The sequence below is a fragment of the Spongorhabdus nitratireducens genome (genome assembly GCA_947387575.1).
Classification (GTDB): Bacteria; Pseudomonadota; Gammaproteobacteria; order Pseudomonadales; family Endozoicomonadaceae; genus CANDOC01.
The window spans coordinates 288,358-346,028 of sequence record CANDOC010000005.1 but is presented as its reverse complement, the minus strand read 5'-3'; the positions used below and the strand labels follow the sequence as shown (position 1 = coordinate 346,028).

Here is a 57,671-nt window from a genome sequence, read left to right as displayed (position 1 = left end):
CTGAAGCTGTTCAGCGGCATGAAGCCTCTTCAGCGGTATCGTTCAGGGCAAGATCCCTTCACCTGAAGCGATATCAGAAACGGCAGAGGTTACCACCAAGCCATGCCGAGGTACACTCACAAGGTACATCTATATCAGTACATCTATATAAGTAGCATACCTGTTCACCGACATGACCCGTCGATTACCCTGCCGCAGGGTGTCCGTTATGCTAACCGGTTATTTTGCCGCAGGCACACCTTCAATGCGCTGACACTGCCAGCCCCAGTTCTGCTGCTTCTGAACAAAAGAGTCAGCTTTGCTTTCGCAGTAACCGGTCTGATACTGGGCACTCCACACCACGGCACTGCTGTCGGCCTGACCTTTTTCCAGCTTGTTGTAACGCACTTCACAAGGTACCGGTGCCGGCTGGGCCGGGTAGGACACTACGATCTGACGCTCACTGCCTTGATGGGTACATTGATACCAGTACGGCGCTTCTGCCATGACCGAACCTGATGCCAGAGCCAGCGCGAGAACTGCCGCTTTGCGCATGAAAACATACCTCATTGTGTGTAAATAGCAGGAACCAGAGCACAGCCCTGTTATAACCATAAATAACAGAAACAACAGAAGTGTCTGATTTAATTGGGAAAAGAGATCATCTTACTGATCAGCAAGGGAAATAACAGTATAACTTCGGTTAATCGCCGGCAAAACATCGCTGCCCGCGTTTATTTTACCATGAAAATGGTACTTGCCCGCCTGACAAGGTAGAATTGCCACTTTAACTTGATGTGACAACAGGCACCTTACATGGTCATTCTTCATACCAGTTTCGGCGATATCAAACTGGAACTCGACGCGGAAAAAGCTCCGAAGACTGTAGCCAACTTCATCAACTACGTGAAGAAAGGCCACTACGACGGTACTATTTTTCACCGTGTCATTAACGGTTTCATGATCCAGGGCGGTGGCTATGCACCGGGCATGGACGAAAAAGATACCGACGCTCCGATTGAAAATGAAGCGGACAACGGCCTGAAGAACGAAGCCGGCACCATAGCCATGGCCCGCACCATGGACCCGCACTCTGCCAGCGCCCAGTTCTTTATCAACGTTGCTGACAACAGCTTCCTCAACCACAGCGGCAAGAGCCAGCAGGGCTGGGGCTACGCAGTATTCGGCAAGGTTGTTGAAGGCATGGACGTGGTTGAAAAGATCAAGTCGATCCAGACCGGCAACTTCGGCTTCCATCAGGACGTTCCGACTGAAGACGTACTGATCGAATCTGCGGAAGTCGTGGAGTAAGCATTTGACAGTCCACTTTATCTCGGACTTGCATCTGCACCCGAAACGCCCGGATATATTCCGGGCGTTTCAGGATTATATGTCCCGTACCGCCATCCTGGCCGACAGCCTTTATATCCTCGGCGACTTTTTTGAATACTGGATTGGTGATGACAGTATTGATGAATTTCAGCAGCAGGTGATTGACTGTCTGAAAGCTTATACCGATACCGGTCGTAAACTCTATTTTCTGCCTGGCAACCGCGATTTCCTGATTGGAAAGGGTTTTGCCCGCGCCTGTAACTGTACCCTGCTATCCGACCCGCAAACTATTCAGCTTGATAGCGAAACCGTGATAATCAGCCACGGTGACGGCCTGTGCACTACCGATGAAAACTATATGAACTTCCGTCGCATTGTGCGCAACCCGATCGTACAAAAAACCTTCCTTGCCCTGCCCCGTTTTTTGCGCCAAAGAATCGCCCGCCGACTGCGTGAAGACAGTAAGAGCATGAATCAAAGCAAGGATTACAGCCTGATGGATGTTGCACCCGAGGCCGTTGATCAATTGTTACAACAGCACAGTGCAACCACACTGGTTCATGGTCACACACATCGGGCCAAAGTTCATGCCACCGGCATAGCAGACACTCAGCGTATCGTTCTGGGAGACTGGGATCGTAAGGGGTGGTACCTGCAACATGATGCTGCAGGCTTCAAACTTCAGGACTTTGTTATTCCGGCAGTCTGAAAAACTGTTTTCATTTATGCTGCAGCCGGGCTGCCACTATGAAAACGGAACTCCTCATCAGGTGACTCAATCGCGTCCCGCTCTACCTGACGGAAATACTCCACCCGCTCTTCAATCGACTCACCCGCCGCTTCTTCTGCCAGAGCCAGATAGTCACGATAGTGCCGGGCTTCGGACTTGAGCAGTGATACATAAAACTTGCCCAGCTCTTCATCCAGATGTGGTGCCAGCTTTTCAAACCGCTCACAGGAACGGGCTTCAATAAAGGCACCGACAATCAAAGTGTCCACCAGCCGGCCGGGTTCTTCCTTCCGGATATGTTCACGCAGCCAGTTGGCATAACGGGATGCACTCAGTGGACGGTATTTGATATCCCGCTTTTTCATCAGGGCATGAACCTGCTCGAAATGACGCAGCTCTTCCCGCGCCAGACGGGACATTTTGTACTGCAGATCGTCATTAAAGGTATACCTGAATAGCAGGTTCAACGCCGTCGCGGCTGCTTTCTTTTCACAGTTGGCGTGATCTGTCAGCAAAATTTCCTGCTGCTGCAGTGCCATATCGATCCAGGCATCAGGCGTCGGGCACGCCAGAAATGCTGCCGGGCTGGTCATATCGTTATCATCCCCCAGTAAGTAATAATCTAAAATCCGGTGCTTATATAGAGCAGAATTGGAAAACGTCTATAGGATATACGCCAAGCCATACCCAACACCAGCCATGACAGAAACAATCATTCATCGCGTAAAAAACGCATAAAGCCGGGCTTCATTCACCGGCTGAATAATGACCATTTCGAGATACCCTTAACTTGGCTGCGGGTATTCGCTATACTCTGCCCGCCTATTAGAAGCGTATTGACAGAGCAACCTGCCCTGCCAGCCGCGGAAGTAGCCGACCGGAGATCCAGATTATTGCAGTACAATACAGCCCGCCCCCAGCCAGCCTTGCTTGTGATGCCAGCCTGTGCCGTTCCCGGGCTACAACAACAAAACTCAATTAATCCCGGTTCATTTCATCTTATTACCAGTCGCCTATCCGCCGCCCCCGGCAGGTCCAATAAAGAGGGTATAACAAAGTGCTAGAAGCTTATCGCCAACACGTCGCCGAGCGTGCAGCTGAAGGTGTACCTCCCAAACCTCTCAACGCTGAACAGGTCAGCGGTCTGGTTGAGTTACTGAAAAATCCCCCCGCCGGTGAAGAGCAAGAGCTGTTGAACCTGCTGGAAAACCGTATTCCCCCCGGTGTAGACGAAGCGGCCTATGTTAAGGCCGGTTTCCTGTCCGCCGTTGCCAAAAACGAAGTTGAGTGCCCGCTGGTTGACGCTGAAAAAGCGGTTCAACTGCTGGGTACCATGCTGGGTGGCTACAACATTGAAACCCTGGTTACCCTGCTGGACAGCGCCGAACTGGGTGAACTGGCTGCCGAACAGCTGAAAAAGACCCTGCTGGTCTTTGATGCCTTCCACGATGTGGAAGAAAAGGCCAAGGCGGGTAACAGCAACGCTGCTGGCGTTCTGAAATCCTGGGCTGAAGCTGAATGGTTCACCAGCCGTCCGGCTGTTCCGGAAAGCACCAAGGTTGCCGTGTTCAAGGTTACCGGTGAAACCAACACCGACGACCTGTCTCCGGCACCTGATGCCTGGTCCCGTCCTGACATTCCGGTACATGCCAACGCCATGTACAAGATGACCCGTGACGGTCTGGAGCCGGAAGAGCACGGTGTCAAAGGCCCGCTGAAGCAGATCGAAGAAATCAAGGCCAAAGGCCTGCCGGTTGCTTTCGTGGGTGACGTAGTCGGTACCGGTTCTTCCCGTAAGTCCGCCACCAACTCCGTACTGTGGTTCTTCGGTGATGATATGCCTGGCGTACCGAACAAGCGTGCCGGCGGTATCTGCATCGGTGGCAAGGTAGCACCGATCTTCTTCAACACCATGGAAGATGCCGGCGCACTGGTATTTGAAGCCCCGGTTGAAAAGCTGAACATGGGCGACGTGATTGAAATCCGCCCTTACGACGGCAAGATCCTGTCCGAGTCCGGTGAAGTCCTGTCCGAGTACAGCTTCAAGTCCGACGTTATCCTGGACGAAGTACAAGCCGGTGGTCGTATTAACCTGATCATTGGTCGTGGTCTGACCGACCGTGCCCGTGAAGCCCTGAACATGGGTCCTTCTGACATCTTCCGTCGTCCGGTTTCTCCGGAAGATTCCGGCAAGGGTTACACCTTGGCCCAGAAGATGGTCGGCAAGGCCTGTGGTGTTGAAGGTGTTCGTCCCGGCACATACTGTGAGCCGAAGATGACTACTGTTGGCTCTCAGGATACCACCGGTCCTATGACCCGTGACGAACTGAAAGACCTGGCTTGCCTGGGCTTCTCTTCCGATCTGGTGATGCAGTCTTTCTGTCACACTGCCGCTTATCCGAAGCCGGTTGACGTTGAAACCCATCACACCCTGCCCGACTTCATCATGAACCGTGGCGGTGTTGCCCTGCGTCCGGGCGACGGCATCATCCACAGCTGGCTGAACCGCATGCTGCTGCCTGATACCGTCGGTACCGGTGGTGACTCTCACACCCGTTTCCCGCTGGGTATCTCCTTCCCGGCCGGTTCTGGTCTGGTAGCTTTTGCCGCTGCCACCGGCGTTATGCCGCTGGATATGCCGGAATCCATTCTGGTTCGCTTCAAGGGTGAAATGCAGCCGGGCATTACCCTGCGTGATCTGGTACACGCGATTCCGCTGTACGGCATCAAGCAAGGCCTGCTGACCGTTGAGAAGAAAGGCAAGAAGAACGCCTTCTCCGGCAAGGTTCTGGAAATCGAAGGTCTGGAAAACCTGACCGTTGAACAGGCATTCGAACTGTCCGACGCTTCTGCCGAGCGTTCTGCAGCTGGCTGTACCATCAGCCTGTCTGAAGAGTCCATCGCTGAGTACCTGAAGTCCAACATCACTATGCTGCGCTGGATGATCAGCGAAGGTTACGGTGATCCGCGTACGCTGGAACGTCGTGCCGCGAAGATGGAAGAGTGGCTGGCGAACCCGACCCTGATGCGTGCTGACGCTGATGCCGAATACGCTGAAGTGATCGAGATCGATCTGGCTGATATCAAGGAGCCGATCCTGTGTGCGCCGAACGATCCTGATGATGCCCGTACCCTGTCTGACGTTGCCGGTGACAAGGTTGACGAGGTCTTCCTGGGTTCCTGCATGACCAACATCGGTCACTTCCGTGCTGCCGGTAAACTGCTGGAGCAGAACAGTGATCCGCTGAAGACCCGCTTCTGGATGTCGCCTCCGACCAAGATGGACAAGGCCCAGCTGGAAGAAGAGGGTTACTACAACATCTACAAAGAGAGCAATGTCCGCACCGAGATACCGGGCTGCTCCCTGTGCATGGGTAACCAGGCACGTGTAGAAGCTGGTTCTACTGTACTGTCCACTTCTACCCGGAACTTCCCGAACCGTCTGGGTGATGGTGCCAACGTTTACCTGTGCTCTGCCGAGCTTGCGTCTGTTGGTGCAATTCTGGGCAAAATCCCGACTGCCGATGAGTACATGCAGTACGCTCAGAACCTGGATTCCATGTCCAGTGAAGTGTACCGCTACCTCAACTTCGACAAGATGGGCAGCTACCAGAAAGCCGCTGACGAGATTATTGCCAAGGCAGGCTAATAACGCCTGACTTAAAGCAATAAACAAAAGGGTTATCACCTCCGGGTGGTAGCCCTTTTTTTATGCCACCACCTACAGCGATATTCTGCTCAGGCAGGAATGACATACACTTCATGGCTCATGAATGTATAAGCACGCAGTTTATTGCCATGAGTATTATCATCATTTTTAGCTTGGCAGCCCTGCTCCTTGTTTACAGTATCCTGCAGATCAAGCAAGTTGGTAATTTCTCGGCCTTTGCACTGGATCGTAATGCCTTTGGCGTGGTGGCTATCTACTGCACTTTCCTTGCCAGCGGCATTGGTGCCGGCCATCTGATGGGAGCTGCAGAAAAGTCCTATGCAACCGGCTGGTATTACACTATTGGCTGCCTTGGTTATCCGTTGCAGCTGTTGCTGGTTGCATGGCTGGCGCCACGGGTTTACCAATGGCGACAGTGCCTGTCTTCGGGGGAAATCCTGAGCAAGGCTTATGGCGGCAATGATATCCGACTGATAGCAGGGCTGATCTGGCTATTTTTCTGTACCGGGATTATCAGTGCCCAGGTTGTTGCCATGCAGCGGGTTTCACATATGTTGATACCCCAGCATGAAACCCTGATCGCAGTGTTACTGACAGCCACCGTCATTATCTATAGCTGTCTGGGTGGTGTTCGCTCTGTCGTCAGCACCGATATATTTCAGGCCTGGGCATTATTGCTGGCAATAGCGACCCTGCTGGTTTGGGGGATAGAAGAAACTGGCGGGATAGAATCTTTTACTCAATACAATCTTGAACTTATTCAGAGCCTGAAACAGGAATCCTCACCCGAACTGCTCATATTATTTTTATGCTTCCTGTTTGGTGATGTCCTGATTCCGGTTTCTATCCAGCGAATTACCATGGCCAGAAGTGCAACCCAGGCTCGATCGGCTCTGCTGCTGACAGCATTTGTTGTGTTCTGGGTTGTACTGACCAGTGGCGCCCTGGGCACCATTGCGCAAATGCTGGACGGATCACGTCATGCCAGTGAGACGTTTAACATTATTATCCTGTTCGCACCGGACTGGCTGGGTATTTTTCTGTTCGCAGGCTTTCTTGCTGCTGTGATGTCGTCCTGTGACAGTTATCTGAATACTGCAGCCGTCGCTTTTTCAAATGATATCCTGCCCGTTGCCTGTCACAGACTGACTGACCGGCAACAGCTCATATTCGGCAGACTGGCAACAATCATTATTGGTGTGGGAGCCATATCAATTGCATATTATGTGAATGATATTCTGGATATTCTGCTGAACACCTTTGAAGCCTGGGCACCCACACTGTTTCCTCCCCTGCTGCTGACTTTGTTTTATCACAAATTACCGAAACGATTTTTCTACATTCCTTTTATATCAGGACTTGCCGGACTTTTGATCTGGAGATCAGTATTTGCACAAACATCCTGGCAGTCTGCTGCATTACTGATCGGTGCTGCATTAAACAGTTGTACTATCTGGATCCTGCTAAGGCTTAATAGTAACCACCTGCCAAAGTATCTCTTCGGTTTTAGAAAGGACCTGCATATGCCCGACTAATTCATCAGGGGCAGAATAGAATACTTTTACAACAGTGACAGGATTCTTACCTATAACTAGAAGGATTTTACCCAAGGGTGTCATTGTGAAAAATCTACTTCTGACTGCTGCAGTTTTCTCCGCTACGTTGAATGCAGCCGAGGTGACAGTGCTGGACAAAACCCACTATCCAGCCGGTCAGTTTCTGGCATATACCGAGTTCGAGCTTTCCGGAGAACCTCTTGTTGAAGGACTGGGGCTGGATCTGGATGTACTAGATCCCAACCGGGCTAACCAACCGACAGCGTTCGACTTTATGGCCGGTATAGGGAGCTATGAATACTCTGAAGAGGCAATGTATGCACTGAATTATCAGTCCACCATGGGTCCCCATCTGGTTAATGGCCCTTTGAACAAAGCCCGTGGTGGCAAGATGGAGGATTTGGGTAAGCGTCTGTTGGAAATGGCGAAGGCTGTTGGTTTTCCGGCTGGCGAAATCCCCCTGAATATGTTTCCGATCTCACTGCCGTACGTTTCCGGTAGCCCCGAGTTTCTGAACAAGCCTGACATGACGGTCGTAAATACTGATGAGGTAGAAATCGTCACCGCCAAAGGCGTTGAAAAGAAGGTTCAAACCGTAACGCCGGCCTACTTCCGGGATTACAAGACACTGGCCTGGGATCCGGCAACTTTCGATAAATCGTTCAGCCCGGCGACAACCGGAGGCATTCTGCTGAAAGAAGTGATGTGGGCCCAGGATTTTCTGGGCGGTATGCATGTCACGGCAACTGACGAAGAGGTGGAAGCAAAATCCTCAAAAATGAATCATGACGGCAAGCACAGTCTTGGTGTATCTGCAGCCGATGGCTTCAATGGCATGATTCTGACCGAACTTTCGCTCGATAAACTGCTGATAATGCAGGATCAGATGGGGTTTGATGGCAAAACGCTGGGAGTAAAATTTGGCCCCGATTATGATCCGGCCAAACAAAAGATATGGTTTCCGGCCAAGGTGAAAGTTCAAGAAGGCAAAGCCAACGGCGTTAATGCTATTGAAGAACTGACCGTTACCGACCCCGCTTCCACTCTGCGTGACACCTGGTTAATGTTATGGCCCGTCAGTGAACTCTTTGCTTTCAGTGATCAGCGCACTCGCAATACCGCACAAAATCCGGCCTTTCTGGCTGTATTTGATGGAGCACCCTTTGCAGCGGCCCCGGCTGTAAATACAGACGACAAAACAACCAATGATGTGGTTGGTACAGATATGTTCTCGGTGACCAGCAATATGTCCCATATTCTGTTCGAAAACCTTGTTGCCCTCCACTTCAACAGCAAGGCCGGCACCTTTGTGACCCGGTTTGCCGATAACAACCAGGGCAATGATGTCGACACCTATGATGCGTCTTATGTGCTGGTCGCCTTGTCTATCTTTGAACGTTCCCAAGATGCCCTGCCTGTTGGCTACGCTGCCGCGGGTGACAGTGCTGTGAATCTGGCAACGCCACAGGGGAAACAGGCGCTGGAATTAATTACCAGACAGGCTGATTTCATTCTGAATAACCTGATAGGTCCGAACGGTCTGGCGTTTGACAGTATGGAGCTCGAAGGCAAGATTGATAAAACCCAGTCTCTCGGTACCCAGTTCGCCGTATTGCGCGGTTTGTCTACAGCTTTTCTGGCGACCAAAAATCCCAAGTACAGAGCCGAAGCCCGCAAACTGTATCTGGCTGTCGAGAAACAGATGTATGACGAAAAGCTGGGTACCTGGGCAACAACCCCCGGCCAGCCCACCCTTTATACGCCCTACACTGTTGCAGCCGTCTCAGGCGGACTTCGGGATACTATTCAGCAGTTACGCAATCAGGAAGGCGAAAATGACAAGGCGCTGGAACTGCAGAATCTGGCCGACCGTTATGTCGCATGGTTCCGCACTGTCATAAACGGCGGCATGCAGCTGGCCGAGTGGCTTGGAGACAGTGGAGAAAACCGGATCAAGGGCAGCGATTCCGGTGATACCGATGAAGACCGCGTACCTCAAATAACCGCTGCCGGTGGCAAGTATGGCACCGCTCCGGTAATGGCAGAGAAAGCGCGGGTGAGCGTCAACTGAATAAAAGCTTGAGTGTTGCCCCCGGCGCAGAGACTGTCTCCGCTTCCTGCATATCAGTCGGCGCCGGGATCGCCCCCCCAGTAAATATAATCATCCTCATAACCTTGTGGTGGTTAATCCTGCTACGTTGCCCTCGCTCTGATAAACCATACTTATTCAGCAAAGCCGGACCTTTCCGGGTTCACAGTTTTAAAATCAACAGAACATAAAAAGATTTCTACACAGGTTGTGTCAAGCATTAATGACAAGAATTCTGTTATTGATAGTTCAGTTGAGCGTATTATTGCTCGCTCTATCCACGCGTGCGGATGTTATTTTACATGCGTTTAACTGGAAGTATTCCGAAGTTACCGCAAGGGCTCAGGAAATCGCAGCGCTGGGTTATCGCGCAGTTTTGGTAGTACCTCCATTAAAAAGTACTTGCGATAAATGGTGGGGGCGTTATCAACCCCAGGATTACCGGGTCATTGATAATCCTTCCGGCAACAAAATTGAATTTGTTGAAATGATTCAGGCATTACAGAAACTCAACATCAGGGTTTATGCCGATATTGTCCTGAATCATATGGCTAATGAAGCAAACAAGCGCGGCCAGGATGATCTGAATTATCCCGGCCATCTGGTACTGGATCAGTACCAGAGAAAACACGATATTGACTGCTGGAAATTATTCGGCGATTTAACCGAAAATTTATTCTCCGTTACCGACTTTACCTGCCGCTACTGCCTTTGGGAATACACCAATGTCTGGTGTGTTCAGAACCATTGGCTATCAGCCGGAGGCCTTGATCAGGGCTTACCCAAACTGAAACCCAATGACTGGGTAGTTCGGCAACAAAGAGAATACCTGCGGCAGCTAAAACAACTGGGCGTCCAGGGCTTCAGGATAGATGCCGCTAAACATATGGAAATTTATCATCTGAATCAGGTTTTCACGGCCGAGATAAAGTCCGGGATGGATGTGTTCGGAGATATCATTACCGATGGCGGCATAGGTTCCGAGGACGTCAAATGCTTTTTGAACCCTTACCTTGAGTATACCGGTCATGCAGCTTACGACTTTCCCCTGTTCAGTCTTCTGCGCAGAGCACTGGCCTACGATGGCAGCCTGGAATGGTTGATAAACCCGCTGGCAGACGGTCAGGCATTACATCATGACCGGGCCATCACCTTCACCGTGACCCACGACTTTCCCAATAACCAGCATCTGCGCTTTCTGCTGATGGATAAAGTCGATGAGCTACTGGCATATGCCTATCTGCTGGGCAGGGATATTGGCACACCGCTGATTTATTCCGATCATGATGAAAGCGGTGATAATGGCCGCTGGGTGGATGCTCACAGTAAAGGCTGGATGCCGGGCATGGTCACATTTCACAATGCAACCCGTGGTGAGACAATGCAGCTGATTGGCGCGACGCAATGCCTGCTGATTTTTAAACTGGGCAAGAAAGGTATTGTGGGTATTAACAAAGGAATCGAAGGCTCCGATTACTGGGTTAATACCAGCCTGTTCGAACTTGACTGGTATGTGAAATATATCGACACCCTCTCCGGCGATGAACAGTATGTAAATGATCACTGGCATAATTTTTATCTGCCCGGGCGGACTGCGCGTATGTGGTTAAGAACGGAGTAACATCGAATCAGTGTCGCCTGTATTTCAGGCATGTTTACTGGCAAAATAGCTATTTCAACAATATGACTCTGTAAGCTAAAGGGAACTCTGCTATTTACCGACTATCCGGTAATAAATCTCCGGCGGTAGCGTACCGAACAGATAGCCATTAAGTAATCTTGCCCATCGGGCTTTGCACCGCCCTGCCCCCGCGATTCAAGACGTGGGTATAGATCATTGTGGTATTTACTTTGCATGCCCCAGTAACTCCTGCACTGTGCGAATATCGTAGCCATTTTCCAGCAAATGAGTAGCAAAACTGTGGCGGAAAGTATGACAACTGGCGTGCTTGTTAATTCCTGCGCGCTGAATCGCCACTTTAACAGCTCTCTAAACCGATCGAGGATGGATATGGTGCCGCCCCTACTTCCCGCTACGCGGATCACGACTCAGGTAATTGCTGCAAAAGTGAATTGCCAGGCCAGCTCTTTTCAAGCATTGGGATATTTTCTGGCAAGGGCCTGAAGTATATGTACGTTAGAGATACCAGCATTCAGAGCCTTAATATGTAGAAGTCGTGAATGCTCTATGCTGGAACGCAAACCCTCAATTGATTTATCCGGAAACAATGTACGTCAGTCTTTGCCTCCTTTGCTGTCTCGAACCATAATTTTCCTGCAATGAAAATCAACATCCTGCCCCTGAGACTTAAAGCCTCAATTAAACGCAAGCCAGCACCATACATCAGGATTGTAATCAGCAAGGGTGTCCCGTTTAAATGTGTAAGAATGAGTTCCACTTCACGTGCAGACAGCATGACAGGCAACCGTTTCGGACGTCTTGTATTAAGCCAGTCATTGATGACAAGATCATCCTTGCCTAAAACCTTTTTATACAGAAAAGCAATTGCACTTGAAGCCTGCTGCAGGGTATTAACGGCCACCTGAAGTTTGACAGCGAGAAAACTCAGAAACTGACTGATCTCCTCACCTCCCATCGCCTTGGGATGACGCATTTTGTGGCAATGCAGATTTTTTTATCCACGCCCAGTAATGTTATAGTTCTATTCATAGATCGTCACATATAGGAATAGATAAGTATTAAGATGATTGAAATAATTGGTATTATCGGATCAATCTTTGGAATAATTGCATTTTTCGCCATTGCGCCCAGAGATGTAAAAAACAATGTCAAAGCATGGTTTGTTGAACCTATACAAAAAGTAAATAGAGATAAAAATGCGATAAGTCTTAATGAGTGTTTTCAGATTCTATCAGTGGATGACATTAGAATTGAAAATTCATTTATAGAAAAACCATTAAACTATAAACGTTTTGATTCTGAAATCATTTCATATAATTGCAGGTTGCCCGATCAAATAGAGCACCTTAAAAGCAATGAAATTAAAGAAAGACAAGAAGATGCATCAAAGCGAGGGATAACATTAGACAATAATGCTTCATTTGCGTTGAGAAGAATTGATGTAAGTCGGCCAGAAGGTAAAAATGGCAAAAGAGAAAATAACTACAAGCTAATCTTAGAACCTACAAAATACTTCGACTTTGTGTTTCCAAATCTGTGCCTTGAAAAAAGATTTTATAATGAGGATACTCAGGAAAAACACACGCTAAGAGAACTTTTATCATTAGATAAGCGTAAGCTAAGCATTTCTTCTTTAGAAGATTTTCCATTTTGCCAATTTAAAGTAGGTACAGGTACACTTGTTATCACGAGTGATAACTATGTCATATGTTCCGTTCGCTCTCGAAGACAATTAGTGGCGAGAAAACAAAAACAGAATGAGCTTTACATCCATTTATCGGCAGCAGAAGGGATGTATAGATCTGAACTGAAACATGAAAGTAGTGATTGCTTTGAAGATCAAGTTATTACTCCTTTCGCAACTGCTTCTCGCTCATTATTAGACGAGATTAATATTGACAAAGATTTATATAATATTGAAAAAATTGAGTGCCAAGGCTATTTCTTTGACCTTAAAAGAGCACAACCATTTTTTCTATTTAGTCTAAATCTCGAAATGACATCAGAGGAGTTCTTCGAGCACTATTCAAACACGAGTGTAGACATACATGAAAATGATGCGATTTTTGCAATCCCAGTCAATCTTAAAAACATTAAATACTTGTTTGACAATGCTAGCTTTAATATTTTGGATGCTAAGTATCCTCAAATATACAATGACTATTTTTCAATAAATTCATCTTCACAAGTAAAGCTTGCTTCAAATCATGCGCAGACAGGGTATGCCATGCTTGCATATAAAGAGTGTAGACCTACAACTCAAGAAATATTGCAAACGAGTTATAACAAGTGACTGTGGCATTTAGTCAATTTCTCCTTAACTTCTCTAAGCTAAAGCTAAGACCCGAGATTTTTTAAAGTATCTGCAACTTCAACCGCAAAGTCGCTTCCGTCTATCTCGCCGTTTAAGAGCAACTCGAACTCTCCTTGTGTATTAACCTGATAACAGCCAGAATACCTTTCCCATAAACGGTCAATACTGCCAGGATGCATTATTTCCCATACAAGGATGACATCGATAGCCTCAGGAATACGCTTTACTGGCAGAAAAGGTGTTGTGTATGTATTTAACCCCAGAGCAGCAATTAAATCCTCTTCATGCTCCCTCAGTCTCAGCGCAAGCTGTACCAGCAGCTTCCCCTTGTTGAGACGGGCTGCAGGAATGATATGTGATAATGGAACAGATGGCGGACGAAGCGCCGAGCCATGCAAACATGTGAGTAATGGATCATAGCTCTGCAGAAACTGGACAGTCTTATACAAATGCCCCATTTCAACGCTTCCGTTCCAGACACACTCAATTTTGTTTATTGCGGCCAAAAGGCATTCTCTATCCGTATGATAATTTTTCCTGATATCAACGATGTCTTCAACAGGTATCCCTAAACATAAGCAAAGCAACTGCCATAGATGAGATAGCTTGAGCCCTGCACAATGATTTACAGTTAATGGTAAACCACCATCCGGCTGCTGTTTCAAGAGGCACTTCGAACGAAACACCAAGTGAGAGTGATACTCAGTAATTCCATGCCAGAAGTCGGCGGGGAGTTCAGTAAAGACTTTCTTCAGGCTGTTACTGCTTACCATTTCCTGCTGACAGCAAAGTTTCCAGAAACGAACAACTCTTTGCTTCTTATTATAATATCTCTGAATTCTATCCAGCTGGTATCTGGGAAAACCAAACTTTTCGCCATAGAGCATGACATCAAAATCACCATCATCAGAAACAAGACCGCTTACTTTTAATTTATCAAGATAATGTCGGGTTTCCTCAAACAAACTTTCTCCTGATATTAACTGCTGTCCCAGGGAGCCCTTCCGCGGACTACCTGTTAAAGCATCCATCAAGCTATTGGCTGCAGTATAATCCTGCACTTCGGGATGACAAAAAGTATCCAGAATATTACGCACTGTGATTTTATGATTACGATTCAGGGATCCCTGAATAAGCCTTCTTATTTTTTCTTTCCAACCTAAACCGGAACTGTCAACCTCAAGATCACGCCAGATATCATAGCAACCTATTACCTGAGAAAATAAAGCTGGCGAAATACCGAATCGTTCCAACAAAATTGATATATGGCAGCACTCCAGTTCCTGACAATAGATAGTTTCAGGATCCCCTGATGTAGTACAGGCTGAAGGAAAAAGTGAAGCAACCGGAATATGATTAAGCAGCAGGGAATGATCATATTCATCTAAAATATCACTTTGCTTTCTATCTATTTCTCTTAAATCATTTCTGCATTGCAACTGCAGTCTTTCAACCACATAAATAAACTGATCAAGTCTTTTACCCTCCCTTTCCATATAGACCAGCAAACAGTAAAGCAGTATTGGCATTCGCTGCATCCGTTCAGACTCTGCCAATAATCTCTCAATGTAGTGGCCTCTACACTCCATGCATAAAGCCAGTAGCCTGAGCTCTTCACTGCTTTTACAAAAATCCAGCCCCCCATGCAGAGCAATACTTTGAGCAATGAGTGCGCCCTGTTGTACATTTTTTAGTGGCCAGTCTAAACAATGGCTAAATCCCTTAAATAAGGGTGATGAAATTAAATAAGGGTCAAAATAGCAATCTGCCACTGCAAAGCAAATCAGATCTCCCATTATCAACTGAATAGCCGGCAACAGATTAGTACAATTCAGAAGTCCTTTCTCCTGAGCAAGATTAAGTGCAGTGCGAAAACAGGCTTCATCGTTCTGCTCACCCAACCAGATTTCTTTGATATCGTCATATTCAAGCCCTATCAAAAGTACAAGCGGGCGCCACTGATGAAAATGGTCCCGACAAATCTGACAGAGCCCTTCTACAGATAATTCTGGCGGTGCCACCGTACGCGGTGCAATATATACCCCCTCATCCAGCCAGCTATCAGGGCAAGCCTGCCTGCAATGTTGTCTTGCCATGTCCAGCTGCTGATTATTTCTATATAAATCAGCACACCTTAAAGGCTGATATGAAGTACAGGGTAATCCGTCCAGATAGTTATGTAACAAAACTTGATCAGGGGAGTCAGCGTCATCAACTACCTCTGTAGTTTCACTGACATTATCATCCTCAAACAGATGAGGACTAAATGGGGGATAAACAAATGATGAGGGAGATAAAAGGGGGAGTGGTGGCTCGTAGTCCGCATCAGTTCCGAATGTATCTACATCGACGCATCGGGATTCAACATTATCAGCAAACGCAACATTCACACCAATGCTAAAAAGCAAAGTAATTGTTATAATATCAACCAGATTGAATGCATCTTTCATTGATAAAAAATGAGACCTAATACGCTGAAATCCTGAAGCATTGGATACTGTTGAAAAAACATACCGCATTAGTATTTAGACAATTTAAAAGCCAAACAGTTCATGAGCAACAATTCCAGGGTGTTGATGATTGGAAATTTCGGAATCAGTTCCAAACCTTGCAACATCCAGAGATAGAGCACTGCCCTGAATTACCAGATATAATATTGCTGAAAATATAAATATAAACTCATCTCTGTTGAGCCCTGTATCGCGAAATAGATATCAGGGCCCCAAATCAGAGAGACACACGCGAAGTACATTATGAATCTGGATACATGGCTGGCTTTTGTCTTAGCATCACTAATTCTTACCATCACACCCGGTCCGAGCATTTTGCTGGCGGTGGTTCACTCCCTTAATTACGGTGTACGAAAAACCCTGTTGACTGCTCTGGGCGATATCTCGGCCAACTTTCTGCAGATGGTGTTGGTTGGATTGGGGCTGGGTGCAATTATTGCCAGCTCGGAATTTGCCTTTCAGGTGATCAAGTTGTTTGGTGTTGTCACTCTGCTGTATATGGGGTTGAAAATGATGATGGCAAAACCACAGTTGCCACAGAACTCCGAACAGCAGTCTGAGATTTCCGGTGGCAGAATGTTTGCCAGCGGGTTTATGGTTGCTGCCGGTAACCCCAAGGCTATTGTTTTCTTTACTGCTTTCTTTCCCCAGTTTATTGATCCCGCCCAGCCTCTGTTTACCCAGATGGCAGTGATGTGTGCCACCATGGCCATTCTGGATTTCAGTTGGGTGATGATTTATGCCCTGTCTGCCCGCAAGATGCTAGGGGTGTTGCAGTCCCGTCCACGGTTGATTAACCGGGCCGGAGGTTCTGCCCTGCTCTGTGCTTCAGGATATCTGGCTTTTTCCAATCGTTAATCTGGCAATCTGGCACTGCCAGTAAAGGTACTATCGTCTGCCATTTTTGCTGAAAAGATATGCTGTAAACCCTTGAGTGGTAGTGAAATGGCACAGATTACAAAATAACTACGGCTGATTCCGTTGCCATTGATATCTTTGTGCTACATTGAAATTTCACTTATTGAACAATAAACACTCTGCCTGAATATTCACCCTGAATATGATTGATGAATGACAGCTTGGGATTCAAACTCAGGCCGAAAGAATCAAGCTGTGTTCCGGTGTGAAAGGCCAAATGAAGTAGCAGTCAGGCTGGCGGGATAACTGGCAGTACCTGTCTCCGGAGATATATTTCAATGCAGCAGAATAAACTGTTCATCGGCAACCTGCCCTTCTCGGTTACTGAAGCAGAACTGGAAACCGCCTTTGGCGAATATGGGGAGCTGGATGAAATCAAGGTAATCACCGACCGGGAAACCGGCCGTTCAAGAGGCTTTGCCTTTGTTACCTTCAATACCCAGCACGCTGCCGAGTCTGCACTGGCTCTGGACGGACAGGATATGGGCGGACGCCAGATGCGGGTTAATGTGGCTACCGAGCGTCCGCGTCATAACAATGGCGGTGGAGGTGGTCGCAAGCCGGCTGGTAACAAGAGCTATGGCAATACCGGTCATCGCCGCTACTAGTCTTGCTAAAAAATCGATACTCTGTGATTCAAAAGGCATATTTTATATATGCCTTTTTTATTGCCTGTAATTGATCAATTTATTTTACAGTTCAACAACAAAACAATAAATCACCGGAAAACGAATCCTGCCGCTCCCGAGCGCGACAGGATTTTATTTTATCCCGGTTACAGTCCTGCCAGACCTCGCACCAGATCTTTTTTCAAATCACTGATATCTTCTAACCCTACAGCAACCCGAATCAGACCCGGAACAATCCCTGCTTTCTGTTTGTCTTCATCAGATAACCGGCAATGCGTTGTTGATGCCGGATGGGTAATTGTGGTGCGCGCATCACCCAGATTTGCGGTAATAGAAACCAGCCGGGTTGAATCGATAAAGCGCCAGGCTGCTTCCTGCCCGCCTTCCACTTCAAACGCCAGTACGCCGCCAAAACCATTCTGTTGCTGCTTTGCCAGCTGATGCTGTGGATGATCTTCCAGCCCACAGTAATGAACTTTGCTGATGCCCGGCTGCTGTTGCAGCCATTGCGCCAGCTCACCGGCATTTTCACAGTGAGCTTTGATGCGCAGCGGCAGGGTTTCAATACCTTTCAGCAAAATCCAGGCATTAAACGGACTGAGGCTGGGGCCACAGGCACGCATAAACAGTGTCAGCTCTTTCATATGCTCGGCGGAACCGATGGCAACACCACCAACACAGCGCCCCTGGCCATCAATATATTTAGTGGCTGAATGCACCACAATATCGGCACCCAGTTTTAACGGTTGCTGCAGCACCGGTGTACAGAAACAGTTATCAACCACTAACAACGCGTTATTGGTATGCGCCAGTTGTGACAATTGCTTCAGGTCGGCCAGCTCACTCAGTGGATTGGAAGGTGTTTCCAGAAACAGCATACGGGTATTAGGTCGAATCGCCGCTTCCCATGACTGCGGGTCAACCAGGTCCACAAAGGAAACTTCAACTCCCATCTTCGGCATATATTTGCTGAACACAGTAGTTGTAGTACCGAACACACTGCGGGAGCAGATAACATGATCGCCCTGATTCAGATGCGCCATACACACCGACAAAATAGCTGCCATACCGGAAGCGGTAGCGACTGCAGCCTCACCGCCTTCCAGTGCGGCCATACGCTGTTCAAACGCAGCAACGGTCGGGTTGGTATAGCGTGAATAGACATTGCCCGGTTGTTCGCCACTAAAGACGGCTGCCGCTTCTGCGGCTGTGCGGAACACATAGCTGGAGGTGGTAAAGATCGGTTCGCAATGCTCATGCACATCGGTGCGCTGCTGGCCACTGCGAACAGCGAGGGTCTGGGGAGCACAGCCTTCCAGTTCGGCATCATACCCCTGGCGCTGTTCGGCCTTGTTTACTGTCATAACATATCCCGAATCTGGTGAACTGATGATTATTATTGCTCAGGATCGCTGGTTTATAAGCGAAGAGGCAGGCGGGACACTGTAAATTTAACCCGGTAGATCATATGGGAGGATAAACAGACAGCGCCAGAGCGCTGCCTGCGTTACAGCTTAGTCATCGGACGGATCGTTGTGCAGATCGATATTCTCGCTGTCTTCTTCCGCCTGCTTGGCCGCATCATTACGCGCTTGGGCGATTCGGTCAAGATAGGCAGCGTCGATATTGCCGGTAATATACTCACCGTCGAATACCGAGCTGTCGAAATGAACGATTTCCGGATTATGTTCAGCCACGGCTGCCTTGAGATCATCCAGATCCTGATAGATCAGCTTGTCGGCCTCGATCAGTTCACAGACTTGCTCGGTGGAACGGCCGTGAGCGACCAGTTCAGAGGCGACCGGCATATCAATACCGTAAACATTGGGGTACCGCACCGCCGGTGCAGCAGAGCAGAAGTAAACCTTCTTTGCACCCGCTTCACGAGCCATATCCACAATCTGGTTACTTGTCGTACCGCGAACAATCGAGTCATCCACCAGCAGGACATTTTTACCGGCAAACTCTTCTCCAATGGCATTGAGTTTCTGGCGCACTGACTTCTTGCGCAGGGTCTGACCCGGCATGATAAAGGTGCGACCGATATAGCGGTTTTTAACGAAGCCTTCGCGATAACTGATACCCAGCCGGGTAGCCAGTTCCAGTGCAGAGGTCCGGCTGGTATCCGGAATCGGCATTACTACATCAATATCGTGATCGGACCATTCCCGGCTGATCTTGTCAGCCAGCTTGCGGCCCATGCTGACACGGGATTGATAAACGGAGACACCGTCAATTTTGGAGTCCGGACGGGCAAAGTAGACATACTCAAACAGGCAGGGTGCCAGTTTGGCCTGCTCCACACACTGGAAGGTGTGCAGCTGGTTGTTTTCATCGATATAGACCGCTTCCCCCGGCGCCACATCGGCAATCATTTGGAAGCCCAAGGCATCCAGTGCAACGGATTCAGAAGCGATCATGTATTCAGTGCCCTGTTCGGTTTCCCGCTTGCCGTAAACCAGTGGACGAATACCGTGGGAATCACGGAAGCCGACAATGCCGTAGCCATTAATCATCGCTACAACCGCATAGCCGCCTTCACAACGTGAATGAACATGCTTTACTGCGGCAAAGATATCTTCCGGTTCCGGGCGGAACTTCCGATTCTGCTGCAGGGCATGGGCAAACACATTTAGCAGAACTTCAGAGTCGGATTGGGTATTGATATGGCGAAGATCGCTGCGGAACAGGTCTTCCTTGATGGCCTCGACATTGGTCAGGTTACCATTGTGGGCCAGGGCAATACCGTAAGGGGAGTTAACGTAGAAGGGTTGGGCTTCAGCAGAGTTGGAGGAACCGGCGGTAGGATAGCGGATATGGCCGATGCCGGTGTTTCCTGTCAGGTTTTTCATATGGCGGGTCCGGAATACATCCTTGACCAGCCCGTTACTTTTGCGGAGGGAAAAACGGCGACCATTACTGGTCACAATCCCCGCCGCATCCTGCCCCCGATGCTGTAATACCGTCAGGGCGTCGAACAGGCCCTGGTTGACGGGACTATGCGCCGAAAGGCCGACAATGCCGCACATGCACTCACCTCAATAAAACAGACGTACATATTATCGCTGCCGGATTATGATTGTTGTGCCAGCAGCGGTTGGAATAGTTCTATGACTGTACGCTTGGACCAGTCAGCCATCATCAAAAAGTCTGGTATCAGCGTTGACTGCTGCCACCAGCTCTCCTGTCTGGCGGGTGTATAGGACAGCAAACCTGCCGCTACCACAACCAGCAAGATCCCCCGCATGACACCGAATACCATGCCCAGCATGCGGTCAGTGCCCGTCAGTCCGGTAAATTTGACCAGCGCGGCGACAATCCGGTTCACCAGGCCGCCAAGAATCAATACCAGTACAAACAGAATCAGACGGGCCACACTCTCCCGCAATAACGGTGACTCAACCATTGTATGCAGTTGATCTGCCAGACTCCCGCCAAAAAGCCACGAGACGACAATAGCAACCACCCAGGTCACCAGTGACAGTACTTCGCGAAAAAAGCCACGAGCGAGGCTTAGCAGAGCGGAAACAGCAATAATGCCAAGAATGGCCAGATCAACCCAGTTGAAGTCCACGATATCGGTTTATCCCGGTCGGAAATATGGGACGAAATTCTAACAAATGCGTGATACCAACCCAAGAACAATACGCATGGATAACACGACTTAATTCATTGTTACTGACTCGCGTCAGCTCCTTTTTCAGCTAAGTGAACAGGCACTTACGGGTAATACCTTTCGAGCCGTGGCTCAAGTGAGAAATCTTTTTTAAGCCCCGGAACCAGCTCCCGCAACCGCTCCGGACGAAACCCCGGGCCAACCAGCACCTGATAGCTCAAACTCTGATCTGCAGCAGCAAGGTCATCGAGATAAGCGCGGTATCCGGCTTCCAGTAATTTGTTCCGCAGCGCTTCAGCTGCGTCATAGTCAGGAAAATCTGCCAGCCACAGCGACCAGGCCACGGGTAATCCCTTGTCATCCAGCTTGAGAGAAATCTCATCGACATCATTGCCGGCCGGCTCGGTGCTGTGGCGACCGATCATTACCGGTTCCGGAGCCTGATCAAGCACATTGATGTAATCCGGCATTTCTGCCATTGGTGGTGGCTCCGGCACCAGCATCTGTGCCACCTGCATCTGGGTTTTGCGGTAGTCCAGTGCCATGGGGAGCAGTACGATGGCTAGCAGGAGGGTCAGGAAAACATAAAATCGTTTCATTCTATGGCAGTGTCATAACCGGTGATTATTTAAAACATATGAATAAAATAGCTAACGCATTCTTGTTGTAAATTCTACCATTTCTGAGGCGTTGTTACACACGTCCACAAAACTAAACTATCCATTAAACAAAAGTCATAAGTATCACATTTTGTGACAGGGCTTCTGACTAGACTAGAGTTTCACACTCAAAGCGATCTAATAAAAGATGTACAAATTGTCGTTCGTGAAGAGTATGTGTTGGTGGCTATGGTGCCTGAGCATTGGAAGTTCTCAGGTGCTTGGCATGTATCAAGATCCACTTGAGAAACCGTCAGCCCCGCCTGAAGCATCGCCAACAAAAAAAGCATTACACAAATGCCATCAGCGCTCGATGAGTTCCGGCTCACCAGCACCTGAAATTATCATTCAGGTGCAAGATGCGGATTCAGATACCAGTCAGCCGGATTCTCCTATAGAAAGCAATCTTGATTGCCCACTTGCACCAGATTTATTAAGAGTTCCAGGCCGACTTCCTAAAATCCGGTCAGAATCTGATTTATTGAAGCCTACAGTTTCAGAAGAGGTTGTTTTCACAAGACTGCTCCGTAATCGGGAAGAAACCAGAACACCAATAAGAAACAGAGCCCGGCAAATTGAAAAAAAAACTTATATGACTTTGATGACAAACAGTGTCCAAGCTGTAAAATCCAGACGTCCGCTGAGCCCCACTAGACAAGTAGTTACAGCCAGTCCGCCCCCCCCTTTCAAGCCCTCACCATTGCCCAAATGCATTGTTGAAGATACCTCCTGTGCCAGCTGCTTTGAAGCCATGAACCGATTACGTAAGCTTTACGACCAGCTACCTGTGACGGCCAAAAGCTACATAGCAATAAAATCTGAAGGAGTCACTCTGGAAAGGCTTATCTTGAGAATTTACGCCGAGTTTTTCTATCTGCACAATGCATCATCCCCCAGAAAATCTAAAGCCCACCCTGAGGCTACTAAAGTAGTCAGCTTAAAGAATGACCTCCAGAGTTTAAAAAAAGCACTGTTGAAAGCTTATCCGGAATATCAGCCTTTTCTTATAGATCATTTATTGACAGAAAGTCTGAAGACCATAACAGAACTTGGTGATGCAGAGGATTTCCCTCCCAAATCAGTGTTTCATGATTTCAGCTTTGACTTGATGACCAATTTATTTATTCCCTTCATTGATACGCAATTTATTATTGAAAGAGAGCTATTACCCGCTCCCTTATCAACACTTTTCAAATTGAGATGTCTTTATTCCCCAATTTATGTTCAATTCCAAAAATCTTCTATCCAATCGGAAATCTGGGCGCTTGATTTATTAAGGTATGTTACTGCCGGGGAAGGATTCATAGGAAAGGTTTTTAATGAGGATGACGGCACAGAGGGAAGGTTAGTTGCTTTGCCTGAGAGTAGAAAAATGGATGCACTGAAGATGCAAATGGATAAGTTGTTTAGTGCATCGCAAGATATAAAGGACCTCTTCGAGTTATATTATGCCCAGCTAGATGCCAGCACCCGAATCATGTCCAAGGAAGAAGTGGAAAAGGCAGTTTCAACATTCAAGCAATTTGCGGGCATTATGGCTCGGGCAACATCATTTGCGCATGATTTCAGAGACATACAGCAATTAGATATCATTGCAGGTATTATGTTTCAATGGATTGATACGACAAGAGGCACATTAATCATTCCAGAGTGGGCTCATAGCCATACCGCTTGTTTTCGCTTTATGGGTACTATGAAATGGGATCATCAGAAAAAGGCCATGTCCCCGAAATATATTCCTGAAGTGATATCAGATGACATAAGGAAACTGTTATTACCTGTTAAGTTCGATATTCTTTGGGATACAGGAGAAAGCCTTGTAGCCTGCCTGCAAGACCCTCAACACACATATAATTCCCCCTGGCCTGCTTGCAAGGTTCCATCAGGCGCGGATAAACACCTGATACGCATTTCTAAAACCCCCAGCATTCCACAGCTACCTCCAAACCAGATGATATCTCTGGCATGGCTCTATTTTTACCAGCAGGTTATGCCTGAACACTGCTGTTGCTGCCCAGAAGTCATCAAGGTTACAGACCAACTATTCATGTATCTTGATCTGATTATCGCAGAGCTGGGCAGAAATATCGACGAACAAGTAAAATCACACTATGAGATGGTTGTGAGTAAAATATATCCAATTTGTGAAGAAATCGTTCTGCGAAATGGTACGGTCGAAACCTTAAAACAACACCCCATTTTTACAGAGCTACTAAGTTTACCGGATCAAATTCCCTCAGATTCAAGCGAGGTAACTGTTTTGTTTTCACACTTTGTCATGAAATTTACCTCATTGTATGAAGAAGGGCTTTTCGGAGGAAAATTACCTTCTTCATAAAATAAAAATAAGGTTCAATATTTCATGGAGATGAAATCATCTGGAAGATATTTCATCCAACACTTCAGAAATCACCGTAAATGAACCAAATACAACAATTCGATCTTTGGTTGTCGCCTTTTCCAAAGCATTTTGCAGCGCAAAAGGAATTGTCCCGGACATTACAAAGTTCACCTTGCTGCCTTCTAAATACTGCTTGAGCTCAGTAGGATTAAGCGCTCTCGGTGATTCCGGAGTACCAATAAACCATTTGTCAATCTGTGACAGAAAAGCTTCAACTATGCCTTCCGGATCCTTGTCATCAAGCACGCCGAATACGGCAAGAGTCTGCCCTTCTACCGAAGAGATCTTCAGGCGAGATGCCAGCATCTCCGCCGCTTGTGGATTATGTGCTACATCCAGAATAACCGGAACCTGCTCACCACGGCTGTTGGTCACCGTTTTATTCTGAAAACGTCCGGTCAGGCGCGCTTCACCAACCCCTTTTCGGATATCACTCTCAGTAATACTCAAACCGGTAAACTGTAATGCCTGCAGCACAGTTGCAGCATTATCCAGTGGCAACTCGGGATAAGGCAGGTCTTTGATAATCACTTCATTGCCACAGGCACCCCGCCCTTTCCATGACCAGCTGGCTTCACCACGGGTAATATCAAATTCCCGTTCGCGGCGATAAAGCGGTGCTTCCACCTCAATGGCTACTGTCTCAATGGTTTTAGGAGCATCGGCCTGACCACTGACTGCTGGTATCCCGGTACGGAAGATACCGGCCTTCTCCCGGGCAATACCGTTCAGATCACTGCCGAGCCACTGCTCATGATCTCGAGCAATGGAGGTGACAATAGCAATATCCGGATCAATCATATTGACTGCATCCAGTCGTCCGCCAAGCCCGACTTCCAGCAACGCAACATCAATATCGGCTTCACTGAAAATCAGGAATGCCGCCAGTGCGGTAAATTCAAAATAACTTAGGAAAGTATCATTCTGGGCCTGAGTAATACGGTTAAAGGCATCACAGATCTGTTCATCGGAAGCCTGTGCACCGTTAACCTGAATTCTTTCGTTGTACCGCAGGAAATGAGGCGAGGTGAAAGCGGCAGTCCTGTAACCGGCTGTACGCAAGATAGTATCAAGATAACAAACGGTACTGCCCTTGCCATTGGTGCCGGCGACGGTAATCACCAGTGGCGCAGGTTTGGCTAGCTGGAGTCGGTCAGCGACTTCCTTGATCCGCTCCAGACCGAATTTCATATGGTGTTCCGGTTGCCGTGTTTCCAGCCAGTGTAACCACTCACCCAACGTCTCAAACTGCTTCACGTATTCTGTCCCGAACAATTTAACTTCATAGTGCCCGTTTACTGTAGTCGAAGATAAACAGGCAGGGCAGTCTCTTATATACAAATACGGCCATTGCTGGAAGGCAATGGCCGTATTTTTTTAGCTCATGGCTTACGGATGTCCGGACCGGACATTTGACATCAGTCTCAGGCGGCAGGGAAATCCAGCGGCTGCTGAATCTCTTCTTCCACCGGTTGAGGCTGTTGGTAGTGCAACATGGCACCACACATCCGAGCCAGGGTCTCACGCATATCACTGCGCTTGACGATCATGTCGATAGCACCGTGTTCCAGCAGGAATTCACTGCGCTGGAATCCTTCCGGCAGTTTTTCCCGTACAGTCTGCTCGATAACCCGCGGACCGGCAAAGCCGATCAGGGCATTGGGCTCGGCAATATTCAGATCACCCAGCATCGCCAGACTGGCAGAAACACCACCGTAAACCGGATCAGTCAGTACAGAAATGTAAGGCAGGCCATTCTGCTTCAGCTTTTCCAGTGCAGCACTGGTTTTGGCCATCTGCATAAGGGAGAACAAAGCTTCCTGCATCCGTGCTCCGCCACTGGCAGAGAAGCAGATCAGCGGGCACTTTTCTTCCAGCGCCAGCTCAGCGGCACGGGTGAATTTCTCACCGACGATGGTACCCATGGAGCCACCCATAAAGGCAAACTCAAAGGCAACCATGACAACCGGCTGACCCTGGACAAAGCCTTTCATAACCAGCAAAGCATCTTTCTCACCGGTCTGCTTCTGGGCCTGGGCCAGACGATCCTTGTACTTCTTGGTATCGCGGAACTTCAGAATATCCTTCGGCTCCAGATCAGCAGCAATTTCTTCCCGGCCGTCTTCATCCAGCATGTACCCCAGACGGGCACGAGCGCCAATCCGCATGTGGTGTTCACACTTGGGGCACACATCCAGATTCTTTTCCAGCTCGGGGCGATACAGTACCGCATCGCACTTGACGCATTTTTTCCAGAGACCTTCAGGTACGCTGCTAGGCTCCGTCTTGACAGAACGCGACATTGAAGGCAGCAGTTTATCCAGCCAGCTCACAAGCTTACTCCCGTTACTGATTCAGGATGCCGTAACGGTCCGTCTCTACGGCATCCGGCATCATCCTTTTATCCGTTATCCATTGCAGTCCGCATGGCGGCAAGTTTTTCACCCACCCGGCCGACCGCGCTTTCCGGTTGCCCGGCCTGCGCTGCAGCTGCAATTTCCTTAACCAAAACACTTCCCACAATAGCGCCGTCAGACGTGCTGGAAATCGCACGAGCCGACGGACCATCGGAGATACCAAAACCCACCGCCACCGGCAGGTCTGTATAGTTTCGAATATGTTGTACCCGCTGACTGACTTCCTCAGTGTTCAGGGTTGCTGAACCTGTGACGCCTTTCAGCGAGACGTAATAAATATATCCACTGGCCTGACTGCAAATTTTGCCGATACGTTCATCGGTCGTCGTCGGCGCAATCAGGAAGATCAGATCGATATCTTTTTCGACCAGCTGTGACCGGAACCGGCCCGCTGCTTCCGGCGGCAGGTCCACACACAGCACACCATCAACACCGGCATCCGCAGCTGTCTCGACAAATGTCTCGTATCCCATGATTTCAATAGGATTGAGGTAACCCATCAATACAACCGGAGTCGTACTGTTGGTTTCACGGAATGTCTTGACAGTTTCCAGCACCCAGCTCAGGTTGGCACCGTTTTTCAGCGCCCGCAGATGGGCCTGCTGAATAACAACACCGTCCGCCGTCGGATCAGAGAACGGAATACCCAATTCAATGATATCCGCACCCTGCTCTACCATGCCGTGCATCATAGCGACGGTATTGGCCTTGTCAGGATCACCGGCCGTAAAGTAGGGAATCAGTGCCTTGCGGCCCTGCGCCTGCAGCGCATCGAAACAGGTTTGAATACGACTCATCGCTGCAGCCTCCTTACACTTCAATGCCGTCAATAGCGGCAACAGTATGAATATCCTTGTCACCCCGACCAGACAGATTGACGATAATAATTTCGTCCTTGCTCATGGTCGGTGCCAGTTTTTCAACATGTGCCAGGGCATGACTGCTTTCCAGCGCCGGCATAATGCCTTCCATCTGGGTCAGGCCACGGAATGCGGCCAGTGCCTCGTCATCGGTCACGTCGACATATTCCGCCCGGCCACACTCTTTCAGCCAGGCGTGCTCGGGACCAACACCAGGGTAATCCAGACCCGCAGAGACAGAATGACTTTCAATAATCTGACCGTCGTCGTCAGCCATGATGCAGGTCCGGTTACCGTGCAGTACGCCGGTTTTACCCCCTGCACTCAGGCGGGCAGCATGACGTCCGGTATCCACACCTTCACCACCGGCTTCAACGCCGATAATGCGGACACTTTCTTCCGGTACAAACTCATGGAACAGACCCATGGCATTGGAGCCACCACCAACACAGGCAACCACCGCATCCGGCAGGCGACCGGCCTGAGCCAGAATCTGTTGCTTGGCTTCACGACCAATCACACTCTGGAAAGCCCGCACCATCTTAGGATACGGACGTGGGCCTACCACGGTACCCAGAATGTAGAAGGTATTGTCGACGTTGGTCGCCCAGTCCCGCATGGCTTCGTTAATGGAATCCTTCAGGGTGCGGGAGCCGTGTTCAACCGGTACCACCTTGGCACCCAGCAGCTTCATGCGATAAACGTTCAGTGCCTGACGGCGAACATCTTCAGCACCCATATAAACGATGCATTCCAGCCCCAGGCGCGCTGCAACAGTCGCGGTTGCAACACCGTGCTGACCGGCACCGGTCTCGGCAATAATCCGGGTCTTGCCCATATGTTTGGCCAGCAAAGCCTGACCAACAGCATGGTTGATTTTATGGGCACCGGTATGGTTCAGATCTTCCCGCTTGAGATAGATGCGGGCACCACCCAGTGCCTCAGACCAGCGTTCAGCAAAGTACAATGGTGAAGGACGACCCACATAGTGCTGCAGATCGCGGTCAAAATCTGCCTGAAAACCGGGGCTTCGCCACAGTTTCTCGAAATTGTCTTCCAACTCCTGCAGCGCACCCATCAGGGTTTCTGCAGCATAGCGACCACCAAACGGACCGAAATAACCTTCGAGATCCGGGGTATTAAGCCAGGGCTTGCTGTCGTCGCCCTGGTTCATTAATGCACTGTTTTTTGAGCCATCTATTGAGCTATCAATCGTATCGTTCAAACGAACTTCACTCTCTTTGGTATTACGCACTTTGCTGTCACGCATGTTATCCGGCATTGAGCACCTCGTTTACAAATGCCGTGATTTTCGTTTCGTCCTTGATTCCCTTGCTCTGCTCGACGCCACCACTGACATCCACTGCCCAGGGTTTTACCTGCTCGATGGCATCCGCCACATTACCGGCATTCAGGCCACCCGCCAGAACCACGGGCATACCCAGATCTTCCGGTATCAGTTGCCAGTCAAAACTCTCGCCGGTTCCTCCGGGTAAAGCCGGATGGTAAGTATCAAGCAGCAGCGCTGAAGCCTGTCCGTATCTTTCTGCTTCAGCTCTCAGGTCGGTTTCAGGTCTAACCCGGATGGCCTTCATCCAGGGTTTGCCGAAACCGGCACAGGCTTCCGGTGTTTCATCACCGTGAAATTGCAGTATATCCAGCGGGACCTGCTGCAACACCTGTCTGATTTCCTTTTCTGTTGCATTCACAAACAGGCCGACGGTCGTGACAAACGGTGGCAGCTGTTCAGCAATTCGCCTTGCCTGCTCCGGATCGACATAACGCGGCCCGGCCGGTTGCCAGAAGACAAATCCGATCGCATCAACACCGGCAGCGGCTGCAGCAAGACCGTCTTCTATACGGGTAATTCCACAAACTTTAGTGCGTACCCGGCCTATCATCCGCGAACTCCTGCATCAGAAAAAGAAAAAGATGGTAACAATTAGTTGCCGGGCGTATCCAGTAGCGGACTGATAAACATTGGTCCCGGCATCAGTTCCGGCAGTTCAAACTGCTCCGGATAGCCTACCTGGGCAAAGTACAACCCCCATGGTGGCGCAGTTACACCGCCTTTGGCGCGGTCGCGGGCATCCAGTACTTCCTTTGCCCAGACCGGTTCACGCTTGCCACAACCAATGGTCATCAGTACCCCGGCAATGTTACGAATCATATGATGCAGGAAGGCATTGGCCTTTACATCAATGACAATCATCTCGCCATAACGGTTCACATTCAGATGCATGATATGACGAACGGGGTTCTTGGCCTGACACTGTACCGCCCGATAGGAGGTAAAGTCATGCTGGCCTTCCAGGTATTTCGCCGCTTGCTGCATTCTGCTGACATCCAGTGGCCGGTGATTCCAGGTAACACCTTTGGCCAGGTGGGCCGGTCGGATCGGACCGTTATAAATCACATAGCGATAACGACGCCACTGGGCTGAGAAACGGGCATGAAATTCAGGATCTACCGGTTTTACCCAGCGCAGGGCAATACTGTCCGGCAGTTTGGTATTGCCGCCAAAGCACCAGCCGCGCATCGGCCGAATGGAAGGGGTATCAAAATGAATAATCTGGTTGCTGCCATGCACACCGGCGTCGGTGCGACCGGCACAAACCACACTGACCGGGTGGTCAGCAACAATACTCAGCGCCTTCTCGACTTCAGCCTGAATCGTGGGAAGGCCGGATTTGAGTGACTGCCAGCCATGGTAACGGGCGCCATCATATTCAACACAGGCCGCCAGACGCTGAACTGGCGCGGACGAATCCTCATGGCTGTTTACTGCTGTATCACTCTTGGAGGTCATTGGGGAACATCACTGCTTTGGAAATCATACCCTGAAAAAACAAAACCTTCGGCCCGCAGGAGTCGAAGGTTCGGAGTTTTCATCTTATCAGGCTGGAAACGTGTTTTATAGCAGTGATATTTGCCGGAATATAGGGAGCGTTAACTATCAAGTCGGGTCAGCAGATCACGGGCTTCTTTCTGCTGCGCTTCATCACCTTCCTGCAACACTTCGCCCAGTATCTCCTTGGCACCTTCAGCATCGCCCATATCCATATAAGCCCGGGCCAGGTCGAGTTTTGTGGCAGCCTCGTCAGTACCGGCCAGGAACTGGAAGTCATCGCCCGCTTCCTCCTGATCCAGTGCCAGCTCGGCATCATCGGCTTCAAAGGTTGGCAGCTCGTCATCAAGGTTCAGCCCATCGGCAGCCGGTGCGTTAACAAGATCTTCATCCAGCTCCAGTGACAGCTCATCCAGTTCACTGGTGTTATCGCCAAAGCCTTGGTTGTCAGCCGGAGTTGATCCGGTACCATCAATTTCGTCGGATAACTGGTCCAGATCATGATTCAGCTGATCCAGATCGACATCCAGATTCAGGTCATCCAGGCTGGCATCATCACCTGAGGCCAGTGCAGCTTCATCCAGCTCCAGATCATCCAGCCCTTGAAGCGCCTCCAGGTCATCCAGCTGATCAGCTGCGTTATCTGGAGTTTCTGGCGTCAGTTCATCATCCAGTGACAGGTCCAGATCCAGATCGAGGTCTTCCATCTCCATCGAATCCAGTGTGATATCGAAATCATCACTGTTGCCCGCAGCGGCCTGATCCTGCTCCGGCACTGCCGATGGCATCTCTTCCATCTCACTGATTGATGCCGCAGGCTGTTCGTCAGGTACGACTTCGGTTTCAACGGGCTCCGGGGACGGCTCTTCCAGCTCTGTAAGAGGGTCAGACAAAGGTGGATCGGCTTCCGCTTCAAGACTGTCTACATCGAGCTCCAGATCTTCAAAGCTCAAGTCCAGATCATCCAGTTCATCAGCAGGTGCTGTTGCATCTGATTCAACAGAAGCTGCTTGCTCACTACCTGAAGATTCACCCGCATCCAGATCCAGCTCGATATCGGCCAGATCTTCTTCACTCAGAGCAAATTCGGTGTCTGCCGAGATATCACCTGTTCCTGCTGCCAGGCCCTCAGGGAAATGGCCCCGCAGTTCATCGGCTTTGGCCAGCGCCGCTTCATCACCCAGAGCTTTCAGTTCATTGAGCTGGGTTTCAAACTTCTCGGTTTCACCACCCTGTGCATAAACCTGCATCAGTTTCAGTCGCAGATCACTGCGATCCGGTTCCTGCCCGATCGCTTCCAGCAGCAGGTTGGATGCCTGTGGTAGTCGACCGTAGGCAAGATAGATATCTGCTTCACTAAGGACATCATCGGTTTGCTGTTCAACTGTTTCTTCTTCTGTTTCTTCAGCAGTGTCAGCCTCAGGCTCTGCTACCGTTTCCTGCTTAACCGGTGCCGGTTTGGCAGCATTTTTCTGTTGCAGTCCGGTTTCAGCTACCTGGGGTGTATCAGGCAAGTCAGCAAACAGGGGCACCGGTGCATTTTCATCCTCTTCTTCAAGAGGTTTGGCGTCATCCTGTTTTTTACCGAACGAGAATAATGCCGCCAGTGCACCCAGGCTTATGCCAGTATTCAGCTTTTCCCTGAATCCTTTTATGCCATCGAGGAAAGATTTTTTACCGGCTTTTTCTGACGCGGGTTCAGCATCGCTGTCAGCTCCGGTTTCAGCTGCCTCTGCTGCAACCTTCTTATCTTTTTTCTTGCTGCCTTTGTCCTTCTTCGCTTTAACGGGGGTTTCTGCCGCATTCTTGCGATTCCGGTACACCAGCATGCCAACCAGAGCCAGCAGCAATGCACCCAGCCCGCCGAGATAAAGCGGATTGGAGAGTGGCCCCTCATCAACATAAACCGGTTCGTCGTAATTCACCTGAGGCCGCGGTTTGGGCTTCGGCTTGGGCTTTGGACCGGGAGCTGTTTCTGGTTGTTGGGTCTGAGCATTATTCGCTGGAGCAGCTTCAGGGACAGACTGATAGTTGTAATCGATTTCCTGCTTTGGTTTTGCAGCAGGAGCAGTTTGAGTTTGCTGAGGGACATTACCGGTTGCGGCCACTGGCTGCCCCTTACGGGCCTCTGCCAGCATTTTATCCCGCTTGGCCAGTTCGGACTGCAGCATGGCCAGCTGTTCATCTTTCAGGCTGATCAGTTTTTCCAGCGTTTTGATCTGGGTATCAAGATCAGTAAGACGGCTGGTCAGATCTTCATTTTCATCCGCCAGTCGATCCATGCGTTCCATTGCCATGGTCAACCGGTTTTCCAGATCACTGTTATTCCGGCGTGAGCCGGCAGTAGCGCCGGTATTATTTTCAACGCCACCTTGTCCCAGCTCTTCATCAACGGCGTTAACAATCTTCAGCTGACTTTCAGGCGTTGCCAAAGTTGAAGGCGCCGCTTCAGGACGGCTGCGAGGAGTAGCATCAATTTGCTGGGATTTGCCCTGCCACTGGTCGTTCTGGCGGGAAATAGCCTGGCGTGCATCCCCCTGACGCACGGCAAGAATTTCATCCTTACTCGGCAGACGCAAAACTTGGCCTTTCATCAGGCGATTGATATTGCCATTCATAAACGCACGGGGATTTGCCCGCTGGATGGCCACCATGGTTTGCTGCAAATTTACGCTGTTATCGGGGCGGATCCGGTTGGCAATATTCCACAGACTGTCATTCGGCCCGACCCGGTAATAATTGGATGACAGCGGCTTGGCGACAGCACCACTTGCCGGCTGTGGTTGTCGGTAAATCTTACCTTCTTGTTGGCGGGCATTGCCAGGAGGCGGTGTTGGTGCCGGATAGGGAGAATTTGACTGAGGTCTGGAAGCATTGGGTGACGGCACAGCAGCAACCGGTGCGCCTGGAACCGGCACGTTGACCGGTGCAGCACGGTCGCCACCAAACACCGGTGGATCCACCAGCAGGGTATATTCCCTCAGCAGGCGTCCCCGGGGCCAGTGCACCTCAACCAGAAAGTTGATAAAAGGTTCCTGTACCGCACGCTCGCTGGTGATACGGATATAAGCGGTACCGTCAGGACGGACAATGGATCGAAACTTGAGACCAGAAAGGAAGAACGGACGCTCCACCCCGGCCCTGCGGAAATCTTCCCGGGTTGCCAGGTTAGGCAGGATTTCATTGCTCGACAGGTTTCTGACCTGGACCAGTTCAATCTCGGCATCGAGCGGCTGATTCAGCGCCGACTTCAGCCGGATCTCGCCCAGTCCGAGCGCATTGGCGTAGTTAACCGCCCCTGCTATGGTCATGGCCACGACAAGCTTGCGTAGCATAGTTTCAATCCTTTTATGGTCCCGACAGCGGAAGGCATCAGCATCCCGCTGTCGCCTGCGCAGCTTTCGCCTGTACTGCCCTTGGTTACCGGATCCCGGTTGCCAGTACAACTTCAAGCTCGCTGCAGGGTATCACCTCAAGGTATCACTTCGATAATACAGCTATCAACAGTTCAGCCAGCTGGACACTGTTCAAAGCCGCGCCCTTTCTGACATTATCAGCCACAACCCACAGGCTGAGCCCTTTATCTGTGTTCAGATCCTGGCGGATACGGCCTACATAGACATCGTCCTGGCCAGAAGCATCACCTACTGCTGTAGGGTATTCACCGTCTTCCCGGCCATCCAGAACCGTTACCCCCGGTGCCTCTGCCAGCAGCTCGCGAGCACGCTCGGCAGTAATGCTGTCACGGGTCTCGATATGCACGGCTTCAGAGTGTCCGAAGAACACCGGAACCCGCACACAGGTCGGGTTAACTTGTATATCGGCATCTTCGAGGATTTTTTTGGTCTCCCACACCATTTTCATCTCTTCACGGGTGTAACCGTTATCTTCAAAGCTGTCGATATGGGGGATAGCATTGAAAGCGATCTGCTTGGTAAACACCTCGGATTCTGCCGGCCGGCCGTTCAGCAGCTTGCTCATCTGCCCCGCCAGCTCGCTGATACCGGCCTTGCCGGCACCACTGACCGCCTGATAGGTGGCGACATTAATTTTGGTAATGCCCACTGCATCATAGATCGGCTTTAGTGCTACCAGCATTTGGATAGTGGAGCAGTTGGGGTTGGCAATAATATTGCGCTTGCTGTAAGTGGCCATGGCTTCCGGGTTGACTTCGGGCACCACCAGCGGGATATCTTCGTCGTAACGGAAGCAGGAGGTATTGTCGATCACCACACAGCCGGCAGCCGCGGCTTTCGGCGCATATTCGGCGGAAACATCGCCACCGGCGGAGAACAGGGCGATATCGGCTTCGCTGAAATCAAACTCGGCCAGATTCTCTACCTTGATATGGCGATTGTTATACATCACCGAATCACCGGCAGAGCGCTCACTGGCCAGGGCAAACACCTGTTTAACGGGCAGTTTACGCTGGGCCATGATGTCCAGCATCGCTTCACCAACCGCACCCGTGGCACCGACAACGGCAATATTGAACTGGGTCTTACTCATTGAACTGTAAATATCCTTGATAACGCTTGATAGCTCTTGATAGTAGAGGCAATGTGACGGGGCGCGCACTCTAACGCCCCGCAACAGTAACAGCAACCTTTTCCATAGACAGAACGGCTGCCAGCACCTATATCTTCAACAGTCCAGTGTGAATGACGGAAGCTGAAAGTGCCAGCGCCCAGACCTGAAATCAGAGCCACGCCCCCTTGTTCAAGAACTACCAACCGAGAGTTCGTCCGGGCCCTGATCAAAATACCTTTATGTACTTTCCTTTTATCTGCCAGTTTGCCAGCAAATGCCGGCTACCCTGCCCCGACGCATAAAGTCGCTGCGCCGGAGATGCAGGGAACATCCTCTGAAAATATTCAGGTGACAGAAGCCCCGTCCGATTACCACAAACTGGAAAGCATGTCGGTTGAAGATATTCTGCAAAGTATTAATCGTGAAGATATCAAAATGACGACAGCTGTCGCCAGCCAGCTACCAGTTATTCAGCAACTTGCTCTACAGGTTACTGATCAACTGCAACAGGGACGACGACTGTTTTATATTGGTGCAGGCACCAGCGGACGGTTATCGGTGATGACAGTATCCAATTATTACCGTGGCTCACCCTCTTCCCGCGCACCGGTTAATGCCCTGATTGCCGGTGGGGATTACGCCATTACCCGTTCGCGGGAAGAAGCCGAAGATAGCGCTCAGGCTGGCTGGAACGAGCTGTCACTACTGGGTATTCAAAAAGGAGATTACCTTGTTGGCGTATCAGCATCCGGAAGTACACCCTATGTTCTGAACGCGCTGCAGCAGGCTCGACAAAATGGTGTTGTTACCGCCAGCATTGTCTGTAATCCCGGCTCGGGAATGGCTGCTCATAGTAACCATTGTGTCGAGGTCATTACAGGGCCTGAAATTATCAGCGGCAGCACCCGAATGAAAGCCGGTTCGGCCCAACACCAGGTGCTTAATATGCTGACCAGTCCGGCCCTGCAGCTGGCCAGGTTGCAAACAGATACAGCCATCAAACCTGTTGATTCCGAAGCAACGCTGAATCAGCGCGTGCTATCCATTCAGCAATCCTGTGCTCGGGTTCCGGAGTGTGTATCAGCCTCCATTCCCCGGCTTACCAAGCTGACGACAGAGGTTACCGAAACCCTGAAAAACGGTGGTCGGGTATTTTATATAGAAACCCGAAGCAGTGGCGGTTGGGGTATGCTGGATGCTTCCGAACTGCTGCCAACCTACAGCTTCGAAAATGTTATTCCGGTTATTGCCGGTGGTGCCACTTCCGTCCGCGAAGGCTCGCCGGAGGCAGCCGAAACCAGCCTTGAACAATGCTGGGAAGATTTACAACAGCATAATCCGGTACCCGGAGATTTTGTGCTTGCCATTGCTTCGACCAGACCATCTCCCTATGTAATTGGCGGACTGGAAGCTGCCTGGAGCCGCCATATCAATACCGGCTGTATTGTCTGTCGCAAGGGCACAGCACTCAGCCAGTATGCCGACAGCCCGGTTGAAATCGAGCTGGAAGATCTGGACGACGCTGAATTGGAAACCATTACCAGCGGCACTGCACAAAAGCTGGCGCTGAATATGGTATCAACCACCGCCATGATTCAACTGGGCAGGGTCAAGGGGGACAGTATGATGTATATGAATATGCAGGGTAGCCAGAAGTTACGTCGCCGAGGTGCCCGGATTCTGATGTCCAATGGTGTGCCGGAAGCAGATGCTACCGAACTGGCTAGCCAGCATCCAACACCGCAGAGCGCACTGGAAACCTGGCAGCGCACTCATACGGCATTGTAATGCTTAAACAATCTCAACAGTGGCTACGGATTAACGGAAGTAATCCTGAAGCTTCTGTTCCCATTCCGGACTGTTTCGCACTTTCAACAGTGCCCGGTTAATCGATTCCAGCAGCGGATTGTCCTCACTGAGGGCAACACCATAGTTCTGGCGTTCAAATTGATAAGGCAGCACTGACAGCTTTTTATATTGCCCTGGTTGGGTCTCATGCTTGAGGGTATATTTCAGCAGTGCACCGTCACCGATAGCGGCTGCAATAGTGCCATTCTCCAGATCAGCCAGCATGGTCTCCAGATCTTCATAGGCATGGTAGGCGATCTTTTTACCTTCCAGATAACGGGAAGATGTTGAATCTGCCACAGCACCCACCTCAACCTTGGTCAGATCCTGTGGCCCCTTGATCTGGGAACGCAGGTGGTCAATGGTCAGCACGGTTGCCAGACCCGCCGTAATACTGGCAATAAAGAAGGTACTGAAAACAGCAAAGACCGCTGCCATTACCCGTGCAGTCAGGGTTTTGAATTCGTAATAGTGAACCGGCCCTTTAACAATAAACAGCAGGCCCAGAATAAAACCTTCCACCATTCGACTGGGCAGGGTTTTCATGGCATAGAGTTTATCGTTAACCCGGTGTTCCAGAGAAAACAGAATCCCGCCGACAATGGCTGCACCCAGAAGTACGATACCGACAGCTATCAGCAATTTGGCATCGGTCAGAATACCTTTCAGGACACCCAGAAACCCCTGCTGCTTAACCGCAATCGCCAGATTGGTTTCGTAATAGGAGTGGGAGAAATCGACTAACTCTTCGCGTTCAGGGGTAATGGAAGGACATGATATTCCGATTGCATCCTGCCCCTGTGCTACATGCTCCAACATCCCCTTCATGGTCTTTTTGGGATCCAGCTGATAATCAATATTCAGCTGATCTGCAATCTGCTCCCACAGGAAGACACTGACGCCATCCAGTTTGCCGTTTTTTTCCATTACAAACGGCGGGCACATAACCGTCGCCACCTTGACCGGTTCAGCAATGGCTTTTGAAAAGGAAACTAACATCAACAGCGCTGCTATCAACAGGCTAAAAGAAAATCTCCGGGTGACACGTTCCTGTGTTGTCATACTAACAATCCATTCCCTGGTTGTTTTTAGTTCGTTTAAGTTCTACGCCCTTGAATACAGAATAACCCAAACCGAAGCCTTGTAACGGCTTTTATATCGGCGATTCAACAGCTTTCCTCATCACCCCTGTATGCCTTGACCATGCACCTTCTGCCGGGCTGTCAGCAATCAGGTTGACCGGAAAAAAGTAGGCATGGGGATAACCCGCCAGTCTGCCGAAAACTTCACCGGCAACGCCGGTATAGCTGAACGTTGCTTCTTCCCTGAGGCTACCCGGATTACCGGATGGTATCCGTTTTTGCAGCCATGAGGTTTCGGCCGGCATCATCTCGATCACTTCATATTCACTGCCATGGTGATCATAGTCCCAGGCCGAAAAATGTATTCGCCGATCCCTTACCCGATAGGTTCGCAGCACATCCAGCAAATAACACAGGCAAGGCCTGGCTCCGGGTGCCGAAGCAACGGCACCTACGCCAAACGAAGTGAACTGTCCTTCATCAAAATAAGCCGGCCCCAACAAAGTACCCATGGCGGCTTGCAGCTCTCCGAGCGGAGAATGCAGCCGAATATCAACATCCAGATAAACGCCGCCCACCAGATACAGAATCAGAAACCGCAGAATATCACTGGCACTGGCAAAGTTGGGAAATACCCCCTGTGATTCTCTCGCCACTATACCTGCCAGCCAGGGCATCAGATTTTCACCCTGACGGTTTCGGATTCGGAACGCTTCGACCTCACTGATGCGGTGAATATGAGTGCGACCGGATGCACCGGATATCGCCAATTTGTCAGACAGGTCAGTAAAGTCGGAATAGACCCCGGCGTTATTACACCAGAGAAATATCTGGTAATCCGGATTAGCCGCCATGATTTTCAGCATATTATTCAAGTGGTGACGGGGAAGCTTGCCGCCCAGCCAGATCCAGTGCAGGTATTTGGGAATGGCATACATAACCCGTCACGACCTTCAAAGACGCAGAATATTAATTTATGACACTGACAGCTGTTTCGCTGGTGCTGATATCCGCCTTTATGCATGCCGGATGGAATTATCTGGGCAAGCGCACCGAGCCATCTCCGGCAGCTTTCACGATTTCAATCTGTGGCGGCTGCATCCTGATTGTTCCCCTGCTGTTGTTTTTCACTGCAGAGATTAAATCGATTCCCGCCGGGATCTGGCTGTTACTGGTTTTCAGCAGTCTGTGTCAGGCGATTTATTACTACTTTCTCAGCCTCGCTTACCGCGAAGAGGATATGTCTATTATGTATCCCTTTGCCCGGGCCGTACCGGTATTGCTGGTGCCGCCACTGGTATGGTTGCTGGGCCAGGGCGTTTCGCTGTCGGCGTTACACTGGCAGGGAATGGGGTTGATTGTGGCTGGTTGCCTGTTACTGCCAATGCAAAGTTTCGGCGAGCTGCCACTGTGTCATAGTAAGCGGACAGGCATAGTGTTTGCACTGTTGGCCGCCTTGGGAACAGCCGGGTATTCCATTATTGATCATACCGCGCTGGAGCAGCTGAGAAACCAGTTCGCAACAATAGTCGCAACAACATCCGCACCCTTTGTTGCGGCTACCGTCTATATCATCCTGCAAGCCTGTGGTTCGGCTTGCTGGCTATTGATTTTTGTTCTGCCCCAGCCCTCCGAACGACAACAAATAACGGTTCTATGGCATGAACATGCCAGCTCCCTGATTACAACGGGTTTGATTGTCTATCTGACTTACGGACTGGTCTTGGCAGCGATGAGTTTTACGGAAGATGTCAGCTATATCGTGGCACTGCGGCAGGCGAGTATCCCCCTGGGGGCTCTGTTGGGCGTGATATTACTGAAGGAAAGATCCTGTCTGCCCAAATGGGTCGGGGTATTACTTACCGTCACCGGCTTGGTACTGGTCAGTCTTTAATAAGAGACAAGGCTGCAAATGGCAGCCTTGTCTTAAGCTCAAATCCAGCGTTCGCTTACTTCTCCAGCAGGATTCTCAGCATCCGTCGCAGCGGCTCGGCAGCACCCCACAACAGCTGGTCGCCGACAGTAAAGGCAGACAGATAATCCGGCCCCATATTCATCTTGCGCAACCGACCTACGGGAATATTCAGGGTTCCGGTGACCACGGCCGGGCTGAGTTTAGCCATGGAGTCTTCCCTGCTATTGGGAACCAGCTCAACCCAGTCGTTGGCACCAGCAATCAGTGATTCGATATCAGCCATGGGAACATCGCGGGTCAGTTTCAGGGTCAGTGCCTGGGAGTGACAGCGCATGGCGCCGACCCGGACACAGATACCATCAACCGGTACCCGTTGTTCGTTGCCCAGAATCTTGTTGGTTTCCACCTGGGCTTTCCACTCTTCCCGGCTCTGGCCATTTTCCAGCTGGCTGTCGATATAGGGAATCAGGCTACCCGCCAGAGGAACCCCAAAGGCATCAACCGGCAAATCATTACGAATAGTCGCTGCCACCTTGCGATCGATTTCCAGAATCGCACTGGCCGGATCCGCCAGCTCACCGGCTACAGCATCACGAATGGAACCCATCTGGTTCAGCAGCTCCCGCATATTACGAGCACCGGCACCACTGGCCGCCTGATAGGTCATGGCACTGGTCCATTCCACCAAGCCTTCCCGGAACAGTCCGCCCATCGCCATCAGCATCAGACTGACGGTACAGTTGCCACCGACAAAGTTTTTAACACCGGTATCCAGCGCCTGACGAATCCCGTCACCATTGACCGGATCCAGCACAATCACACTGTCATCCGCCATCCGCAGCTTGGAAGCAGCATCAATCCAGTAGCCCTGCCAGCCGGATTCACGCAGCTTGGGGAACACATCACCGGTGTAGTCACCACCCTGACAGGAGATGATGACATCCATCTGTTTCAGCTGGTCAATATCATAAGCACTGATCAGTGGCGTTGAACTGCCATTAACTTCAGGACCCGGCTGTCCCGCCTGAGAGGTGGTAAAGAATACCGGTTCCACCAGAGCAAAATCGCCTTCTTCTCGCATGCGCTGCATCAGTACCGAGCCGACCATGCCCCGCCAGCCGATCATCCCCAAGGTCATTGCCATACTACACTCCTGTTATATTCTTGCGCCTGTTCCAGCACTTTTTGAAATCTGCTGCATTATTGTCCGGGGTTTGTTTTATTGCCTCAGGACAATAGGCCTGCAATTAATTCTCAATTTCCAATACACAAAGCCGAATGTTACGGTATTATCATAGGCACGTAAGCATAAACCGAAACAGGAGCCTAGGACGATGTCCCTGTTAAAACGACTCTCCCGATGGATCAGCCGCCGCATGCAGGAATCTTTGGCCATGCTCGAGTCTGTTTGGCAAATGCTGGCGGAGTGGGTTAACCCTGCTCTGCGCGAACCCGAGTACGTCAGGATTCCTGTAGAGGAGCATCCTCCACGGCAGCGGCCCCGTCGCCATTAATTACGCTGTCATCAACCGCAAAGCCAGCCCTTAACCGGCTGGCTTTTTCTTTTCCGTTCAGCCCGCGATAGCGGCAACCACCGCATCACCCATCTGCCGGGTATTAACCTGACGGCAACCTTCGGACATGATATCGCCGGTCCGCAGTTCCTGATCCAGCACCGAGCTGACGGCTGCTTCAATCGCATCTGCCGCTTCAGCTTCACCCAGGGAATAACGCAGCAACATGGCAACCGAGAGAATGGTGGCCAGCGGGTTGGCAATGTTCTGCCCGGCAATATCCGGGGCCGAGCCGTGCACCGGCTCATACATACCCTTGTTGTTTTCATCCAGCGAAGCTGAAGGCAGCATGCCGATAGAACCGGTCAGCATGGCAGCACAGTCGGACAGAATATCGCCAAACATATTGCCGGTAACCATCACATCGAACTGTTTCGGAGCTCGCACCAGCTGCATTGCCGCATTGTCTACATAGAGATGGCTCAGCTCGACATCCGGATATTCTTTGGCCAGTTCTTCGATCACTTCACGCCACAGTACGGTGACTTCCAGCACATTGGCCTTGTCGACCGAGCACAGCCGACCACCGCGTTTCCGTGCTGCTTCAAAAGCGGCGCGGCCGATGCGGCGGATTTCACTTTCACGGTAAACGTAAGTGTTGAAACCCTCTTTCTCGCCATTCTCGAGAGCACGCACACCGCGGGGCTCACCAAAATAGATGCCGCCGGTCAGTTCGCGGATAATCAGAATATCCAGTCCACTCACAACTTCAGGCTTCAGAGTGGAAGCTTCTGCCAGCTGCGGATAGAGGATGGCCGGACGCAGGTTGGCAAACAGGTTTAATCCGGCTCGTAAACCGAGCAGACCTTTTTCCGGACGACGGGCCATTTCCAGATGATCCCACTTGGGACCACCCACAGCGCCCAACAGAATGGCATCCGCAGCCCGGGCTTTCTCCATGGTTTCAACCGGCAACGGACAACCATGCTCTTCAATAGCCGAGCCGCCGACTAACCCGTAGTCCACTTCAATATCGAGATCGAACTTAGCTTTGACTGCATCCAGTACCCGAATCGCTTCAGTGGTAATTTCCGGACCGATACCATCACCGGGAAGAACCAGAACCTTGCTCATAGCGTGACATCCTGCATGTTTATTGCCGCGCCGAATTCTGTTTCAGGAATCCGGCATAACGGTCAGTATTATTTTCAGTGCTGAAATAACCAGGGGCAGCGTTGCTGATGCTGCTGCTCAAACGCCTGAATGGCATCTTCGGCCTGCAATGTAAGCCCGATATCATCCAGCCCTTCCAGCAGGCAGTGGCGCCGGAAAGGGTCAATCTCAAATGGAATCACCCGCCCCTTGGAGGTTTTAACGACCTGCTGCTGCAGATCAACGGTCAGGTGATAGCCTTCATCGGCAGCACATTCAGCAAACAGCTGATCAACAATTTTTTCTTCCAGAACAACAGGTAACAAGCCGTTCTTGAAGCAGTTGTTAAAGAAAATATCCGCAAAGCTGGGAGCGATAACGCAGCGGAAACCATAATCATCCAGTGCCCAGGGCGCATGTTCTCTACTTGAGCCACAGCCAAAGTTTTCCCGGGCCAGCAAAACGGAAGCACCTTCATAACGGGGCTGATTCAGCACAAATTCAGTATTCAATGGACGACCACTGCAATCCTGATCCGGTTGACCTTCATCCAGATAACGCAACTCATCAAACAGGTTCTTGCCAAATCCGGTGCGCTTGATGGATTTCAGAAACTGCTTGGGAATAATCAGGTCGGTATCGACATTGGCCCGATCCATTGGCGCGACAATGCCACTGTGTACGGTAAATGCCTTCATGCCCCGGCTCCTTCAAATTCCCGAATATCAACAAAATGTCCTGCAATCGCCGCCGCTGCCGCCATGGCCGGGCTGACCAGATGAGTCCGGCCACCGAAACCCTGACGTCCCTCAAAGTTACGGTTTGAAGTCGAGGCACAGTGTTCGCCCTGCCCCAGTTTGTCGGCATTCATAGCCAGACACATGGAGCAGCCCGGCTCACGCCATTCCAGTCCGGCATCGGTAAAGATCTTATCCAGTCCTTCTGCTTCAGCTTGGGCCTTGACCAGACCTGAACCGGGAACCACCAGCGCCTGCTTCAGCACAGAAGACACCTTGTGCCCCTTCACCACTGCCGCAGCTTCACGCAGATCCTCGATTCGGGAGTTGGTGCAGGAGCCGATAAAGACCCGGTCCAGCTGAATATCCGTCAGCTTCATGCCGGCTTCGAGCCCCATATAATCGAGCGCCCGCTGGATACTGCCAGCCTTCACACCATCATTTTCCTGCTGCGGATCAGGTACCAGACCATTTACCGGAGCCACCATTTCCGGTGAGGTACCCCAGGTAATCTGGGGCTGAATATCTTCAGCTTTTAACACCACTTCGTGATCAAACACGGCATCATCATCAGAGACCAGTGTCTGCCACCAGCTGACAGCCTGTTCCCACTGTTTGCCTTTTGGCGCAAAGGGACGGCCTTCAACATAGTTAAGAGTTTTGTTGTCCACAGCGACCAGACCAACCCGGGCACCACCCTCGATGGCCATATTGCACAGGGTCATTCGACCTTCCATTGACAGGGAACGGATGGCCGAGCCTGCAAATTCAATCGCACAACCGGTACCACCCGCCGTGCCGATTTCACCGATAATGGCGAGAATCACATCTTTGGCAGTAACGCCGGCACCCAGTTCGCCTTCAACGCTGACCCGCATGTTTTTCATTTTTTTGGCAACCAGACACTGAGTGGCCAAAACATGCTCCACTTCAGAGGTACCAATACCATGGGCCAATGCGCCAAATGCACCGTGAGTCGCAGTATGGGAGTCTCCACAGACAACGGTCATACCCGGCAGGGTTGAGCCCTGTTCCGGGCCAACAACGTGAACAATACCCTGCCGCTGATCCTGCATATCAAACTGCAGAACATTGAATTCCTTGCAGTTTTCATCAAGAGTCTGAACCTGGATTCGGGATACCGGGTCAACAATACCGTTGATACCTTCTTTCCGCTCATCCCGGGTGGTCGGCACATTATGATCCGGGGTGGCAACATTAGCTTCCAGCCGCCAGGGCTTGCGTCCGGTCAGCTTCAGGCCTTCGAACGCCTGCGGGGAGGTCACTTCATGCAGCAGATGACGATCGATATACAGCAGGGCAGAGCCGTCATCCCGCTCTTTAACCAGATGGGCATCCCAGAGTTTGTCGTAAAGGGTTTTACCTGCCATATCTCGTTTCCTTTAACCTGAACCTTGACCTGAACCTGATGTTATTTGACTTGTGCCTGGTTGAAATCGTGCCCGTACTTTCAGGATCTACTGAACTGATGTACGTACTTTCCGCTCATGGCTGAGTGCATCGTAATAGAGCGTGAAGAATAACTCAAATTCATATATTTTATATTTGGAATGAATTTTAGGAATACTTTGATTTAGTGGATACTAACAGTCTTAACGCCTTTGTAGCCGTTGCCCGATCCGGCTCTTTTTCGCTTGCGGCAGAACAACTGCACCTGACCCAGCCCGCTATCAGCAAGCGTATCGCAGCGCTGGAATCCCAGCTGGATTGCAAGCTGTTTGACCGGTTCGGGCGTAAAATCACCCTGACTGAAGCGGGCCGGCTATTGCTGCCCAAAGCGCAACGGATTATGCAGGAATTGGCCGCCTGTCGCAGTGAACTGACCAATCTGTCAGAACAGGTGCGCGGCAGTCTGACACTGGCCACCAGCCACCATATCGGACTGCACCGCCTGCCCGAGCCACTGCGTCACTTTACTCAGGCTCACCCCCAGGTGCAGTTGGACATCCAATTTCTGGATTCGGAAAAAGCCTGCGAAGCCGTGATTGCCGGTGATATTGAATTGGCAGTGATTACGCTCTCTCCTGATTCATCCACCCAACTGGTAAGCAAATCACTGTGGCGGGATAACCTGTGCTTTGTTACCTCACAGGAACATCCTCTTGCGGAAAAAGAGCAGGTGTCGCTGGCAGACCTGGCCGATCATCCGGCAGTCTTTCCGGGAACCCATACGTTCACCCACCACTTTGTGCGCCAGTTATTTGAACAGCAGCAACAGTCATTTCAGGTTGCGATGTACACCAACTACCTGGAAACCATTCGCATGCTGGTCGGACTGGGACGCTACTGGAGTGTATTGCCTGAGACCATGATCGAGTCGTCGCTGGTGAAGTTACCCATTGCAGAAGGAGCAGACCTGCATCGAATGCTGGGCTATATTCATCATCGAAACCGTACCCTGAGCCGCGCTGCTCAGGCCTTTATTGAACTGTTGGAAGGAACTGGCTGACAGGCTGCAGGTCTGTTCTTACTGAAAAGGACTGAACAGACAATGACTAAACTTCGCTGGTATCACCCTTGGCTACTGCTTGCCCGACTACTGCATTACCTGCCCGGCCCGGTGCTCAATGTTTTTATCGGGTTTACCGGCAAGGTACTTGATCTGGTTTTATATAAAACTGCCCGGCAAGGACTTGCACTGGCCTTCCCGGCCAAATCACCTGCCGAGCGCAGCAGAATTGCTTCCCGCGCTGCCCGAAATATGATTGCCGGTGCTATCTCGATTGTCCGCCTGAACAGAATGAAGTTCACACTGGAAAATAAGGACGTTATTCAACAGTGTTACGATCCTGACCACGGACTACTGATTGCTTCATTGCATATGGGACCTCCGGAAGCCGCAGCACTGCAACTGCAACAACTTGGGTATCCGGTTGCAGTACTGATCGGGGCAGGAAAAAGGAGTCCCCGCTTTAATGCCTTTGGTCGTCATATTCTGGGCTGGTATGGGTTACAGCCGCTCTTGCGTGGCAATCCGTTGCTGTTAATGAAAAGCCTGCGACAGGGACACTGCATTACCTTTCACAATGATATGCGAGCCAGGGATGCTGAAGTAGATTTCTTCGGTCGCAAGGTGCGGGCGCCGGCCAGTGTGATCAGTCTGGCACTGGCGCAGCAGCAACCCTTGCTGTTTCACTATGCCACGCCAAATGGCAAAAACAGCTGGAAGCTGCACTTTGAAGCGTTTGAGCTTGAATCAACCGATGACCGCGATCATGATACTCAACAAAATCTGCAGCGACTGATGGATCGGATGGAATCAGTGATTCGGAAGTATCCCGAACACTGGATCTGGCACTATGACCGTTTCAGTCTGAAAAAACTGGCTCGAAAAAACCGCCACTGAATCACGACAAAACCCCATTCCGCAACAAACGGGAATCAGTGATAATCCTTCGCCATGAATAATGCTGACTCCCAACCCTTTATTGCCCCGCCCTGCCATGAATCTTTGCAGGAAATTTATCGTGATGACCAAATTGTTGTCGTTAACAAGCCCGCCGGTTTACTGAGTGTGCCGGGGCGTCATGAAGCCAACCGTGACTCCGTTCTCAGCCGGTTACAGCAAATTGAACTGGAAACGCGTGTTGTACACCGACTGGATATGGCCACTTCCGGATTGATGATCCTGGGACTGAATGCAGACAGTCACCGCCATCTGAGCCGCCAGTTTCAGGACCGTAAAGTCAGTAAGGAATATACTGCCGATATCTGGGGACACCCTGAGCAACAGCAAGGTGAAATCAAATTACCATTACGTTGTGACTGGCCCAACCGGCCAAAGCAAATGGTTGACTTTGAGCTGGGCAAATCAGCCCATACCCGATTCAGGGTAATCAGCCATACCGGGAACTCAACCCGGGTCAGTCTGGAGCCGGTGACCGGCCGTTCACATCAGCTGCGGGTACATATGGCTGAAATGGGGCATCCGATTCTGGGCTGTCCTTTCTATGCTCACCCTGAAGCCTGTGCTGCTGCTAACAGGCTGCATCTTCATGCCACCTCCCTGAGCCTGACTCACCCGGTTACAGGGCAAGAGATAAACTTCAGCTGCCCGGCACCTTTTTGATTCGCAGATCAAAATCCTCTTAACTTGAAGTTAAGGGATTAAAACAACAAAGGCTTGCTGGCAAGTAATGGCGGATCACAGAGTGGGGGGAAGTCGCCCGGTCGGAGCGACTCCTGAATATGACCAAAAAACCAAGCCATCATTACGACGCAAGGTTAAAGCCTTTATTGCCAGGCAATTCAGGACGATCAGAAACTGGTTTCCGACCATAACCTTCGTCAAAAAGAAACAGCAGCCGCATTTTTTTGACTTCAGCGTACCGCCTGAATCTATTGGCATTCGTCAGCGGCGTGGCTTTGTTGTTCGCCCCAACCGGCAACATTTAGTCAGGGGGCCGGAACAACAAGGGCCGGGCCCCATTAACCCTGAAGCTGTTCCGATGCAGCGAGCGGTCACTGAAGCAGCTACAGGCTGTAGCCAGAACGGCTCAATTCCCGAGTCTCTCGTTACGACCTATCGCAATACCGTGGAATCAGTGGCTATTGGCGGAGATGAAATTTTCGCCTCATTTGGTGATGTGATTCGGGGGGCCCGTCAGGAAGTTCTGATTCAGACATTCTCCTGGGAGCCCAATTCTCCGGGGGTACAAAAGCATATCATTCCGGCCCTGCGCGCACTCCAGCGGGAAGCGCATCAGCATCCGGAACGGTTTCGCTTACCTCTGAAAATCAAGATTCTGGTAAATCAGGCCCGAGGCCCTGCTGCCAAATTTATGAAACGCAAGAAGGGTAACCGGGCGCCAACAATTGAAAATCTGCTTCCCGGATTCAAACCCGATCGCCGGTTACTGGATGTTCGCGGCGGAGTGCATGCCAACCTGCTGACTGATGGCCTCCACAGCAAGACAGTGGTTGCTGATGGATGTCGTGCGGCCATCACCGGTGCCAATATTCAGCGTCGTAATCATGCCGGTACTGAAGGACGGGGACTGGCAGCTTACGACACCGGTACTGTTGTCAGGGGCGAAGTTGGTATGGCGCTGCGCAGCGGCTTTATGCATAACTGGGTACGCGGTCTGGACGCACGGGATAAGCCAAACCGGCAGGTAAGATCACTCCGGTATCCACCGGATTTTTCCCGGGACCCGGAACTGACTGCGACACCCATTACCGTACTGACCCGCAAGGCCAATCCCAATATTGCCGAGCGTTCGATTGACTGCCCCCAGAGTCAGGGACTTCTCACTGCAATCAACGAAGTAGAAAAGCGAATCGCAATCCAGTCTCCCAACCTTAATAACACCGTACTGATCAAGGCGCTCGCGACAGCAGTTGAACGTGGGGTGAAAGTAGAGCTGCTGCTATCCAAACGGTTCAATGAGCAGCGGGAAAGTACTCTGGGTGCCGGTGGCACCAATGCCGAAGCTGTTTCCAAACTGTTTCAGCTGTGTGGTCACCCCAACCCCAATCTGGATATCCGCTGGTATGTACCTCCCGGCGATACCATGCCAGTAGAAGAGAACAAACCGGGAGGAGGCGCCAGCCATGCCAAGTTTGCCAGCTTTGATGATCATATGGTGGTCGTCGGCTCCGCCAATATGGATAACCAGAGCTGGTACTACGCCGATGAAACATCACTGGCCATTTCCGGCAAGGACAACACCTGTTATATCCGCGACCGTTTGTTCCAGCCCGCTTTTGACCGGAGTAAACCGGTCACCAATCCTTGAGACATATCAAAGCATTTACCTTCGCCAGAGGAGTAGGCTGCAATTTCAATAACAACAAGGCGAATCAGGGCATACCCTGATCAGCCTGATAATGAAAAACAATCGGGGGGAAACTATGGAAACATCAACACTGTTACTGCTGTTCTGTCTTGCTGCAGCGATTAACACCACTATTTGCCTGTGGCTTTATCGTAAATAATCTGAATCCGAAACGGGTTTGCTGACGTACAGACAGTAGTCGACTGTTAAATCTGACACGCCGGTAAAAAGAGCGTGGCTGTTACACAAGGAATTCCGTCTGTATGTCCTATTTTCTGCCGGTGGCGTCGATCGCCATACTTTTATTGTCGTTTTTTATTGCACGACCCAGTAATCAGTCCGAATCATTTTTTCACGGTAAAAGCTCAACCGGAAAAGCACCTACGTTGCTGACACTGGTATTGTCTCAAGTTACAACCTGGATATTTGCCCGCTCACTGCTGAACGCTGCCATTCTTGGTTACTACTATGGCCTGTGGGGCACACTGGCTTATGCAGCTTACTATCTGTCGTTTATTACCGGTGGCATGATTATCGACAGCCTGCGCTTCCGGCATGGATATGATTCAGTGCAGGCGTTTCTGAAAGACCGCTTCGGTGCAACCGGCACTCGTTGCTACAACTTTGTCATTGGTATCCGCCTTGTAAGCGAAGTCTTTGCCAACCTGCTGGTGATTGGCATTTTGTTCGGGGCTGCCGGCAGTCAGATTTATACCCTTGCAATTGTCGGTTTTGCCATTATCACGCTGGCTTATGCCGCACTGGGAGGATTGCAGACATCCCTGAAAACCGATGTCCTGCAGATGAGTCTGTTTATGGTGGTACTGACAGCTTTGGTACTGCTGATGTTCGGGCATAGTGAATTCTCCACCGCCACCCTGTTATTCAAACCCTTTGATATCACTGAACCCGGTCCGGTACTGATAGCCGTTGCCCTACTGCAGGTGTGGAGCTATCCGATGCATGATCCAGTCATGATGGATCGCGGCTTCCTGGCTGATCGAGCAACAACCCGCAAGAGTTTTCTTCATGCCGGCTGGCTGGCAACCCTCTGTATCATTCTGTTCGGATTACTGGGTGTATTTGCCGGCGCCAATACCGTCAGCGGTGAAGATATGAATGCTACCCTGACCCGTCTGCTGGGCGAAACACCAATGCTGTTGTTCAGCCTGGCGCTGGTGATCTCGGCCATGTCTACCCTCGACTCCACCCTGTCCAGTGCATCCAAGCTGGTTGCTGTTGATATGAAATGCGTTCATGCCAGCGTGACCAATGGCCGTCTGATTATGGCGCTGTTTATGCTGGCCGGTCTGGGCCTGGTCTTTCTTGGCAACAAGGATATTTTCAGTGCCGTTGCCGTCAGCGGTACGGTCTCCATGTACCTCACCCCGGTTATTCTGTTTTCACTCTGGGGTAACCAGAGAGATATTCCGGTCTGGAGCTACCGGGCTGCCTTTGTAACCGCACTGGCCGGGGCTGCACTTTATTTTACCGAGTCTTCAGGCCATACCGACCTGATCGGCCCAATGTTGGATATCAGTCATAAATATTCCAAGCTGTTGGTGATCTGCATTGCTGTTCTGTTCGCTGGCTGTGGTGCATTCTTGCTGGGTTTGATGACCGGTCATCGGACATCGGCTGCACGGAGTATTGATTGATGCGGACGCAGGATTTAGGCGAACTGAATGGACCCGTACTGGTTTTTGGTGGCCCCTACAGTAACCTTCAGGCTACACAAGCGATCAAAGCCATAGCTGAACAGCATAATATCCCGGTACAGAATATTATTTGTACCGGCGATACCGTGGCTTATTGTGCTGAGCCGGAAGAAACCGTTCAACTGATCAAGGAATGGGGCATTGCCGTTATTGAAGGCAACTGTGAAGAGTCCTTCGGTAATGATCTGGGCGACTGTGGCTGCGGCTTTGAGAGCGGTACCCAGTGTGACCTGCTGTCAGCGCAGTGGTACAGATATGCTGCATCCAGATTAAGCAACGACAGTCGTCAGTGGCTAAGAACACGCCCACAAAAGATTTTGTTCTCTCTGGCGGGAAAGCGCTTTACTGTTATTCACGGCAGCATGGAGCAGAATAACCATTATATTTTTGCCTCAACATCTGAGGAAGAAAAACGAAGGAATCTGCAACAGGCTGGAACAGATGTCATTATTGGTGGACATTGTGGATTGCCGTTTTATCAACAAATTGGTGACAAGCTCTGGCTAAACCCGGGTGTTATTGGTATGCCGGCAAACGATGGCACGCCTGATGGCTGGTATGCACTGCTGACTCCTTCAGCTGAAAATTCGGGATTGGACATCCGGCTTGAGCGGCTTTCATATCCCTTTAAAGACGCCGCTCAGGCTATGGTTAAACAGGGCTTGAAAGCTGGTTATCACCAGACGCTCATAACCGGCATCTGGCCCAGTCTGGATATCCTTCCGGAAGAAGAAAGAAAACAGCAAGATATTCCTCTGGAAACAGGAAGTATTTTGTTACTCTGATCCGTCTTTTCATTCGGGTATCCTGTAAGAAGGATACCCTCTTGATACTTAGCATTATCTATGCCGGATTCCAGTTTTTTGTATGATCACTTTATTAACGCTTGATCACTGAATATAGGTAAAGGTCAATCCAAATTAATCAGGAGTATCTCTACAATAATTCAGCTCTTCGAAATTCTTCTATATTAATAAAAAACAGCTCCTGCTCTTATCAGGGAAGATAAGCTCATGCTCAAACCCAGCGTCAGACTTGGGGATACAGATCGTTCCAGGCTCCAGCAACTGGACGATATGGTTGCCCGAAATACCCAAAATAAAGGCAGAAAAGCCAAAGCAATGGCTTCGACTGTCAGAATGGATGAAAAAGGACAGTTACATCTAGGCCAGAAATCACGAAAAAAAGCCTGGTTCCTTCGCAGTGTCTATACAGTGCTGCAATTCGTTCCTCTCGTTGGCAAAAAAGTTAACCGGGCTATTAACGATATTCAGTTAAAAAATGAAAGCCAGCAAGCAGATGCTGTGAAATGGCTAAACTCTCTACCCAAAGCAAACTCTGACAAAGATATCCAGCTGACAGGTCGTAAGGTGAAATCACTGACGGAGCGAAGTGCCGTGACTCTTCAGGATACCTGCCTGTTTGTAAACCAACGCCTTCAATCCAACCAGCTGGTAAAGGATCATCACGCAAAGACTGTTCCCAACTTCAGTGAACCCAGTGCTTCAAGCATTGTTTTCAGACACCTCCCCGGTTTTGGTGAAGAGGTATAAAACACCGGCTTTCATATTGAGCAACGCGACATTTTATTCACTCATAATAAAACTCCCGCCAGAAGCGGGAGTTTTTATTTCAGCGGTTAATCAACCCAGACCCGGGCATTACGGAACATTCGCATCCATGGTCCATCTTCCTGCCAGCCATCCGGTTTCCAGGAATGTTGCACGGCTCGGAATACCCGTTCGGGATGAGGCATCATAATGGTCACCCGACCATTACTGCTGGTCAGACCGGTAATACCCGCCACAGAACCATTCGGGTTGTAGGGATAGCGCTCGGTTACCCGACCCGCATTATCGATATAACGTAGGGCAATCTGGTTGCTGGCTTCGAGCGCCTTCACCTGAGCCGGACGTTTGAATTCAGCATGTCCTTCACCATGGGCCACCGCAATGGGCATCCTGGCGCCAGCCATGTCACTCAGGAATACCGAGTTATTGGACTGAACTTCAACCATCGCCAGTCGGGCTTCAAACTGTTCTGAACGGTTACGAACAAAGTGTGGCCAATGCTCGGCACCCGGAATCAGCTCATGCAGATTAGACAGCATCTGACAGCCATTACATACACCCAGCGCAAAACTGTCGGTACGGTCAAAGAAAGCCGCAAACTGCTCTCGCGCCTGACTGTTAAACAGGATGGATTTAGCCCAGCCTTCACCGGCGCCCAGTACGTCACCGTATGAGAAGCCACCACAGGCCGCCATGCCCTTGAACGACCTTAGCTGAACCTGACCGGAGATAATATCGCTCATATGGACATCAACAGCTTCAAAGCCGGCACGGTCAAAAGCCGCTGCCATTTCAGTTTGGCCGTTAACTCCCTGCTCCCGTAAAATCGCAACCCGGGGACGCTCACCGGAGTTGATATAAGGCGCTGCAATATCCCGGTTGATATCCCAGTGAACCGATACGTTCAGACCCTTGTCGCTGTCATCCAGCAGGTTATCGTATTCCTGACGGGCACATTCCGGATTATCCCGCAGTGACTGCATGGCATGAGTGGTTTCCATCCAGATCCGCTGGTAGCGGATACGGTTGCAGCTCAGCAGCTCATGTTTGCCAGCCAGAATCCGGATCTGCTGACTGTTGTCGACCTTGCCCAGGGTATGGGTGCAATCTCCCAGACCCGCTTCTGCCAGACGATCCTTAACCGTCCCTTTATCCTTGCTCCGCACCTGAATGACAGCGCCCAGTTCTTCACTGAACAGGACCTCAGCCGGAGTGGCTTCACCGGTCAGCAGTTTATCGATATGGATATTCATACCGGCATGGCCGGCAAAAGCCATTTCCATCAGAGTGGTGTAAAGGCCGCCGTCGGAACGGTCGTGATAGGCCAGCAGCAGTTCGTCCTGCAACAGTGACTGAATGCTTTCAAAGAAGGCCGCCAGCTGTTCCGGACGATCCAGATCCGCCGCGCGGGAACCGGTTTCATTGAAGACCTGGGCCAGCGCACTGCCACCGATACGGTTCTTGCCATTACCCAGATCGATCAGGATAACTTCTGTATCACCCTGATCGAGTCGCAACTGAGGTGTAACGGTACGGCGAATATCCTGCACCGGAGCAAAGGCAGAAATAATCAACGACAGCGGCGCAGTGACCGACTTGTCTTCATCATTGTCTTTCCAGCGAGTACTCATGGACATGGAGTCCTTACCGACCGGAATGGTAATGCCCAGCTGCGGGCAAAGCTCCATGCCGACAGCTTTTACCGTGTCATACAGTTTCTCGTCTTCACCAGCATGACCAGCCGCAGCCATCCAGTTGGCAGACAGTTTGATATCAGAGATCTTGCCAATCCGGGCGGCAGCAATATTGGTAATGGACTCACCAATCGCCATTCGGCCGGAAGCCGGTGCATCCAGCAATGCTGCCGGAGTCCGTTCACCCATCGCCATGGCTTCACCGGTGTAGCTGTCAAAGGATGATGCTGTCACCGCACAGTCAGCCACCGGTACCTGCCAGGGGCCAACCATCTGATCCCGTGCCACCAGCCCGGTAATAGTCCGGTCACCAATGGTGATCAGGAAGTTTTTGGCAGCAACGGTGGGCAAACGCAGAATGCGTTCAGCAGCATCATTCAAGTCCAGTTCAGCAGTATCGAACGGCTGGTGAGAAACACTGACCCGCTCAACCGTCCGCTTCATTTTTGGCGGCTTGCCCAGCAACACATCCAGTGGCATATCCACCGGTTTGTTTTCAAAGTGACTGTCAGTCACCAGCAGGTGCTCTTCTTCTGTTGCTTCACCGACTACAGAAAACGGGCAGCGTTCACGAATACAGATAGCTTCAAAGGTATCCATATCCTCCGGCGCCACAGCCATCACATAACGTTCCTGGGATTCGTTGGACCATACCGCCAGCGGCGACATACCCGGCTCATCATTGGGCACATTGCGCAATTCAAAGTGGCCGCCACGACCACCATCACTCACCAGTTCGGGGAATGCATTGGACAGGCCACCCGCACCGACATCGTGAATAAAGCAGATCGGGTTGGCTTCACCCATCTGCCAGCAGCGATCGATAACTTCCTGACAGCGGCGTTCCATCTCCGGATTTTCCCGCTGCACCGAAGCAAAGTCGAGGTCTTCCTGACCGTCAGATGAAGTCATTGAGGAGGCAGCACCACCGCCCAGACCAATCTGCATGGCGGGGCCGCCCAGCACAATCAGCTTGGCACCAACCGGAATTTCACCTTTCTGCACATGCTCGGCGCGGATATTACCGACACCGCCCGCAATCATGATGGGCTTGTGGTAGCCTCGCACTTCTGCACCCGCAGCACCATTGGCCTTCTGTTCATAGGTACGGAAATAGCCACACAGGTTGGGACGACCGAACTCATTGTTGAATGCAGCGCCACCAATCGGGCCTTCCAGCATGATATCCAGCGCGGACATAATCCGTTCAGGCTTGCCGTAGCCTTGTTCCCATGGCTGCTCTTTGCCCGGAATATTCAGGTTGGATACAGTAAAACCGGTCAGACCGGCTTTAGGCTTGGAGCCGCGGCCGGTTGCACCTTCATCACGAATCTCACCACCTGAGCCGGTGGCAGCACCGGGATGCGGCGCGATAGCAGTGGGGTGGTTATGGGTTTCCACCTTCATCAGGATATGGATATCTTCTTCCTGCGCACCCCAGACTTTTGAGTCGCTGTCCGGCATAAAGCGCCCGGCTTTGGAGCCTTCAATAACAGAAGCGTTATCCTTATAGGCAGACAGAACACCTTCCGAATGCATTTCATGAGTATTGCGGATCATTGCAAACAGGGACTTGTCCTGCAGCTCACCATCAATTTCCCAGTCAGCATTGAAAATTTTGTGACGGCAGTGCTCAGAGTTAGCCTGGGCAAACATCATCAGTTCAACATCTGACGGATCGCGCTCAAGACCCTCGAAACTCTCGACCAGATAGTCAATTTCGTCATCAGCCAGGGCCAGGCCCAGCCGAATATTGGCAGCTTCCAGTGCCGGACGGCCTTCAGCGATGACGGGTACAGTCTCCATCGGAGCCGGCTCATACTGTTCAAACAGTACGGCGGCATCTTCCGGGCTGCCAAGTACGATCTCGGTCATACGGTCATGCAGGACGGCAGCCAGTCGCTGCCGGGCATCTTCGGAAATTGCTTCACTGTACTCCACATACCAGCAAATACCCCGCTCCAACCGGCGGATCTTGTTCAGTCCGCAGTTATGAGCAATATCGGTGGCCTTGCTGGACCAGGGTGAGATTGTGCCGGGACGGGGTGTAGTCAGCAGTAATTGACCAGCCGGTTCCCGTTGCTGAGCTGAAGGGCCATAAGTCAGTAACTGCTGCAGAATCTGCAGCTCCTGATCACTCAGTTCCTGCGCCACATCGGCGAAATGAACAAATTCAGCGTATAACCCCCTGACGGCAGGATCCGCTTCTTTCAGGACGTCCAGTTTTTTTTGCAGGCGAAATTCAGACAAGGCAGGCGCGCCGCGCAGGATCAGCATGGCTTTGAGTGTCCTCTGGTATCAGTCAGACAAACCACCTTCACGACAGCGACAGGTTCAGCATCACTTGATTGCCAGTTTGCGATGTCCGGTAACATCACAATAAACAGAGGCCGTGCAATATAGGCCCGGTGTTATACCCGCTGGAGTGTTAGCGCTGTTCTCATAATTCTTATGGCTTTTCTGTGCCCCTGAGCCGACCTGTTACATGAAGGCGTAAAGTCGCTCTATCACGGGATAATCTTGTGCGGCCGGTATGCCTGCAACAAGAGTAGTGATGGACGCGTATGATACCTGCGCCATGCCGTGAACGAAAGCCCTGTTTCCTGCTCGCCTCCTTATCGATACAGGTATTAACCCTCAAACCGGCATAACATCAGGGATCAGGAACAAAAACAGTGAACTATAGTCCAAATTATTCCTGAATCGGGAAATAAATCGGGCATGACAACAGGGACTGGTCGACAAAAAACGGCGCATGGCTGGCAGCTTCTGAGATATCTCAGCCAGCTGATGCTTTTGGCCGGATTAATATTGCTTCCCTGCCGGGCTTCGCTTTCCGGCGACCTGTCACACGCCCCGACCCTGACAATAACAACCCGGGGCAGCGTTGCTGCCGGTCTGGCCGGCTTTCACCCTCGCCCACTGTCAGCTGCAGAGCAAAAGATCCTGCAGCAGCGCTGCAGACAGCGCCTGCCTCAGTACGAATCACTTTTTCGCCAAGCTGCCCATCAATATGCGCTGGACTGGCAGTTGCTGGCTGCAGTCAGCTATCAAGAATCTCACTGGCACCCAAAAGCCAAATCACCCACCGGTGTACGTGGCCTGATGATGCTAACTCGCCAGACGGCCAAAGAACTGGGGATCAATAACCGGCTGGATCCGGCTCAAAGTGTCAAGGGCGGTGCATGTTACCTGAGAAAGCTGCATGATCGGCTACCAAAGGAAATCCAGGAGCCGGATCGTACCTGGATGGCATTAGCAGCCTATAACGTCGGCTATGGTCACCTGCAGGATGCCCGTGAACTGACACGCCGTAAAGGCATGAACCCCAACCACTGGCATGAAGTCATGCATATTCTGCCACTGCTGGAGGATCCGCAGTGGCATGGTAAAACCCGCTATGGTTATGCCCGTGGGCGGGAACCGGTTAAATATGTAGAACAGATCCGCTCATTTAATCTGGCGCTGAACCAGCAGCCCGCTTCAATGCCTTCTTCTCGGCCCGGCGGCGGCGGAAAAAAGCACTGAGTTGTTCACTGCACTCGTCTGCCAGCACGCCACCGGTAACTTCTACCTGATGATTCATATGTGACTGCTCCAGCACCTGACTCATACTGACGACGGCACCCGCCTTGGGCTCGGTTGTGCCGTAAACCAGCCGGTCTATCCTGCTGTGAATCAAGGACCCGGCGCACATGGTGCAGGGTTCAAGGGTGACATAGAGGGTACAACCACTCAGCCGGTAGTTTTCAATTGTCGCAGCCGCCTGACGCAGTGCGGTAATCTCGGCATGAGCAGTAGGGTCATTATTACTGATTGGGGCATTCCAGCCTTCACCGATAATTTTGCCCTCATGCACGATAACCGCACCAACCGGGACTTCCCCGGCCTCTGCCCCTTTGGCCGCCAGCTGCATGGCGTAAGCCATCCACTCCTGATCTG

At 50.7% G+C, this 57,671-nt stretch carries 45 protein-coding genes (1 of these 45 running past the window's edge); 20 read left to right on the top strand and 25 right to left on the bottom strand.

Annotation, left to right across the window (positions count from 1 at the left end; all coding sequences use genetic code 11):
- Positions 1–219: 219 nt before the first annotated feature.
- Entirely contained in the window at positions 220–534 is a 315-nt protein-coding gene (locus ACYZZ0_RS11730; RefSeq protein ID WP_461536814.1) for a hypothetical protein, read from the bottom strand.
- 261 nt (positions 535–795) lie between these two features.
- Between ACYZZ0_RS11730 and ACYZZ0_RS11725 the strand changes: the two genes are divergently transcribed.
- A complete protein-coding gene (locus tag ACYZZ0_RS11725; protein WP_461536813.1) occupies positions 796–1,290 on the top strand; it encodes a peptidylprolyl isomerase in 495 nt (164 codons plus the stop codon).
- 4 nt (positions 1,291–1,294) lie between these two features.
- On the top strand, positions 1,295–2,020 hold the full coding sequence (locus tag ACYZZ0_RS11720; RefSeq protein ID WP_461536812.1) for a UDP-2,3-diacylglucosamine diphosphatase: 726 nt from the start codon (positions 1,295–1,297) through the stop codon (positions 2,018–2,020).
- 14 nt (positions 2,021–2,034) lie between these two features.
- On the opposite strand, the gene ACYZZ0_RS11715 is transcribed toward ACYZZ0_RS11720, so the two are convergent.
- Entirely contained in the window at positions 2,035–2,634 is a 600-nt protein-coding gene (locus ACYZZ0_RS11715; RefSeq protein WP_461536811.1) for a MiaE family protein, read from the bottom strand.
- A gap of 464 nt (positions 2,635–3,098) precedes the next feature.
- Between ACYZZ0_RS11715 and acnB the strand changes: the two genes are divergently transcribed.
- The 4 genes from acnB to ACYZZ0_RS11695 all read left to right on the top strand — a co-directional run bounded on the left by acnB (position 3,099) and on the right by ACYZZ0_RS11695 (position 10,977).
- Entirely contained in the window at positions 3,099–5,690 is a 2,592-nt protein-coding gene (gene acnB, locus ACYZZ0_RS11710; protein WP_461536810.1) for a bifunctional aconitate hydratase 2/2-methylisocitrate dehydratase, read from the top strand.
- A 149-nt stretch (positions 5,691–5,839) separates the two neighbouring features.
- Entirely contained in the window at positions 5,840–7,246 is a 1,407-nt protein-coding gene (locus ACYZZ0_RS11705) for a sodium:solute symporter family protein (RefSeq protein ID WP_461536809.1), read from the top strand.
- A gap of 85 nt (positions 7,247–7,331) precedes the next feature.
- Entirely contained in the window at positions 7,332–9,338 is a 2,007-nt protein-coding gene (locus ACYZZ0_RS11700; RefSeq protein WP_461536808.1) for a hypothetical protein, read from the top strand.
- A 241-nt stretch (positions 9,339–9,579) separates the two neighbouring features.
- Complete coding sequence (locus ACYZZ0_RS11695; RefSeq protein ID WP_461536807.1) at positions 9,580–10,977, top strand: alpha-amylase family glycosyl hydrolase; 1,398 nt, start codon at positions 9,580–9,582, stop codon at positions 10,975–10,977.
- 225 nt (positions 10,978–11,202) lie between these two features.
- Here the strand turns inward: ACYZZ0_RS11695 and ACYZZ0_RS11690 are convergent, their stop codons facing one another.
- Both ACYZZ0_RS11690 and ACYZZ0_RS11685 read right to left on the bottom strand, forming a co-directional pair.
- Positions 11,203–11,334 (bottom strand): tyrosine-type recombinase/integrase, encoded by a 132-nt coding sequence (locus ACYZZ0_RS11690; RefSeq protein WP_461536806.1) that lies wholly within the window; start codon positions 11,332–11,334, stop codon positions 11,203–11,205.
- A 208-nt stretch (positions 11,335–11,542) separates the two neighbouring features.
- Positions 11,543–11,971, bottom strand: a complete 429-nt coding sequence (locus ACYZZ0_RS11685) for a phage integrase N-terminal SAM-like domain-containing protein (RefSeq protein WP_461536805.1) — start codon at positions 11,969–11,971, stop codon at positions 11,543–11,545.
- Between the two features lie 90 nt (positions 11,972–12,061).
- On the opposite strand from ACYZZ0_RS11685, the gene ACYZZ0_RS11680 reads away from it, so the two are divergent.
- Positions 12,062–13,291, top strand: coding sequence for a hypothetical protein (locus ACYZZ0_RS11680; RefSeq protein WP_461536804.1), 1,230 nt, complete (start codon positions 12,062–12,064; stop codon positions 13,289–13,291).
- Between the two features lie 44 nt (positions 13,292–13,335).
- Here the strand turns inward: ACYZZ0_RS11680 and ACYZZ0_RS11675 are convergent, their stop codons facing one another.
- Complete coding sequence (locus tag ACYZZ0_RS11675) at positions 13,336–15,762, bottom strand: hypothetical protein (RefSeq protein WP_461536803.1); 2,427 nt, start codon at positions 15,760–15,762, stop codon at positions 13,336–13,338.
- Positions 15,763–16,065: 303 nt separating this feature from the next.
- On the opposite strand from ACYZZ0_RS11675, the gene ACYZZ0_RS11670 reads away from it, so the two are divergent.
- Both ACYZZ0_RS11670 and ACYZZ0_RS11665 read left to right on the top strand, forming a co-directional pair.
- A complete protein-coding gene (locus tag ACYZZ0_RS11670; RefSeq protein WP_461536802.1) occupies positions 16,066–16,680 on the top strand; it encodes a LysE family translocator in 615 nt (204 codons plus the stop codon).
- A gap of 338 nt (positions 16,681–17,018) precedes the next feature.
- Positions 17,019–17,348 carry an RNA recognition motif domain-containing protein gene (locus tag ACYZZ0_RS11665; protein ID WP_461536801.1) on the top strand — a complete coding sequence of 110 codons (330 nt, stop codon included), beginning with the start codon at positions 17,019–17,021 and terminating at the stop codon, positions 17,346–17,348.
- A gap of 167 nt (positions 17,349–17,515) precedes the next feature.
- On the opposite strand, the gene ACYZZ0_RS11660 is transcribed toward ACYZZ0_RS11665, so the two are convergent.
- From ACYZZ0_RS11660 to ACYZZ0_RS11645, 4 genes are all read right to left on the bottom strand, one after another.
- A complete protein-coding gene (locus tag ACYZZ0_RS11660) occupies positions 17,516–18,733 on the bottom strand; it encodes an O-succinylhomoserine sulfhydrylase (RefSeq protein WP_461536800.1) in 1,218 nt (405 codons plus the stop codon).
- 150 nt (positions 18,734–18,883) lie between these two features.
- Positions 18,884–20,398 carry an amidophosphoribosyltransferase gene (gene purF / locus ACYZZ0_RS11655; protein ID WP_461536799.1) on the bottom strand — a complete coding sequence of 505 codons (1,515 nt, stop codon included), beginning with the start codon at positions 20,396–20,398 and terminating at the stop codon, positions 18,884–18,886.
- A gap of 44 nt (positions 20,399–20,442) precedes the next feature.
- Positions 20,443–20,943, bottom strand: coding sequence for a CvpA family protein (locus ACYZZ0_RS11650; RefSeq protein WP_461536798.1), 501 nt, complete (start codon positions 20,941–20,943; stop codon positions 20,443–20,445).
- Between the two features lie 146 nt (positions 20,944–21,089).
- On the bottom strand, positions 21,090–21,584 hold the full coding sequence (locus ACYZZ0_RS11645) for an SPOR domain-containing protein (protein ID WP_461536797.1): 495 nt from the start codon (positions 21,582–21,584) through the stop codon (positions 21,090–21,092).
- Between the two features lie 286 nt (positions 21,585–21,870).
- Between ACYZZ0_RS11645 and ACYZZ0_RS11640 the strand changes: the two genes are divergently transcribed.
- Positions 21,871–23,982, top strand: a complete 2,112-nt coding sequence (locus tag ACYZZ0_RS11640; RefSeq protein ID WP_461536796.1) for a hypothetical protein — start codon at positions 21,871–21,873, stop codon at positions 23,980–23,982.
- A gap of 36 nt (positions 23,983–24,018) precedes the next feature.
- Here the strand turns inward: ACYZZ0_RS11640 and folC are convergent, their stop codons facing one another.
- From folC to ACYZZ0_RS11600, 8 genes are all read right to left on the bottom strand, one after another.
- Complete coding sequence (gene folC / locus ACYZZ0_RS11635; RefSeq protein WP_461536795.1) at positions 24,019–25,302, bottom strand: bifunctional tetrahydrofolate synthase/dihydrofolate synthase; 1,284 nt, start codon at positions 25,300–25,302, stop codon at positions 24,019–24,021.
- Positions 25,303–25,469: 167 nt separating this feature from the next.
- The gene (accD, locus tag ACYZZ0_RS11630; RefSeq protein WP_461536794.1) at positions 25,470–26,378 is read right to left on the bottom strand and encodes an acetyl-CoA carboxylase, carboxyltransferase subunit beta; all 909 of its coding nucleotides are present in this window, start codon (positions 26,376–26,378) and stop codon (positions 25,470–25,472) included.
- Between the two features lie 68 nt (positions 26,379–26,446).
- Positions 26,447–27,259: a tryptophan synthase subunit alpha gene (trpA, locus tag ACYZZ0_RS11625; RefSeq protein WP_461536793.1), complete on the bottom strand. Its 813-nt coding sequence runs from the start codon at positions 27,257–27,259 to the stop codon at positions 26,447–26,449.
- 13 nt (positions 27,260–27,272) lie between these two features.
- Positions 27,273–28,496: a tryptophan synthase subunit beta gene (gene trpB, locus ACYZZ0_RS11620; RefSeq protein ID WP_461536849.1), complete on the bottom strand. Its 1,224-nt coding sequence runs from the start codon at positions 28,494–28,496 to the stop codon at positions 27,273–27,275.
- Positions 28,497–28,593: 97 nt separating this feature from the next.
- Complete coding sequence (locus tag ACYZZ0_RS11615) at positions 28,594–29,223, bottom strand: phosphoribosylanthranilate isomerase (RefSeq protein WP_461536792.1); 630 nt, start codon at positions 29,221–29,223, stop codon at positions 28,594–28,596.
- Positions 29,224–29,264: 41 nt separating this feature from the next.
- Positions 29,265–30,131 carry a tRNA pseudouridine(38-40) synthase TruA gene (truA, locus tag ACYZZ0_RS11610; protein WP_461536791.1) on the bottom strand — a complete coding sequence of 289 codons (867 nt, stop codon included), beginning with the start codon at positions 30,129–30,131 and terminating at the stop codon, positions 29,265–29,267.
- Positions 30,132–30,271: 140 nt separating this feature from the next.
- The gene (locus ACYZZ0_RS11605) at positions 30,272–33,505 is read right to left on the bottom strand and encodes a FimV/HubP family polar landmark protein (protein WP_461536790.1); all 3,234 of its coding nucleotides are present in this window, start codon (positions 33,503–33,505) and stop codon (positions 30,272–30,274) included.
- Positions 33,506–33,650: 145 nt separating this feature from the next.
- Positions 33,651–34,679 carry an aspartate-semialdehyde dehydrogenase gene (locus ACYZZ0_RS11600; RefSeq protein WP_461536789.1) on the bottom strand — a complete coding sequence of 343 codons (1,029 nt, stop codon included), beginning with the start codon at positions 34,677–34,679 and terminating at the stop codon, positions 33,651–33,653.
- A 168-nt stretch (positions 34,680–34,847) separates the two neighbouring features.
- Here ACYZZ0_RS11600 and ACYZZ0_RS11595 point away from each other — a divergent pair, with 168 nt between their 5' ends.
- The gene (locus tag ACYZZ0_RS11595) at positions 34,848–36,488 is read left to right on the top strand and encodes an N-acetylmuramic acid 6-phosphate etherase (protein ID WP_461536788.1); all 1,641 of its coding nucleotides are present in this window, start codon (positions 34,848–34,850) and stop codon (positions 36,486–36,488) included.
- 30 nt (positions 36,489–36,518) lie between these two features.
- Here ACYZZ0_RS11595 and ACYZZ0_RS11590 read toward each other — a convergent pair whose 3' ends face one another.
- Both ACYZZ0_RS11590 and ACYZZ0_RS11585 read right to left on the bottom strand, forming a co-directional pair.
- A complete protein-coding gene (locus ACYZZ0_RS11590) occupies positions 36,519–37,610 on the bottom strand; it encodes a transporter substrate-binding domain-containing protein (RefSeq protein WP_461536787.1) in 1,092 nt (363 codons plus the stop codon).
- Between the two features lie 91 nt (positions 37,611–37,701).
- Positions 37,702–38,568 (bottom strand): TcdA/TcdB catalytic glycosyltransferase domain-containing protein, encoded by an 867-nt coding sequence (locus ACYZZ0_RS11585; RefSeq protein ID WP_461536786.1) that lies wholly within the window; start codon positions 38,566–38,568, stop codon positions 37,702–37,704.
- A 38-nt stretch (positions 38,569–38,606) separates the two neighbouring features.
- On the opposite strand from ACYZZ0_RS11585, the gene ACYZZ0_RS11580 reads away from it, so the two are divergent.
- Complete coding sequence (locus tag ACYZZ0_RS11580; RefSeq protein WP_461536785.1) at positions 38,607–39,524, top strand: EamA family transporter; 918 nt, start codon at positions 38,607–38,609, stop codon at positions 39,522–39,524.
- Positions 39,525–39,579: 55 nt separating this feature from the next.
- On the opposite strand, the gene asd is transcribed toward ACYZZ0_RS11580, so the two are convergent.
- The 4 genes from asd to leuC form a co-directional block, all read right to left on the bottom strand.
- On the bottom strand, positions 39,580–40,683 hold the full coding sequence (gene asd, locus ACYZZ0_RS11575) for an aspartate-semialdehyde dehydrogenase (protein WP_461536848.1): 1,104 nt from the start codon (positions 40,681–40,683) through the stop codon (positions 39,580–39,582).
- A gap of 433 nt (positions 40,684–41,116) precedes the next feature.
- Complete coding sequence (gene leuB / locus ACYZZ0_RS11570) at positions 41,117–42,193, bottom strand: 3-isopropylmalate dehydrogenase (RefSeq protein WP_461536784.1); 1,077 nt, start codon at positions 42,191–42,193, stop codon at positions 41,117–41,119.
- Between the two features lie 74 nt (positions 42,194–42,267).
- A complete protein-coding gene (gene leuD / locus ACYZZ0_RS11565; protein ID WP_461536783.1) occupies positions 42,268–42,909 on the bottom strand; it encodes a 3-isopropylmalate dehydratase small subunit in 642 nt (213 codons plus the stop codon).
- Entirely contained in the window at positions 42,906–44,339 is a 1,434-nt protein-coding gene (gene leuC, locus ACYZZ0_RS11560) for a 3-isopropylmalate dehydratase large subunit (RefSeq protein ID WP_461536782.1), read from the bottom strand. The genes leuD and leuC overlap by 4 nt, the downstream gene beginning before the upstream one ends.
- A 206-nt stretch (positions 44,340–44,545) precedes the next feature.
- On the opposite strand from leuC, the gene ACYZZ0_RS11555 reads away from it, so the two are divergent.
- The 7 genes from ACYZZ0_RS11555 to ACYZZ0_RS11525 all read left to right on the top strand — a co-directional run bounded on the left by ACYZZ0_RS11555 (position 44,546) and on the right by ACYZZ0_RS11525 (position 52,017).
- Positions 44,546–45,418 carry a LysR family transcriptional regulator gene (locus ACYZZ0_RS11555; protein WP_461536781.1) on the top strand — a complete coding sequence of 291 codons (873 nt, stop codon included), beginning with the start codon at positions 44,546–44,548 and terminating at the stop codon, positions 45,416–45,418.
- A 42-nt stretch (positions 45,419–45,460) separates the two neighbouring features.
- Positions 45,461–46,315 (top strand): lysophospholipid acyltransferase family protein, encoded by an 855-nt coding sequence (locus ACYZZ0_RS11550; RefSeq protein ID WP_461536780.1) that lies wholly within the window; start codon positions 45,461–45,463, stop codon positions 46,313–46,315.
- A 54-nt stretch (positions 46,316–46,369) separates the two neighbouring features.
- Positions 46,370–47,038 carry a pseudouridine synthase gene (locus ACYZZ0_RS11545; protein WP_461536779.1) on the top strand — a complete coding sequence of 223 codons (669 nt, stop codon included), beginning with the start codon at positions 46,370–46,372 and terminating at the stop codon, positions 47,036–47,038.
- Positions 47,039–47,105: 67 nt separating this feature from the next.
- Positions 47,106–48,707 (top strand): phospholipase D-like domain-containing protein, encoded by a 1,602-nt coding sequence (locus tag ACYZZ0_RS11540; RefSeq protein WP_461536778.1) that lies wholly within the window; start codon positions 47,106–47,108, stop codon positions 48,705–48,707.
- Between the two features lie 302 nt (positions 48,708–49,009).
- The gene (locus tag ACYZZ0_RS11535) at positions 49,010–50,404 is read left to right on the top strand and encodes a sodium:proline symporter (protein WP_461536777.1); all 1,395 of its coding nucleotides are present in this window, start codon (positions 49,010–49,012) and stop codon (positions 50,402–50,404) included.
- Positions 50,404–51,249: a metallophosphoesterase family protein gene (locus ACYZZ0_RS11530; protein ID WP_461536776.1), complete on the top strand. Its 846-nt coding sequence runs from the start codon at positions 50,404–50,406 to the stop codon at positions 51,247–51,249. The genes ACYZZ0_RS11535 and ACYZZ0_RS11530 overlap by 1 nt, the downstream gene beginning before the upstream one ends.
- A gap of 228 nt (positions 51,250–51,477) precedes the next feature.
- Positions 51,478–52,017, top strand: coding sequence for a hypothetical protein (locus ACYZZ0_RS11525; RefSeq protein ID WP_461536775.1), 540 nt, complete (start codon positions 51,478–51,480; stop codon positions 52,015–52,017).
- 86 nt (positions 52,018–52,103) lie between these two features.
- Here ACYZZ0_RS11525 and purL read toward each other — a convergent pair whose 3' ends face one another.
- Positions 52,104–56,006, bottom strand: coding sequence for a phosphoribosylformylglycinamidine synthase (gene purL / locus ACYZZ0_RS11520; protein ID WP_461536774.1), 3,903 nt, complete (start codon positions 56,004–56,006; stop codon positions 52,104–52,106).
- A 444-nt stretch (positions 56,007–56,450) separates the two neighbouring features.
- On the opposite strand from purL, the gene ACYZZ0_RS11515 reads away from it, so the two are divergent.
- Entirely contained in the window at positions 56,451–57,257 is an 807-nt protein-coding gene (locus tag ACYZZ0_RS11515) for a transglycosylase SLT domain-containing protein (protein ID WP_461536773.1), read from the top strand.
- On the opposite strand, the gene tadA is transcribed toward ACYZZ0_RS11515, so the two are convergent.
- A protein-coding gene (gene tadA, locus ACYZZ0_RS11510; protein ID WP_461536772.1) for a tRNA adenosine(34) deaminase TadA crosses the window boundary here: on the bottom strand, positions 57,184–57,671 show its 3' portion. 16 nt of this gene lie beyond the right edge of the window; the window shows 488 of its 504 coding nt (coding positions 17–504); its start codon lies beyond the right edge, outside the window — the gene reads right to left on this strand; the stop codon is at positions 57,184–57,186. The two genes, ACYZZ0_RS11515 and tadA, sit on opposite strands and share 74 nt — an antisense overlap.

Bases quoted from the DNA above. Each gene is read 5' to 3' on its own strand.
- ACYZZ0_RS11705 (WP_461536809.1), top strand. From the start codon at position 5,840: ATGAGTATTATCATCATTTTTAGCTTGGCAGCCCTGCTCCTTGTTTAC.
- ACYZZ0_RS11715 (WP_461536811.1), bottom strand. From the start codon at position 2,634: ATGACCAGCCCGGCAGCATTTCTGGCGTGCCCGACGCCTGATGCCTGG.
- ACYZZ0_RS11640 (WP_461536796.1), top strand. From the start codon at position 21,871: ATGTATCAAGATCCACTTGAGAAACCGTCAGCCCCGCCTGAAGCATCG.
- ACYZZ0_RS11685 (WP_461536805.1), bottom strand. From the start codon at position 11,971: ATGCGTCATCCCAAGGCGATGGGAGGTGAGGAGATCAGTCAGTTTCTG.
- ACYZZ0_RS11730 (WP_461536814.1), bottom strand. From the start codon at position 534: ATGCGCAAAGCGGCAGTTCTCGCGCTGGCTCTGGCATCAGGTTCGGTC.
- trpB (WP_461536849.1), bottom strand. From the start codon at position 28,496: ATGAACCAGGGCGACGACAGCAAGCCCTGGCTTAATACCCCGGATCTC.
- ACYZZ0_RS11670 (WP_461536802.1), top strand. From the start codon at position 16,066: ATGAATCTGGATACATGGCTGGCTTTTGTCTTAGCATCACTAATTCTT.
- leuC (WP_461536782.1), bottom strand. From the start codon at position 44,339: ATGGCAGGTAAAACCCTTTACGACAAACTCTGGGATGCCCATCTGGTT.
- truA (WP_461536791.1), bottom strand. From the start codon at position 30,131: ATGACCTCCAAGAGTGATACAGCAGTAAACAGCCATGAGGATTCGTCC.
- ACYZZ0_RS11695 (WP_461536807.1), top strand. From the start codon at position 9,580: ATGACAAGAATTCTGTTATTGATAGTTCAGTTGAGCGTATTATTGCTC.
- ACYZZ0_RS11725 (WP_461536813.1), top strand. From the start codon at position 796: ATGGTCATTCTTCATACCAGTTTCGGCGATATCAAACTGGAACTCGAC.
- ACYZZ0_RS11535 (WP_461536777.1), top strand. From the start codon at position 49,010: ATGTCCTATTTTCTGCCGGTGGCGTCGATCGCCATACTTTTATTGTCG.
- ACYZZ0_RS11540 (WP_461536778.1), top strand. From the start codon at position 47,106: ATGGCGGATCACAGAGTGGGGGGAAGTCGCCCGGTCGGAGCGACTCCT.
- ACYZZ0_RS11550 (WP_461536780.1), top strand. From the start codon at position 45,461: ATGACTAAACTTCGCTGGTATCACCCTTGGCTACTGCTTGCCCGACTA.
- ACYZZ0_RS11530 (WP_461536776.1), top strand. From the start codon at position 50,404: ATGCGGACGCAGGATTTAGGCGAACTGAATGGACCCGTACTGGTTTTT.
- ACYZZ0_RS11675 (WP_461536803.1), bottom strand. From the start codon at position 15,762: ATGAAAGATGCATTCAATCTGGTTGATATTATAACAATTACTTTGCTT.
- ACYZZ0_RS11615 (WP_461536792.1), bottom strand. From the start codon at position 29,223: ATGATAGGCCGGGTACGCACTAAAGTTTGTGGAATTACCCGTATAGAA.
- ACYZZ0_RS11545 (WP_461536779.1), top strand. From the start codon at position 46,370: ATGAATAATGCTGACTCCCAACCCTTTATTGCCCCGCCCTGCCATGAA.
- asd (WP_461536848.1), bottom strand. From the start codon at position 40,683: ATGACCTTGGGGATGATCGGCTGGCGGGGCATGGTCGGCTCGGTACTG.
- trpA (WP_461536793.1), bottom strand. From the start codon at position 27,259: ATGAGTCGTATTCAAACCTGTTTCGATGCGCTGCAGGCGCAGGGCCGC.
- ACYZZ0_RS11645 (WP_461536797.1), bottom strand. From the start codon at position 21,584: ATGAAACGATTTTATGTTTTCCTGACCCTCCTGCTAGCCATCGTACTG.
- ACYZZ0_RS11660 (WP_461536800.1), bottom strand. From the start codon at position 18,733: ATGACAGTAAACAAGGCCGAACAGCGCCAGGGGTATGATGCCGAACTG.
- ACYZZ0_RS11600 (WP_461536789.1), bottom strand. From the start codon at position 34,679: ATGAGTAAGACCCAGTTCAATATTGCCGTTGTCGGTGCCACGGGTGCG.
- leuB (WP_461536784.1), bottom strand. From the start codon at position 42,193: ATGAGCAAGGTTCTGGTTCTTCCCGGTGATGGTATCGGTCCGGAAATT.
- purL (WP_461536774.1), bottom strand. From the start codon at position 56,006: ATGCTGATCCTGCGCGGCGCGCCTGCCTTGTCTGAATTTCGCCTGCAA.
- ACYZZ0_RS11515 (WP_461536773.1), top strand. From the start codon at position 56,451: ATGACAACAGGGACTGGTCGACAAAAAACGGCGCATGGCTGGCAGCTT.
- ACYZZ0_RS11580 (WP_461536785.1), top strand. From the start codon at position 38,607: ATGACACTGACAGCTGTTTCGCTGGTGCTGATATCCGCCTTTATGCAT.
- ACYZZ0_RS11590 (WP_461536787.1), bottom strand. From the start codon at position 37,610: ATGACAACACAGGAACGTGTCACCCGGAGATTTTCTTTTAGCCTGTTG.
- ACYZZ0_RS11585 (WP_461536786.1), bottom strand. From the start codon at position 38,568: ATGTATGCCATTCCCAAATACCTGCACTGGATCTGGCTGGGCGGCAAG.
- leuD (WP_461536783.1), bottom strand. From the start codon at position 42,909: ATGAAGGCATTTACCGTACACAGTGGCATTGTCGCGCCAATGGATCGG.
- ACYZZ0_RS11525 (WP_461536775.1), top strand. From the start codon at position 51,478: ATGCTCAAACCCAGCGTCAGACTTGGGGATACAGATCGTTCCAGGCTC.
- ACYZZ0_RS11605 (WP_461536790.1), bottom strand. From the start codon at position 33,505: ATGCTACGCAAGCTTGTCGTGGCCATGACCATAGCAGGGGCGGTTAAC.
- ACYZZ0_RS11665 (WP_461536801.1), top strand. From the start codon at position 17,019: ATGCAGCAGAATAAACTGTTCATCGGCAACCTGCCCTTCTCGGTTACT.
- purF (WP_461536799.1), bottom strand. From the start codon at position 20,398: ATGTGCGGCATTGTCGGCCTTTCGGCGCATAGTCCCGTCAACCAGGGC.
- ACYZZ0_RS11680 (WP_461536804.1), top strand. From the start codon at position 12,062: ATGATTGAAATAATTGGTATTATCGGATCAATCTTTGGAATAATTGCA.